The 51,485-nt window shown below is 43.1% G+C and carries 42 protein-coding genes, 1 pseudogene and 1 riboswitch; of the genes and pseudogenes, 29 read left to right on the forward strand and 14 right to left on the reverse strand.

The window, feature by feature from the left end:
* The 8 genes and pseudogenes from FTT98_RS10920 to lpxC form a co-directional block, all read left to right on the forward strand.
* Positions 1–110, forward strand: a pseudogene (locus FTT98_RS10920) (IS701 family transposase); the annotation flags it as partial.
* Positions 111–290: 180 nt separating this feature from the next.
* On the forward strand, positions 291–1,388 hold the full coding sequence (gene murG, locus FTT98_RS10925; RefSeq protein WP_168379398.1) for an undecaprenyldiphospho-muramoylpentapeptide beta-N-acetylglucosaminyltransferase: 1,098 nt from the start codon (positions 291–293) through the stop codon (positions 1,386–1,388).
* 14 nt (positions 1,389–1,402) lie between these two features.
* On the forward strand, positions 1,403–2,851 hold the full coding sequence (murC, locus tag FTT98_RS10930; protein WP_078190576.1) for a UDP-N-acetylmuramate--L-alanine ligase: 1,449 nt from the start codon (positions 1,403–1,405) through the stop codon (positions 2,849–2,851).
* Between the two features lie 59 nt (positions 2,852–2,910).
* Positions 2,911–3,840 carry a D-alanine--D-alanine ligase gene (locus FTT98_RS10935; RefSeq protein WP_078193219.1) on the forward strand — a complete coding sequence of 310 codons (930 nt, stop codon included), beginning with the start codon at positions 2,911–2,913 and terminating at the stop codon, positions 3,838–3,840.
* A 3-nt stretch (positions 3,841–3,843) separates the two neighbouring features.
* Positions 3,844–4,698: a cell division protein FtsQ/DivIB gene (locus FTT98_RS10940; protein WP_180008770.1), complete on the forward strand. Its 855-nt coding sequence runs from the start codon at positions 3,844–3,846 to the stop codon at positions 4,696–4,698.
* Positions 4,699–4,766: 68 nt separating this feature from the next.
* On the forward strand, positions 4,767–6,029 hold the full coding sequence (ftsA, locus tag FTT98_RS10945) for a cell division protein FtsA (protein WP_078190573.1): 1,263 nt from the start codon (positions 4,767–4,769) through the stop codon (positions 6,027–6,029).
* 159 nt (positions 6,030–6,188) lie between these two features.
* Complete coding sequence (gene ftsZ, locus FTT98_RS10950; RefSeq protein ID WP_078193216.1) at positions 6,189–7,379, forward strand: cell division protein FtsZ; 1,191 nt, start codon at positions 6,189–6,191, stop codon at positions 7,377–7,379.
* A 125-nt stretch (positions 7,380–7,504) separates the two neighbouring features.
* Entirely contained in the window at positions 7,505–8,407 is a 903-nt protein-coding gene (gene lpxC / locus FTT98_RS10955; RefSeq protein ID WP_168379401.1) for a UDP-3-O-acyl-N-acetylglucosamine deacetylase, read from the forward strand.
* A 97-nt stretch (positions 8,408–8,504) separates the two neighbouring features.
* On the opposite strand, the gene FTT98_RS10960 is transcribed toward lpxC, so the two are convergent.
* Positions 8,505–8,945 (reverse strand): DciA family protein, encoded by a 441-nt coding sequence (locus FTT98_RS10960; RefSeq protein ID WP_168379402.1) that lies wholly within the window; start codon positions 8,943–8,945, stop codon positions 8,505–8,507.
* Between the two features lie 106 nt (positions 8,946–9,051).
* Here FTT98_RS10960 and FTT98_RS10965 point away from each other — a divergent pair, with 106 nt between their 5' ends.
* From FTT98_RS10965 to FTT98_RS10975, 3 genes are all read left to right on the forward strand, one after another.
* Positions 9,052–9,747: a M23 family metallopeptidase gene (locus tag FTT98_RS10965; RefSeq protein WP_180002682.1), complete on the forward strand. Its 696-nt coding sequence runs from the start codon at positions 9,052–9,054 to the stop codon at positions 9,745–9,747.
* A 281-nt stretch (positions 9,748–10,028) separates the two neighbouring features.
* Positions 10,029–12,731: a pyruvate dehydrogenase (acetyl-transferring), homodimeric type gene (gene aceE / locus FTT98_RS10970; RefSeq protein WP_180022342.1), complete on the forward strand. Its 2,703-nt coding sequence runs from the start codon at positions 10,029–10,031 to the stop codon at positions 12,729–12,731.
* A gap of 2 nt (positions 12,732–12,733) precedes the next feature.
* On the forward strand, positions 12,734–14,719 hold the full coding sequence (locus tag FTT98_RS10975) for a 2-oxo acid dehydrogenase subunit E2 (RefSeq protein ID WP_180177376.1): 1,986 nt from the start codon (positions 12,734–12,736) through the stop codon (positions 14,717–14,719).
* 48 nt (positions 14,720–14,767) lie between these two features.
* Here FTT98_RS10975 and FTT98_RS10980 read toward each other — a convergent pair whose 3' ends face one another.
* The gene (locus FTT98_RS10980) at positions 14,768–15,478 is read right to left on the reverse strand and encodes a methyltransferase type 11 (protein ID WP_180177377.1); all 711 of its coding nucleotides are present in this window, start codon (positions 15,476–15,478) and stop codon (positions 14,768–14,770) included.
* A gap of 58 nt (positions 15,479–15,536) precedes the next feature.
* Positions 15,537–15,679, forward strand: a riboswitch (yybP-ykoY riboswitch).
* A gap of 74 nt (positions 15,680–15,753) precedes the next feature.
* Between FTT98_RS10980 and FTT98_RS10985 the strand changes: the two genes are divergently transcribed.
* The 7 genes from FTT98_RS10985 to recJ all read left to right on the forward strand — a co-directional run bounded on the left by FTT98_RS10985 (position 15,754) and on the right by recJ (position 23,301).
* The gene (locus tag FTT98_RS10985) at positions 15,754–16,332 is read left to right on the forward strand and encodes a TMEM165/GDT1 family protein (RefSeq protein ID WP_180171672.1); all 579 of its coding nucleotides are present in this window, start codon (positions 15,754–15,756) and stop codon (positions 16,330–16,332) included.
* A gap of 194 nt (positions 16,333–16,526) precedes the next feature.
* Positions 16,527–17,324: an MBL fold metallo-hydrolase gene (locus FTT98_RS10990; protein WP_078190564.1), complete on the forward strand. Its 798-nt coding sequence runs from the start codon at positions 16,527–16,529 to the stop codon at positions 17,322–17,324.
* Positions 17,325–17,422: 98 nt separating this feature from the next.
* Positions 17,423–17,788, forward strand: a complete 366-nt coding sequence (locus FTT98_RS10995) for a YkgJ family cysteine cluster protein (RefSeq protein WP_180041711.1) — start codon at positions 17,423–17,425, stop codon at positions 17,786–17,788.
* 220 nt (positions 17,789–18,008) lie between these two features.
* Positions 18,009–19,475 (forward strand): IMP dehydrogenase, encoded by a 1,467-nt coding sequence (gene guaB, locus FTT98_RS11000; protein ID WP_078190562.1) that lies wholly within the window; start codon positions 18,009–18,011, stop codon positions 19,473–19,475.
* A 118-nt stretch (positions 19,476–19,593) separates the two neighbouring features.
* Positions 19,594–20,925 (forward strand): phosphoglucosamine mutase, encoded by a 1,332-nt coding sequence (gene glmM, locus FTT98_RS11005; protein WP_078190561.1) that lies wholly within the window; start codon positions 19,594–19,596, stop codon positions 20,923–20,925.
* An 18-nt stretch (positions 20,926–20,943) separates the two neighbouring features.
* Positions 20,944–21,600 carry a pyridoxamine 5'-phosphate oxidase gene (gene pdxH, locus FTT98_RS11010; protein ID WP_180173034.1) on the forward strand — a complete coding sequence of 219 codons (657 nt, stop codon included), beginning with the start codon at positions 20,944–20,946 and terminating at the stop codon, positions 21,598–21,600.
* The gene (gene recJ / locus FTT98_RS11015; RefSeq protein ID WP_180177378.1) at positions 21,601–23,301 is read left to right on the forward strand and encodes a single-stranded-DNA-specific exonuclease RecJ; all 1,701 of its coding nucleotides are present in this window, start codon (positions 21,601–21,603) and stop codon (positions 23,299–23,301) included.
* Between the two features lie 74 nt (positions 23,302–23,375).
* On the opposite strand, the gene FTT98_RS11020 is transcribed toward recJ, so the two are convergent.
* Both FTT98_RS11020 and FTT98_RS11025 read right to left on the reverse strand, forming a co-directional pair.
* On the reverse strand, positions 23,376–24,161 hold the full coding sequence (locus FTT98_RS11020; protein ID WP_168379409.1) for a putative porin: 786 nt from the start codon (positions 24,159–24,161) through the stop codon (positions 23,376–23,378).
* Positions 24,162–24,432: 271 nt separating this feature from the next.
* The gene (locus FTT98_RS11025) at positions 24,433–25,281 is read right to left on the reverse strand and encodes a porin (RefSeq protein WP_180177379.1); all 849 of its coding nucleotides are present in this window, start codon (positions 25,279–25,281) and stop codon (positions 24,433–24,435) included.
* Between the two features lie 181 nt (positions 25,282–25,462).
* Between FTT98_RS11025 and prfB the strand changes: the two genes are divergently transcribed.
* The 5 genes from prfB (at position 25,463) to FTT98_RS11050 (ending at position 30,444) form a co-directional block, all read left to right on the forward strand.
* Positions 25,463–26,558 (forward strand): peptide chain release factor 2 gene (gene prfB / locus FTT98_RS11030; protein ID WP_168379411.1). Its coding sequence is split into 2 segments (ribosomal slippage): positions 25,463–25,534 and positions 25,536–26,558, totalling 1,095 coding nucleotides; the frame shifts between segments, so codons are not numbered across the junction.
* A gap of 154 nt (positions 26,559–26,712) precedes the next feature.
* Positions 26,713–27,012 (forward strand): helix-turn-helix transcriptional regulator, encoded by a 300-nt coding sequence (locus FTT98_RS11035; RefSeq protein WP_078190555.1) that lies wholly within the window; start codon positions 26,713–26,715, stop codon positions 27,010–27,012.
* A 37-nt stretch (positions 27,013–27,049) separates the two neighbouring features.
* Complete coding sequence (locus FTT98_RS11040) at positions 27,050–28,138, forward strand: alkene reductase (protein ID WP_180084429.1); 1,089 nt, start codon at positions 27,050–27,052, stop codon at positions 28,136–28,138.
* A gap of 87 nt (positions 28,139–28,225) precedes the next feature.
* Positions 28,226–29,506, forward strand: a complete 1,281-nt coding sequence (locus FTT98_RS11045) for a 3-deoxy-D-manno-octulosonic acid transferase (RefSeq protein WP_180177380.1) — start codon at positions 28,226–28,228, stop codon at positions 29,504–29,506.
* Positions 29,507–29,733: 227 nt separating this feature from the next.
* Positions 29,734–30,444, forward strand: a complete 711-nt coding sequence (locus FTT98_RS11050; RefSeq protein WP_180177381.1) for a 16S rRNA (uracil(1498)-N(3))-methyltransferase — start codon at positions 29,734–29,736, stop codon at positions 30,442–30,444.
* Here FTT98_RS11050 and FTT98_RS11055 read toward each other — a convergent pair.
* A complete protein-coding gene (locus tag FTT98_RS11055) occupies positions 30,430–31,401 on the reverse strand; it encodes a mechanosensitive ion channel family protein (protein WP_078193200.1) in 972 nt (323 codons plus the stop codon). The two genes, FTT98_RS11050 and FTT98_RS11055, sit on opposite strands and share 15 nt — an antisense overlap.
* A 123-nt stretch (positions 31,402–31,524) precedes the next feature.
* Positions 31,525–32,103: a DUF805 domain-containing protein gene (locus FTT98_RS11060; protein WP_180177382.1), complete on the reverse strand. Its 579-nt coding sequence runs from the start codon at positions 32,101–32,103 to the stop codon at positions 31,525–31,527.
* 284 nt (positions 32,104–32,387) lie between these two features.
* On the opposite strand from FTT98_RS11060, the gene acs reads away from it, so the two are divergent.
* Both acs and FTT98_RS11070 read left to right on the forward strand, forming a co-directional pair.
* On the forward strand, positions 32,388–34,331 hold the full coding sequence (gene acs / locus FTT98_RS11065; RefSeq protein ID WP_180177383.1) for an acetate--CoA ligase: 1,944 nt from the start codon (positions 32,388–32,390) through the stop codon (positions 34,329–34,331).
* A 305-nt stretch (positions 34,332–34,636) separates the two neighbouring features.
* Positions 34,637–35,815, forward strand: a complete 1,179-nt coding sequence (locus tag FTT98_RS11070; RefSeq protein ID WP_180177384.1) for an acyl-CoA dehydrogenase family protein — start codon at positions 34,637–34,639, stop codon at positions 35,813–35,815.
* A 71-nt stretch (positions 35,816–35,886) separates the two neighbouring features.
* Here the strand turns inward: FTT98_RS11070 and FTT98_RS11075 are convergent, their stop codons facing one another.
* The 4 genes from FTT98_RS11075 to msuE form a co-directional block, all read right to left on the reverse strand.
* The gene (locus FTT98_RS11075; RefSeq protein ID WP_180177385.1) at positions 35,887–36,501 is read right to left on the reverse strand and encodes a riboflavin synthase subunit alpha; all 615 of its coding nucleotides are present in this window, start codon (positions 36,499–36,501) and stop codon (positions 35,887–35,889) included.
* Positions 36,502–36,626: 125 nt separating this feature from the next.
* Positions 36,627–38,045: a deoxyribodipyrimidine photo-lyase gene (locus FTT98_RS11080; RefSeq protein ID WP_180177386.1), complete on the reverse strand. Its 1,419-nt coding sequence runs from the start codon at positions 38,043–38,045 to the stop codon at positions 36,627–36,629.
* Between the two features lie 493 nt (positions 38,046–38,538).
* On the reverse strand, positions 38,539–39,645 hold the full coding sequence (sfnG, locus tag FTT98_RS11085) for a dimethylsulfone monooxygenase SfnG (protein WP_078190545.1): 1,107 nt from the start codon (positions 39,643–39,645) through the stop codon (positions 38,539–38,541).
* A gap of 39 nt (positions 39,646–39,684) precedes the next feature.
* On the reverse strand, positions 39,685–40,416 hold the full coding sequence (msuE, locus tag FTT98_RS11090) for an FMN reductase (protein ID WP_180135105.1): 732 nt from the start codon (positions 40,414–40,416) through the stop codon (positions 39,685–39,687).
* Positions 40,417–40,790: 374 nt separating this feature from the next.
* On the opposite strand from msuE, the gene FTT98_RS11095 reads away from it, so the two are divergent.
* The gene (locus FTT98_RS11095; protein WP_078190543.1) at positions 40,791–41,441 is read left to right on the forward strand and encodes a response regulator transcription factor; all 651 of its coding nucleotides are present in this window, start codon (positions 40,791–40,793) and stop codon (positions 41,439–41,441) included.
* A gap of 427 nt (positions 41,442–41,868) precedes the next feature.
* Here FTT98_RS11095 and FTT98_RS11100 read toward each other — a convergent pair whose 3' ends face one another.
* Together FTT98_RS11100 and FTT98_RS11105 are read right to left on the reverse strand one after the other, a co-directional pair.
* Entirely contained in the window at positions 41,869–42,618 is a 750-nt protein-coding gene (locus FTT98_RS11100; protein ID WP_171525947.1) for a hypothetical protein, read from the reverse strand.
* Between the two features lie 447 nt (positions 42,619–43,065).
* The gene (locus tag FTT98_RS11105) at positions 43,066–46,554 is read right to left on the reverse strand and encodes a PAS domain-containing hybrid sensor histidine kinase/response regulator (protein ID WP_180022766.1); all 3,489 of its coding nucleotides are present in this window, start codon (positions 46,552–46,554) and stop codon (positions 43,066–43,068) included.
* A gap of 181 nt (positions 46,555–46,735) precedes the next feature.
* Between FTT98_RS11105 and FTT98_RS11110 the strand changes: the two genes are divergently transcribed.
* On the forward strand, positions 46,736–47,068 hold the full coding sequence (locus FTT98_RS11110) for a DUF485 domain-containing protein (protein ID WP_078190540.1): 333 nt from the start codon (positions 46,736–46,738) through the stop codon (positions 47,066–47,068).
* A gap of 1 nt (position 47,069) precedes the next feature.
* Positions 47,070–48,785 carry a cation acetate symporter gene (locus tag FTT98_RS11115; RefSeq protein ID WP_180002715.1) on the forward strand — a complete coding sequence of 572 codons (1,716 nt, stop codon included), beginning with the start codon at positions 47,070–47,072 and terminating at the stop codon, positions 48,783–48,785.
* An 88-nt stretch (positions 48,786–48,873) separates the two neighbouring features.
* On the opposite strand, the gene FTT98_RS11120 is transcribed toward FTT98_RS11115, so the two are convergent.
* The gene (locus FTT98_RS11120) at positions 48,874–49,248 is read right to left on the reverse strand and encodes a hypothetical protein (RefSeq protein WP_180041964.1); all 375 of its coding nucleotides are present in this window, start codon (positions 49,246–49,248) and stop codon (positions 48,874–48,876) included.
* 254 nt (positions 49,249–49,502) lie between these two features.
* Here FTT98_RS11120 and FTT98_RS11125 point away from each other — a divergent pair, with 254 nt between their 5' ends.
* Positions 49,503–50,198 (forward strand): ion channel, encoded by a 696-nt coding sequence (locus tag FTT98_RS11125; protein WP_180008803.1) that lies wholly within the window; start codon positions 49,503–49,505, stop codon positions 50,196–50,198.
* 58 nt (positions 50,199–50,256) lie between these two features.
* On the opposite strand, the gene omp33-36 is transcribed toward FTT98_RS11125, so the two are convergent.
* Entirely contained in the window at positions 50,257–51,189 is a 933-nt protein-coding gene (gene omp33-36, locus FTT98_RS11130) for a porin Omp33-36 (RefSeq protein ID WP_257220809.1), read from the reverse strand.
* Positions 51,190–51,485: the final 296 nt, after the last annotated feature.

A 51,485-nucleotide genomic window follows, 5' to 3' on the forward strand; every position in this document is an offset into this window, starting at 1 on the left:
AAAATGTATATCGTTGGCAGAAGAAATTATTTAGACCAATTATCAAAAGCTTCATTGATGACTTTATTCTCGATAAAAATCATCTGCTACCACAGAGAATCTTTAAATAATAGTGCGTAAGTCCTAGATTAATAATAAAACTAGTTTAAACTTTTAAAATAGTAGAAAAAAACAATCATACGCCTGTTGAAAAAAAGTAAATTGCCTTTCACGGTCATGCGTTTGTGATTACAATTGTTTGCTTAGAATCGAATATCATTAGCCTCTTTTTAGAATTGAAGAATTAGACAGTGACCGAAGTAACGCAAGTAAAGCCGAAACATGTCATGATGATGGCTGCCGGAACCGGTGGTCACGTCTTTCCAGCGCTCGCTGTTGCCAAAGAGTTGCAACAACAAGGTTGTGAAGTTTCTTGGCTCGCAACGCCAACAGGCATGGAAAATCGCCTGCTTAAAAATCATAATATTCCAATTTATCAAATTGATATCCAAGGCGTACGCGGCAATGGAGTCGTGCGTAAGCTGATGGCACCATTTAAAATTCTCAAAGCTACATTGAGTGCCATGCGTTATATGAAACAACTCAAAGTCGATGCAGTTGCAGGCTTTGGGGGGTATGTGGCTGGGCCGGGTGGCTTGGCAGCTCGTGCATTGGGCATTCCAGTCATTATCCATGAACAAAATGCGGTGGCAGGTTTTACCAATACGCAGTTGTCACGTGTGGCCAAAATTGTTTGTCAGGCATTTCCAAATACCTTTCCAGCACAAGATAAAATCGTAACCACAGGGAATCCTGTACGTAAAGAAATTACAGAAATTTTAAATCCGTCATGGCGTTACCAAGAGCGTGAAAAAGCTGGGTTGCCATTACGGGTTTTAATTGTGGGTGGCTCACTGGGCGCACGTGCCTTAAATGAATGTGTGCCGGCAGCCTTGCAGCAATTAGAACAGCCACTCAGTGTATATCACCAGTGTGGTCAAAATAACGCTGAAAGCACATTGGCTCGTTATGCAAATGCACCTGAACATATGCAAGTTGAAGTTCAGCCGTTTATTGAAGATATGGCAGCAGCCTATTCTGCAGCGGATTTGATTATCTGCCGTGCTGGTGCGCTAACCGTCACTGAAATTGCGACAGCGGGTGTAGCAGCCGTGTTTGTTCCTCTGCCAAGTGCAGTGGATGACCATCAAACTGCAAATGCCGGATTCTTGGCCAATATCAATGCCGCAAAAATTTGCCCACAAGCGGACATGACCGCAGAAAGTTTAACAGCGTTGTTGAAGCCGCTGATGAATCGCCAACGACTTATGGAAATGGCGGTTAAGGCTCGACAACAGGCACAACCCGATGCGACACAGCACGTGGTTGGTTTAATTCAAGATTTGTAAAATTCGAGTAATCTATGTCTCCATCAACGCCTGCCGATCAAGCGAAAAAGCTCATTAAAGTGCCAGAAATGCGCCGTATTAAACACATCCATTTTATTGGGATTGGTGGTGCGGGCATGTGCGGTATTGCCGAAGTATTGAAAAACCAAGGCTATAAAGTTTCAGGTTCAGATATTAAAGCGTCGAAAACTACGGCTCAGCTTGAAGAAAACGGCATTCAAGTTTTCATCGGTCATGCTGCTGAAAATATTCAAGGCGCCAATGTAATCGTGGTATCAACAGCCATTGATTCTGAAAACCCAGAAGTGAAAGCGGCGATTGAAACCCGTACACCTGTTGTACGTCGTGCAGAAATGTTGGGTGAATTAATGCGTTACCGTCATGGTATTGCCGTTGCTGGGACGCATGGTAAAACCACGACAACCAGTCTTGTGACCTGCATGTTGGCAGAAGAAAATCTGGATCCAACTTATGTCATTGGTGGTTTGTTAAATCGTACTGGTGTGAATGCTGCATTGGGTGCAAGTCGTTATATCGTGGCAGAAGCGGACGAGTCAGATGCGTCATTCCTGCATTTACAGCCGATGGCAACGATTGTCACTAATATCGACGCGGACCATATGGATACCTATGGCGGTAGCTTCGATGTATTGAAAGATACCTTCGTACAATTCTTACAGCGCCTTCCATTTTACGGTTTAGCTGTGATGTGTGGTGATGATGCCAACATCCGTGAAATTATGCCGCGTATTGGTCGTCCTGTCGTGACGTATGGTTTCAATGAAGACAACGACATTCGTGCCGTTGATGTGGCTCAAGAAGGCATGCAATCACACTTTACAGTTTTGCGTAAAGACCGTGAGCCGTTACGTTTAACCATTAACTTGCCGGGTCTTCATAACATCTTAAATGCCTTGGCAGCGATTGGTATTGCAACGGATGAAGGCGTTTCTGATGCTGCGATTGCACGTGCCTTAGAAAGCTTCAGTGGCGTAGGTCGTCGTTTCCAAGTCCAAGGCGAATTTGAAGTTGAAGATGGCTTGGTGAAATTGGTCGATGACTATGGTCACCATCCAAAAGAAGTGGAAGCGACCATTAAAGCAGCACGTGCAAGTCATCCAGATCGTCGTTTGGTGATGATGTTCCAGCCACATCGTTTTAGCCGTACGCGTGACTGTTTTGATGACTTCGTCGATGTCTTGTCTCAAGTCGATCAACTGTTGTTATTAGAAGTTTATCCTGCAGGTGAAAAACCAATTGTCGGTGCGGATAGTCGTGCGTTGGCTCGAAGCATTCGTCTCCGTGGTGAGGTTGAGCCGATTCTCATCGATCCAGTAGAAGGCAACTTACAAGCAGTAATGAAAAAAGTGTTACAAGCAAATGACTTGTTATTAACACAGGGCGCAGGTAATGTTGGAGCAATCTCAATCGAACTTGCTCAAAACAATCTCTATGTAAAATGATCACCGCTGGGTGATCCAAAGTTTGTTTAGACCGTAGATAAAAGTTTAAGGATATAAACGTGTCAAATGCTTCAAAATTCGGCAAAGTTGCCGTGTTATTAGGTGGGAAATCTGCCGAACGTGAGGTTTCTCTCGATAGTGGTAAAGCTGTACTTGAAGCATTGGTGCGTTCGGGTGTAAATGCCGAAGCATTTGATCCGCAGCAACGCAGTGTGACTGAGTTGGTGGCTTATGACCGTGCATTTATCGTACTTCATGGCCGTGGTGGTGAAGATGGTCAAATTCAGGGTACTTTGGAATGGTTAAACATTCCGTACACTGGAACGGGCGTTCAAGGCTCAGCGATTGGTATGGATAAAGTCAAAACTAAACAAGTTTGGCAAGGTTCAGAACTACCGACAGCACCTTATCGTATTGTCAGCAAAGATTCAGATTTACAAGAAATTGTAGATTCAATTGGTTTGCCATTTATCATTAAGCCGGTGCATGAAGGCTCAAGCATTGGTATGAGCAAAGTTGAAAAAATTGAAGACTTTGCAACCGCAATTGCCAAAGCGACCCAGCATGATGCAGTTGTGATGGCTGAAAAATGGATTACCGGACGTGAATTTACCATTGTGATTTTAAATGGTCAGGCATTACCGGTGATTCGTTTAGAACCGCCTGCAGATGTGGCTTTTTACGATTACGAAGCGAAATATAACCGTAACGATGTGCAATATGGTATTCCATGTGGCTTGACTGAAGATGAAGAAAAGCGTCTACAAGCTTTATCTTTACGCGCTTTCCAAGCGGTAGGTGCGAGTGGTTGGGGTCGTATTGACGCGATGCAGGATGCAGAAGGAAACTTCTGGTTACTTGAGGTAAATACTGTTCCGGGTATGACCAGTCATTCTCTAGTGCCAAAAGCGGCCAATGCCGTAGGTTATAGTTTTGATGATCTTTGTGTCGCGATTTTGGAACAAACCCTGACAGGTGCGGCACACTAAATTATGGCTCAACTTCCTGCGTCTATGCGCCGTAAACGTGCAGCAACGACATCGATACATGACAAACCACCGACACGTAAGGAAAAGCTTACCAATGTGGGTGGATGGCTGTTGTTGTTTATTGCATGTGTGGTTTTGATTGCCGGAATTTGGGGGCTATATAAAGTCATGACGGATGCACGTGTGGCTGAACTTGATGTGGTGGGTGTGCGGAGCGCCCAAGAAAAACAACAAGTCATGTCATACGTTTCACCGATGATGACTGAAAACTATTTTACCTCTGATTTACGTGTCATTCGTGACCGTACTTTAGAAATCTCGTGGGTCGATCGCGTGGTGGTATCGCGTGCTTGGCCAAATGCAATTCGTGTACGGGTGATGCCGCGTCAAGCAATTGCACGTTGGGGAACTGGGCGACTGTTAAGCGACAGTGGTGATGTATTTGCCGAATTAACCCCGACCAATCATCAGAATTTGCCGTTATTGCATGGGCCGACGAGTCAGTCCAAAATGATGATGCGTCGCTATAATGAAATTAATCAATTATTTATACCTGTTGGCATTCGTTTAAAAGAATTATATTTAACCGAACGAATGACTTGGTTTATGCAGTTTGATTCAGGCTTACGCGTGATTGTCGATCAAGATCAGACCATGAGTAAGTTGCAGCGTTTAAGTTATCTCGCACACAGTGACTTAAAACCTGTTTGGCCGCGAATTTCTGCCATCGATTTGCGCTACCGAAATGGTTTAGCGATTCAATGGAAAAACTCTGTGCCAGCAAAGTCGGTAAATGGTCAGTTTGTTGTAACCAGTGATGACATAGGCATTGCGAATGCAGCGCCGGTAAAGCCATAATGATCGGCTTTATAAGTAGAGGCTTTAAGCCATAAATTAAACAAACATGTGAATGGTAGTAGTAAATAATGAATGAAGCTGTTCCCTCGGTTGTTGCGATTGACATTGGGACACACAAAGTTTCAGTTTTGATTGGTAAGGTACACGCGCCAGACAATATCCAAGTGGTAGGGATGGCGACCGCTCGTAACCGCGGCATGAATAAAGGGAAAATTGTCAGTCTCGATAAAGTTGTTACCGCAATTAAAAATGCAGTGCAGGAAGCGGAAGATATGGCGGAATGTCGTGTACATTCTGCGTGGATTTCTATTCCAAGTGCTGAACTAAAAAGTTTTTATGCCTCTGGTCGCACTCCAATTGAAAATAATGACCATGCAATTACCACCAATGAAGTGGTGCGTGCTTTAGAACTGGCCAAAGCCAGTCATTTAACATCTGACCATTATTTGGTGAGTGCTGTACCTTTAGGTTTTGAACTAGATGATGAACCTGAATGGGTGCTAAACCCGATTCGCATGTCAGCACGGAGTATGACAGGACATTATCATTTGATGATGTTGCCCATCAGCACCATGCAGAATTTGGATCGTGCATTAAAAGGTGCCAATATTGGTGTTGAACGCATGGTCATTTCATCATTAGCAACAGCTGAAGCCAGTTTGCTTAAAGATGAAAAAGAATATGGTGTGTGCTTGGTCGATATTGGTGCTGGTACGACCAATATCGCGGTGTATTTAGATGGTCGCTTGGCGATGACACACACCTTGCAACGTGGCGGTGAGCATGTAACACGTGATATTGCTGCTGTATTGCAAACCACAACAGAAGAAGCTGAACGCATTAAGTTGTTGTATGGTTGTGTTGACCTGAAAGTGGTTAAACCTGAAAGTATGATTCAGTTCCAAGGGATTGATGGTCCACAAACCATTAGCCGTATTGAACTGACCGAAATCATTATTGCGCGCTATGAAGAAATCTTTAATCAAGTGCGTAATGAATTGGTCGATCATGGTGCGATTCATGGTTTATATCATGGTGTTGTACTCACAGGTGATGCCTGCCAAATTGAAGGGATGGTGACATTTGCACGTCGGATTTTAGGTGTCTCTGCACATTTAGGTAATCCACCTATGCAAGTGTATGCCGATGATCAACAGCAAGCTGCTTTACGTCGTTCACAATACGCGACTGCCGCAGGTCTGTTAATTTTCAGTCAAAGCGAAACACAAGATACGATCGTTGAGCCAGAAGATACGGAAAAACTTTCAGTATTGAATCGGGTAAAACGGGCATGGTCGGGCTTCAATGACACCTTGAAGTCGATCTTTTAAGTTGAAATATTTGGGAATATTGTTGGGAAGTTGTACGGATTATTGCTTGTACTTGACAAGCTGGAACTTGGACAGCATTCTAAAAAACAATTTTTATTAAGATCAAGGCAGTATACGGGCTGAAGTGTCTGCCAATTATGGATTAGGAATTTTTTAGGCATGGCCTCATTTGAATTTTTAGAAGATGATCAAAGCGACAGCAACGGTCAAGCCCGTTTCACAGTATTCGGTGTGGGTGGTGCTGGCGGTAACGCTGTGCAACACATGTTGGAATCAGATATCGAGGGTGTAAAATTTGTTTGTGCCAATACAGACAAACAAGCACTCGACCGCATGAATGCACAATTTAAAATCCAACTCGGCGAGCAAAGCACGCGTGGTTTGGGTGCAGGTGCAAATCCACAAGTGGGTCAAACTGCTGCTGAAGAAAGCCGTGAGTTGATTCGCCAACACCTTGAAGGTACGGACATGGTGTTCGTGACTGCAGGTATGGGCGGTGGTACTGGTACAGGTGCTGCGCCGGTTGTTGCTGAAATTGCCAAAGAAATGGGTATCTTAACTGTAGGTGTGGTGACGACTCCGTTTAACTTTGAAGGTAAACGTCGTCAGCAATCTGCTGAGAAAGGTATCGAAGCCCTTGAGCAACATGTTGATTCTCTAATTATTATTCCGAACCAACGCCTGCTAAAAGTGTTCCGTGATATCTCGATGAAAGATGCTTACAAAAAAGCAGACGACGTACTGTTAAATGCTGTACGTAGTATCTTTGATCTTGTCGTGCGTCCGGGTCATATCAACCTTGACTTCGCCGATTTGAAAACTGCAATGAGTACTCGTGGTTATGCAATGATGGGCGCAGGTTCTGGTCGTGGTGAAAACCGTGCACGTCAAGCAGCTGAGCAAGCGATCCGTAGCCCGTTGTTAGATAACGTGACCATCATGAATGCAAAAGGCATTTTGATTAACGTTACAGGTGGCGATGACGTAACCTTCGGTGAAATTGAAGAAATCACTGATGTGGTGAACCAAATTGTCGATCTTGATGAAGGTCAAGTGTTCTACGGTACGGTATTTGATCCAGATGCACGTGATGAAATTAGCGTAACGGTGATCGCAACGGGTTTAACTCGTAATTCTGCCGATTCTGCTGAGCCAGTGAAACGCCCTGTCGCACAAGCAACGCGTACAGTCGCTTCCGCACAAGTACCTGTAGATGAAGATGATGTGCCAGCGATTCAACGTCAGCACAATGAAGCAGCAGCTCCAGCTGCAGCAGCGGCGTCAGCATCCAATTCACGCCCTACGCCAATGAGTATTCAAGACTATTTGAAAAATCAGCAACGTAAATAACATAAATTCAATGACTTAAGTGTCTGTTGATTACAAAAGGTAGCTGATCAGCTACCTTTTTGTTTTTTATCAATGGCTAAATATGCTAACGTATAGCGGTTTTGTGAACTGATGATAGAAGACACATGTTGAAACAACGTACCCTGAAACGCATCGTGAAAGCGAGTGGCATCGGACTGCATAGTGGGCAAAAAGTGATGATTAACTTTGTGCCACATCATGCCGATGGGGGGATTGTGTTTCGTCGTATCGACTTAAATCCACCGATTGATATTCCAGCCGATGCTATGCTGATTCAAGAAGCATTCATGTGTTCTAACTTGGTGCAAGAAAATGCCAAGGTGGGCACAATTGAGCACATTATGAGTGCCATTGCTGGTTTAGGGATTGATAACCTGATTGTGGAAGTGTCGGCATCTGAAGTGCCTATTATGGATGGGAGTGCAGGCCCGTTCATTTATTTGCTTATGCAAGGTGAACTACAAGAACAAAATGCACCTAAAAAATTCATAAAAATACTTAAACCTGTCGAAGCACTGATTGATGATAAACGTGCTGCCTTTCAACCGCATGACGGTTTCCAATTAAATTTTACGATTGATTTTGACCATCCTGCATTTAAGAAAGAATTTCAATCGGCAACCATCGACTTTTCAACCGAAACATTTGTCTATGAAGTCAGTGAAGCGCGGACTTTTGGCTTTATGAAAGATTTGGATTATCTCAAAGCCAATAATTTGGCTTTGGGGGCGAGTCTCGAAAATGCCATTGGCGTAGATGAAAATGGTGTGGTCAATGAAGAGGGTTTACGCTTCTCGGATGAGTTTGTTCGTCACAAAATATTAGATGCTGTGGGTGATTTATATTTGCTTGGTCATCAAATTATTGCGAAATATGATGCCTATAAGTCAGGTCATGCATTAAATAATCAGTTATTACGCAATGTCAAAAGTGATCCAGATAGCTATGAAATTGTAACATTTGATGACATTAATGATTGCCCAATTAGTTATGTGAATGTGACATAAGTCATTGTCTTATAATAGTGATGTTATATTGTATCATTTGTAAGTGTTAAGTCTGTCACATTCTGAGCATTCAAATTTGTCTGTTACAACTGGGTGGTTACTTTTTATTGCTTGCCAAACGCAGCATTGCTTGGCTAAGCTTAGGGTCGCTCACAAAGTCAGCAGCATTACGGAGTAAATCCTGAGTTTCTGTACTGAGGGTTCTTGAAATTTTTTCAGGGGAATGGGGCGTTGGAGACGGAGTTCTCAGACGGACTTGAATCTTGTGTAAATCCTTGAATTCGTATATTTGTGATAATTGTGCAATATATTGCTTTTGCAAATAGGCCAACTGACTAATCAGTGCCTGATTTTCTCCAGTTAATATAAGTACACCATTTATATAACAAACAACTTGCCATTGATCCGGTTGGGGCAATAGCGGTTGAACAATTTTCGTAAGTTTCTGCCATACAGCAACTTGCGTTGAGAGAAACGACAAGTTTCCTGTTTTTATGTGTTTTCTTGTTGGTTGAAAGACGTTGACAGGTTCTGACATACATATTTCCTACATGTTTATGTCTTAATCTTATGCGCTCCTTTTGGCTGATATCAAGGACGAAATCACACAAGGAACAAAAGAGAACAGTTTATAGAGGTTTTTTATGCATTTACGACGTATTTTATTGGCGTTTTCATTGGCTGCTTCGGCCGCTTCAGTCGCTTTTGCAGATTTAGTTGAATTAAATCAAGCAGATTCATCATCAGATCGTATTGAACAGTTAACTCGCACTTTGTCTCAAGGTGCTTACTCTGAAAGCAATGATATTGATATTCCAGCAGAAACAAAGTTGAATGTTCAAATTCGTGAAAAATCAATTGAACTCAACAATGCGACAATCGCAAAAAAATACGGTTCAAGCACTTCCTCTAAAAACTATTCTGCAAGTTCAAATAATCCATATTCATGGTTAATTGCCCACCCACTTCCAGACATGAAGCGCGTGAGCTCAAACTATGGTGGCCGTACCATGGGTGGTCGTGCAGAAAATCATTCAGGTTTAGATCTTTCTGCGGCAAGTGGTACGCCTATTTATGCAACAGGTCCAGGCATTGTAACCAAATCAGGCTGGGGCACAGGTTATGGTCAATATGTTGAAATTAACCATGGTAATGGTTACCTGACACGTTATGCACATGCATCACGCTTAATTGCACGTGTAGGCGACCGTGTTGCTGCGGGTGAGCATATTGCTAACGTTGGTTGTACTGGTCGTTGTACTGGCCCACATTTGCATTACGAAGTAGTGAAAGATGGTCAACGTAAAAACCCATCGACGTATTTAGCGATGTTGCCATAAGCGCATACAAAATTTGTATACGAAGCCATTGTCTGAACCTCTACAGACAATGGCTTTTTTATTTATCGCTAATAACTATAAAATTATCATTCTAAAAAATATTGTCTGTATGAAATATGGCGAAAATTGACCCAAAAATGTAAATTTGTGTAATTGTTAATCAATAAGTATTTAGTAAATAAATAATAGAGCTATTTCGTATTCATCTGTGGCGATAACTGAGCCTAGCCAAAATATGGTACTAATAGAGCCATATATTTAGCACATAGGATAGGTGAAGTATGGCGTTTTATGGCGATACAGATGCGCAAGAAACCCAAGAATGGCAGGACGCATTTGATTCAGTTTTACAGCACATGGGAACTGACCGCGCTGCATTTTTGCTTGAAAAACTCTATCAACAAGCGATTGCTAAGCACGTTCCCATTCAGCGACTAAATACTCCTTACTTAAATACCATTTCAGTTGAAGAACAGCCGCCTATGCCAGGTGATTCGGATATGGAGCGCCGTATTCGTGCGCTGATCCGCTGGAATGCCTTAGCGATGGTACTGCGTGCCAATAAAACAGGTGATGACTTAGGTGGTCACTTGGCAAGTTTTGCATCATCTGCAACTTTATATGACGTGGGCTTTAACCACTTCTTCCGTGCCAATAGCGACAGCTTTGGCGGTGACATGATCTATTATCAAGGTCACTGTGCACCGGGTATCTATGCACGTTCGTTCTTAGAAGGTCGTTTGACTGAAGAACACTTAAATAATTTCCGTCGTGAAGTGGGGGGTAAAGGTTTGCCGTCATACCCACATCCGTACTTGATGCCAGATTATTGGCAGTTCCCAACCGTATCGATGGGTCTAGGCCCAATCATGTCGATCTATCAAGCACACATTCAAAAGTACTTGATGAACCGTGGCCTGATCAAAGAAGAAAACCGTAAAGTTTGGGCTTACCTCGGTGATGGTGAAATGGATGAACCTGAAAGTACAGGTGCCATTTCACTTGCAGGTCGTGAAAAGCTCGACAACCTAATTTGGGTCGTGAACTGTAACTTACAGCGTCTAGATGGCCCAGTTCGTGGTAACGGTAAAATTATTCAAGAACTTGAATCATTGTTCCGTGGTGCAGGCTGGCGGGTAATTAAAGTGGTATGGGGTCGTCATTGGGATCCGCTACTGGCAAAAGATGATTCAGGTGCCTTAAAAGCGGTGATGGAAGAAGCGGTCGATGGTGACTTCCAACGCTATCAAGTGAAAGGCGGTGCGTATACGCGTGCACATTTCTTTGGTAAGTATCCTGAAGCTGAAGAGTTGGTGCGCAACTTAAGCGATGAAGATATTGATAACCTGAACCGTGGTGGTCATGACCCATTCAAAGTGTATGCGGCTTATGCCGAAGCGATGAAGGAAACGGGTCAGCCAACAGTTATCTTGGCAAAAACAGTCAAAGGTTATGGTTTGTCGGAAGAGATTGAAGCAGTCAATAAGACGCATCAAATCAAGAAAATGCAGCTTGAGTCGTTGAAATACGTGCGTAACCGTTTCAACTTGCCATTTACCGATGAACAGCTTGAAGAAGTGCCATTCTACCGTCCAAGTGAAAATTCACCTGAAATTAAATACATGAAAGCACGTCGTGAGGCATTGGGTGGTTATTTACCTGCACGTCGTAAAGAAAGCGAGCAGCTGGCGATTCCTGAATTGTCTGTGTTTGATGCGGTACTCAAAGGCAGTGGCGGTAAAGAGCAATCGACGACCATGTTGATGGTACGTTTGATTTCATCATTATTGAAAGAAAAAGCCATTAAAGATCGTGTCGTACCAATTGTGCCAGATGAAGCGCGTACTTTCGGTTTGGAAGGTATGTTCCGTCAGTTGGGGATCTATGCTGCGCATGGTCAAAAATATACCCCTGAAGACCAAGAACAGTTGATGCATTACCGTGAAGCTAAAGATGGTCACATGTTACAAGAAGGGATTAACGAAGCGGGTGCGATGAGTGCTTGGGCTGCGTTAGGAACCAGTTATTCAACCAATAACTTGCCAATGATTCCGATGTATATGTACTACTCGATGTTTGGTTTCCAACGTATTGGTGATATTGCATGGGCTGCAGGTGATGCGCAGGCACAAGGTTTCTTGTTGGGTGCAACTGCGGGTCGTACAACACTGAATGGTGAAGGTTTACAGCATCAAGATGGTCATTCACATATCTTGGCAAATACGATTCCAAACTGTATCTCTTATGACCCATGTTTTGGTTATGAGTTGGCAGTGATCGTACATGATGGTTTAAAACGCATGTACGTGAACCAAGAGCGCGTGTTCTATTACTTAACAGTAATGAATGAAAACTACGAACACCCAGCTATTCCTGAAGGTGCTGAAGAAGGCATTAAACGTGGTATGTATCTCTTCGAAGAAGATGAGAAAGCAACGGTTCAGTTGATGGGTTCAGGTGTGATTCTGCGCGAAGTAATCAAAGCAGCGAAAATCCTTCGTGATGAATATCAAATTCATTCAAACGTGTGGAGCGTCACTAGCTTTAACGAATTAGCTCGTGATGGTATGGCGTGTGAAGAATACAACCGCTTACATCCGTTGGCTGAAGATACGAAAGAAGCTTGGGTCTCTCAATTACTTCGTGAAAAAGACGGTATTGTGGTATCGGCAACCGATCACATGCGTGCATATAGCGAACAAATCCGTGCCTATCTTCCAGACAATCGTCCATTCGTGGCATTAGGCACAGATGGTTATGGTCGTTCAGATACACGTGGCAACTTACGTAGCTACTTTGGTGTTGATGCCGCACATATTGTGGTAGCAACATTGAAAAAACTCGCGGATGAAGGCGAAGTTGATGCACGTTTAGTTAAAGATGCCATCTCAAGCTTTGAACTAGATACTGACCGTCCAGTGGCATGGGCTCCGCAAGAAACGCCGGAACTGCATGCGGTGGCTGACTACAAAGAGGAGAACTAATCATGCAAATTACGACTCCTGATATTGGTGTAAATAAAGCAACGGTCGCTGAGATTTTAGTGAAAGTCGGCGACACCATTAGCGTTGATGACAGTATTGTGTTGTTAGAGTCTGATAAGGCCTCTGTTGAAGTGCCAAGCACTTCGGCAGGCGTGGTGAAAAGCATTGCAGTTAATCTGGGTGACAGTGTTGCTGAAGGTGCTGTGCTGATCGAGTTGGAATCAGAAGGTCAAAGTGCTGCTACCGCTGAGCCAGTACAAAATGCAACTGAAGACCAAGCAGCAGAACCAACTCCGGTTGTGGAAGCAGAACAAGCTGCAGCAGCACCTGTTGCAGCCAATGCTCCTCAGTCGCAAAGTATCGATGTGCAAGTCCCTGATATTGGCGTAGAGAAAGCTACGGTGAGTGAGATTTTGGTCTCTGTTGGTGATGAGATTGATGTCGATCAAAGTATTATCGTAGTGGAATCAGATAAAGCGACAGTCGAAGTCCCAAGTACTGTATCAGGCCGTGTCGAATTGATTACGATCAGTGCTGGCGATGTAGTGAAAGAAGGCGTAGTGATTTTAACGGTGAAAACGGCGTCTTCATCTGCTGCGGTTGAATCGGCTGCTGTGCAAGAAACTGCACAGCCTGTTGCTGCACCTGTTGTTGCAGAAGCAACACCAGCGCCGTCTACGGCTACAGCGTCTGGACCTGTAGAAATTGCAGTGCCTGATTTAGGTGTTGATAAAGCAGCAGTGGCTGAAATTTTAGTCGCTGTGGGTGATGTGGTTGAAAAAGACCAAAGCATCATCGTGGTGGAATCAGACAAAGCAACGGTAGAAGTACCAAGCTCTACCGCTGGTAAAATCACCGCGATTCATGTTCAGTTAGGGCAAAGTGTCTCTGAAGGCGTCGCTTTAGTGACGATTGACGCCGAAGGTCAAGCTGTTGCGGCACCCGCGCCAGCAACGAAACCTGCTCCAGCTGTAGCACAGCCTGTGGCAGCTGCTCCAAAAGCTGAAAGCAAAGTTGAAGCAGCAGCACCGCAACCACAAGGCGCAGATAAGCTCACCAAAGAGCAAAATGCTGCCAATGCCGAAGTGTATGCAGGACCGGCCGTTCGTAAGCTTGCACGTGAATTGGGTGTGGTTTTGGCAGAAGTCAAAGCATCTGGCCCGCATGAGCGTTTAATGAAAGAAGATTTATTCGCTTACGTAAAAACCCGTTTGACCACTCCGCAGGCTGCACCTGCTGCACAAGCTGTGGCACAGGTCTCAGGTTTGCCGAAGTTGCCAAGCTTTGATGCTTTTGGTGGTGTCGAAGAGAAAGTTTTGACACGTTTACAACAAGTGTCGATTCCACAATTGTCTTTAAACAACTTTATCCCGCAAGTGACGCAATTTGATGCTGCGGATATTACCGATCTTGAAGCTTGGCGTAATGATTTAAAAGCCAACTTTAAGAAAGAAGGTATTGGCTTAACCATTATGGCTTTCATCATCAAAGCAGTGGCTTATTTGTTGAAAGAAGAGCGTGAATTTGCAGGTCATTTGTCTGATGATGGCAAGTCAGTATTGTTACGCAATGAAATCCACATGGGGATTGCCGTTGCCACGCCTGATGGTTTGACCGTGCCTGTACTGCGTAATCCAGATCAAAAATCGATTAAGCAGATTGCAATTGAGCTGGGTGAGCTGAGTCAAAAAGCACGTGACAAAAAACTATCGCCAAAAGATCTACAAGGTGCGAATTTTACCATTACCAGTTTGGGTTCAATTGGTGGCACGGCATTTACACCGTTGGTCAACTGGCCACAGGTGGCGATTTTGGGTATTTCACCTGCAACCATGCAGCCGGTATGGAATGGTGAAGGCTTTGATCCACGCTTGATGCTGCCGCTGTCATTGTCATACGATCACCGTGTAATTAATGGTGCGGACGCTGCACGTTTTGCTAATAAACTGACGAAGCTGCTCAAAGATATTCGAACTTTATTGATCTAATCTGACCTGTTTAAGTTTCAAAAAAACCCTGCTTTGGCAGGGTTTTTTTTATGGTGTTGTGGTGGTGGACTGGCAAAGCCAATCAGGAAGTTTAATGGGTGAAGGGTACAGCTTTAATGCCGAGTTTGCGTTGAGGTTGTAGGTGAGTGGAGGCGTACGATGCGGGTGCGCCGTCGGCCAAAGCTTGTGCCTTAAATGTTCAAAGCGTTGGAAGTCTTTTAAAAATAAGCCCCAAAACTTTTCATAATGCTCCAGTTCTTGCACATGTTGATGCTGATAAGCATGTGTTTGGCCCTGTTGGTGCTGGAAGTCATAGCCCATCAGCCAAATACGATGCGGTTGAAAGAGATGTGCGAGTGAATAGGCTTGAAGGCCGCAATTATTACCATAAACAAAGTACGGTGAATGAAATAACTCCGCTTGCGTATCGATGCGCACGGTTTTGAAGTTAATCACTTCATGTTCAGGATATGGGCGGTTGTGACCTAAACCACATCCGCTAATGATGTCACCTTGAAAGCAGGCTTTGAGCATGGGCTGATACTGGAACCACCATGCATAGTCTGAATGATGGGTAATTTGAGCCTGAGGAAGTTGAAGAAAACTTTGATTACAGCAAATGATCAGCAGTTTTTTTGAGGGCTGAATGGTGGTTAAGTCGAAATTGAGCTGAGATGGACCACCTGCAATGATTAATACATCCTGCACATGCATATAGTGTTGAATAAATTCTTGAAATTTTTGATTATTGTTTTGCATATCAAATTGAGTCATCGAAAATTAAAATTGCGAAAACATGCATTCCTCGCTAGAATAGCATTACTTCATTGGGGAGTAGCCGCTTTTTACGCAAAGTAAAAAGGTGATGGTCAACATATTTGCTCTAAAACGAGCATGGTCATCATAGCAAAGAACCAAATGAGCTCTTCGTAGCTTTCTTTTGTTGGCAAGACCTTTGATTTATCACTCTGCACATTGGCTAGCAGGAGGGATAAGTCATCGGTATATGTTATTGCTAGCCAGAGAAATGCACCATGTTAACCGCTTTCTTCATTTCCCTTGCTGTTGTTGCCCTGTCAGAAATGGGTGATAAAACACAATTACTTGCCTTACTGCTTGCTGCACGTTTTCGTAAACCCGTTCCGATCTTAATTGCAATTTTCCTCGCGACTGTGGTCAACCACGGGGTTTCTGCTGTGTTGGGTCAATGGATTACCACCATTTTAAGCCCAACTGTTTTATTGTGGATCGTTTCTTTGGGCTTTATTGCCATGGCGGTGTGGATGTTGATCCCCGATCAATTGGATGATGAATCTGAAAGTATCAATAAGTGGCAAAAATATGGGGTTTTCACCGCCACTTTCGTTTTGTTCTTCTTGGCTGAAATTGGAGATAAAACCCAAATTGCCACTGTTGCACTGGCTGCACGCTTTGACAGTATTGGCTGGGTGACTTTGGGGACGACGCTAGGCATCATGTTAGTTAATGCGCCAGCGGTATTTATTGGGAACAAGCTAGCTGAAAAACTACCGATTTCACTGATTCATAAAATTGGCGCCTTGGTATTCTTGGTGATTGGTTTGGCTGCGTTGGCACAACACTATTTATTTTAAATAATGATCTCACCATATTAAAAATACATGAAATCCTGAGTTAAAAACTCAGGATTATTTGCCAATAAATGAGACCCAATTCACTGATATTTCAGATAATATTGACTGAATATTTATTGTAAGTTTCCCTAAATAAATATATGTTATTCACCTATAGAATATATATTTTTTGATAAAAAATTTGGGGAATGGGAATGGCTTTCGAACGCACAACATCACAGGTACTTTATGATGATGGAAAGCATAAATGTATTAGCTTTACCAGTTTGGTAAAAGGCGAGGGCGTACAGGCGAACCAGTTCCTGATTTTGGATAATGAGCGCGCAGCGGTGCTCGATCCGGGTGGTGACTTAACTTATGTCCCACTGACTATGGAACTGAATAAATATACCCGTTTGACCAATCTTGATTATGTAATGGCCTCGCATCAGGACCCTGACATTATTACTTCGATGCCACGTTGGTTGGTTTATACCGACGCCAAAGTGGTGGCATCTAAACTGTGGGCGCGTTTCTTACCACATTTAAACTCTGCATTCATGAGTGACCGCATGAAAGGCAACTGGCTAGATCGTCTGATCGAACTGCCAGATCATGGTCAGGTGATTCCATTAGGCAACAGCCATTTGGTGGCTGTTCCTGCACACTTCCTACATTCGGTTGGTAACTTCCAATTTTATGACCCGATTGCCAAAATTTTATTCTCAGGGGATATGGGCGCATCTATGGTGGATGATGCCTCTAAACCTTTAGAAAATTTTGCCGCTCATATTCCTAAAATGAAAGGCTTCCATCAGCGCTATATGTGTTCGAACAAAGTGATCCGTCTGTGGGTCAACATGGTACGGACGATGGATGTGGAAATGATCGTACCGCAGCACGGGACGCCATTTATTGGTAAAGAACAGATCAACCAATTCTTAGATTGGATCGAAACCTTACAATGTGGTGTCGATTTAATGGATGAGACAGTTTTTACTTGCCCAGTATAATGACTTGAAAATTTCAAAAAATAATTGAGTTTGCAGATAACATTTTTTAATATTTTTTGTCCATAAAATAAGCTTTTAGATGACGAGAATAGATAAAAATGTTGTCTCAAATACCGACTCAGGATGCATGTTTAACCTGTGGAGCATGTTGTGCTCACTATCGCGTTTCTTTTTATTGGGCAGAAGGGCTGAATATGCCCGAACATTATACTGAGCCGGTTAATGCTGTGTATTCATGTATGGCGGGCACCAATCAAACACAGTCTCGTTGTATCGCTTTGGGTGGTGAAATTGGGCAAGCAGTGAGTTGTAGTGTGTACGAGGCGCGGAGTTCCACATGTAAAAGTGTGCAGATAGCTGATGAGCAATGTAATAAAGCACGCATCGCGCATCAAATGATTCCATTGATCAGTATTCCACTGCATGACGCTGAAAATGACGAAGATTTCGATCAAGTCAGTTAAGGCTTTATTTCCAGAATAAATTTATTGAAATCTAAGAGGTAGAATCTTCGGATTCTGCCTGTATTGCACTGGATGCTGACCAACCCCCAGAGTATTCTTGCTGAAAACAGCATATTTGATGGTTAATATTGAAAACTCCGTAAAGAATTGCGGCAATTAAAATGAAAATTGAACGGAAATTTGTATATAATGGCTCACGGAAATTACCAGCGAGACTGTTATGTTGACCATCGTTCAAGAAGCCCTAACCTTTGATGATGTCTTATTACTCCCTGCCTATTCTACTGTTCTCCCAAAAGATGTCTCTCTTAAGACACGTTTCACACGTGGCATCAATTTGAATATTCCACTTGTTTCTGCTGCAATGGATACTGTGACTGAATCACGTATGGCGATTGCAATGGCGCAAAACGGTGGTATCGGTATCCTGCATAAAAACATGGATATTGCTGCACAAGCTGCAGAAGTTCGCCGCGTGAAAAAATTTGAAGCAGGTATGGTGAAAGACCCAATTACCGTTACACCAGAAACGACTGTACGTGAGCTGATTGCTTTAACTCAAGCAAATAACATCAGCGGTGTACCAGTGGTGAAAGACGGTCAAGTGGTGGGTATTGTTACTGGTCGTGACACTCGTTTTGAAACCAATCTTGAGCAACCTGTTAGTAACATCATGACAGGTCATGATCGTTTGGTGACTGTTCGTGAAAACGAATCAAAAGAAAATATCCAAGCATTACTTCAAAAACACCGTATTGAAAAAGTCCTTGTTGTAAATGACAACAACGAACTGAAAGGTTTAATCACGGTTACTGATTTCCGTAAAGCTGAAAACTATCCAAACAGCTGCAAAGATGACTTAGGTCGTTTACGCGTTGGTGCTGCAGTTGGTACAGGTGCAGAAACACCAAGCCGTGTAGAAGCATTGGTAGAAGCGGGTGTTGATGCGATTGTTGTTGATACTGCACATGGTCACTCTGCAGGTGTAATTGAACGTGTACGTTGGGTTAAAGCCAACTATCCACAAGTTCAAGTGATTGGCGGTAACATCGCGACTGGTGATGCAGCACTTGCATTATTAGATGCTGGCGCAGATGCAGTGAAAGTGGGTATTGGCCCAGGTTCAATCTGTACTACACGTATCGTTGCTGGTATTGGTATGCCGCAAATCTCTGCGATTGACAGCGTTGCCAATGCACTGAAAGACCAAATTCCATTGATCGCAGACGGTGGTATCCGTTTCTCTGGTGATATGGCAAAAGCGATTGGTGCAGGTGCGAGTACCATCATGGTAGGTTCATTGATGGCGGGTACTGAAGAAGCACCAGGCGAAGTTGAATTCTTCCAAGGTCGTTACTACAAAGCGTATCGTGGTATGGGTTCATTGGGTGCGATGGCAGGTGCAACAGGTTCTGCTGACCGTTATTTCCAAGACTCAAAAGCCGGTGCTGAAAAACTTGTACCAGAAGGTATTGAAGGTCGCGTACCGTACAAAGGCCCAATGGGTAACATCGTTCATCAAATGATGGGTGGTTTACGTTCATCTATGGGTTATACCGGTTCTGCAGTGATCGATGACTTACGTAAAAATGCACAGTTTGTCAAAATTACTGCGGCAGGTATGTCTGAATCTCACGTACATGACGTGACTATTACTAAAGAAGCACCAAACTACCGTGTTGGTTGATATTTAGTAGCTTTTAGCCGAAAAGGCCGTCATTAATATGACGGCCTTTTTGTTTTTGGTGTAAAGTATTTGCAGTAAAAAGTGATGATTAAGATCACCATTAAGAAGTGAGTACAACATGAGTTATTTTGGTACAGATGGCATTCGTGGCAAATTCGGTGAATTGCCTATTACCCCTGAATTTGCATTAAAACTAGGATTTGCCGCAGGTAAAGTATTAAAACAATACAGTAAAAAAGCAAAGCCCATCGTTGTACTAGGTAAAGATACCCGATTATCGGGCTATATTTTAGAGTCAGCATTACAAGCCGGTTTAAACGCAGCAGGTGTTTATGTTCATTTGCTGGGTCCATTACCTACACCCGCAATTGCCCATTTAACCCGTGCATTACATGCCAGCTTAGGCATCGTGATCTCGGCGTCGCATAACCCTTATTTTGATAATGGCATTAAGTTCTTCTCGAGCGAAGGTAAAAAATTGCCGGATGAAATTCAAGAAGCCATTAACAAAGAACTTGAAAATGACTTGGTGATCGAAGACCCAGCAAACTTAGGTAAAAGTGTGCGTGTGAAGGATGCCAATGGTCGTTATATCGAGTTTTGTAAATCAACCTTCCCGTACCATTTTGACCTGACAGGCTTAAAAATTGTGGTGGACTGTGCCAATGGTGCAGCCTATAGCGTTGGCCCTTCGGTGTATCGTGAACTGGGTGCAAAAGTGATTGCGCTGTTTAACGAACCGGATGGTTTAAACATCAATAAAGACTGTGGTTCGACGCATCCTGAATTTTTACAAAAAGCCGTTGTTGAACATCAGGCGGATTTAGGGATTGCTTTTGACGGTGATGCCGACCGTGTGATTATGGTGGATAAAAACGGTCAGCAAATTACTGGTGACCATATTCTGTATATTTTAGCCACTCAAGCGAGTCAAAAGCCTGCGGGTATCGTGGGTACTGTGATGAGTAATATGGCGCTTGAAATTGCTTTAGATCAAGCCAATGTGCCTTTGCTTCGTGCCAAAGTTGGTGACCGCTATGTATTACAAGGCCTAGAAGAAAAGGGTTGGGTAACGGGCGGTGAGCCATCAGGTCATATTCTGACTTTGGACAAGAGCACCACAGGTGATGCGATCATTGCTTCACTTCAGGTGTTAACGGTGATGGTTGAGCAAGGTAAAGCTTTGCATGAATTGGTGGAAGGGTTTGAGTTATTACCAAATGTCTTGGTGAATGTTCGCTTGGCTGCGATGTTTGATCCCTACGCCGTACCTGCACTGGTGAGCGAGTTTGAAAAAGCTGAAGCTCAGCTTAAAGGGCGTGGTCGCATCTTGATTCGTAAATCAGGCACAGAGCCGGTCATTCGTGTCATGGTTGAAGGTAATGACCTTGAAGAAGTCACCGCATTGGCAAATCATTTGGCCGATGCTGTTCGTGCCAATGCAGCTTAAATCAAGAGGGGAAATTGCATGAATGATGTGATTAAGGACTTAAGTGAACTGCGTTTAACTTATCAAAAAGGTGAGTTGCATGAAGATCAGGTGAACCGTGATCCACATGAGCAGTTTTTATTATGGTTTAACCATGCCTTAGAAGCACAATTGCATGAACCCTATGCTATGTCTTTGGCGACGGCAAATGCCCAAGGTCGTCCGCACGTGCGGACGGTCTTGTTGCGCGGTGCGACCCATGCAGGTTATGACTTCTACACCAACTATGACAGTCAAAAAGGTAACGATCTGCTCAATAATCCTTATGCAGAGTTATTGTTTTATTGGCAAGAGCAGGAACGTCAAATTCGGGTCAGTGGTCGTGTGGAAAAGATATCTCTAGAAGAATCTACGGATTATTACCATAAACGACCGCGTGACAGCCAAATCGCAGCGCACATTAGTACTCCACAAAGTGGTGTTATCGCTAGTCGTGAAGAATTACAACAGCGTTTCCAAAATTTGCATGATCAAGTGGAAAGCAAAGACGTTTTGGAGAAACCTGAGTTTTGGGGCGGCTATCGTTTAGTTCCGGATTATTATGAATTTTGGCAAGGCCGTCCGAATCGTTTACATGACCGCTTGAGTTATAAACTACAGGATGGTCAATGGGTTTTACAGCGACTGATGCCATAAATGTCTAAACTTTTAATTCAACAAAGACCCTATTTGACGCGCCCTGAAGATATTCAGGGCGTTGCCCCGTTTATTGCTGATTTATTGGCACGTCGCGGGGTTTCTTCCGCACAAGAGCTGGAATTGAAGCTTAAGCACTTACATGCGCCAAACTTAAAGGGTTTAGAGCAAGCGATTGAAATAATCGATCAAGCAATTGATACTCAAAAGAAAATCGTCATTGTGGGTGATTATGATGCCGACGGTGCGACCAGTACTGCATTGATGGTCTTGGCACTGCGTGACATGGGCGCGGATGTTGAATATCTGGTTCCAGATCGTTTTAAGTATGGTTATGGCCTGACACCCGCCATTGCTGATTTGGCCTTCGTGAGCTTTACACCAGATGTGCTGATTACGGTCGATAATGGAATTTCGAGTCATGAAGGTGTAAAGCAAGCGCATGATCATGGTATGCAAGTGATTATTACTGATCATCATTTAACGACGAAGCCAACGCCTGATGCAGAAGCTGTGGTCAATCCAAATCAACTTGGTTGTGAATTTCCAAGTAAGGCATTGGCAGGGGTAGGTGTTGCATTTTATGTGCTTGCAAATTTATCCACGCACCGTAAAAAGCTCGGTAAATCGAGTACGCAAATGACTAACTATTTAGACTTGGTGGCATTGGGTACTTATGCAGATGTTGCAAGTTTGGATTATAACAACCGTATTTTGATTGATGCAGGTTTAAAGAAAATTCAGCAGCATGTTTGTCGTCCGGGGATCAGTGCATTATTGGATATTGCCGGTCGTGATCCTGCACAGTTAAAAGCACAGGACTTGGGCTTTGTGGTCGGCCCACGACTCAATGCAGCTGGGCGTATGGAGACTATGGATATTGGGATTGAGTGTCTGATTGCGGCAGATTTAAGTACGGCTTATCCGATTGCGCAGCAGTTGAATCAACTCAATATTGAAAGACGCCAAGTCGAAGGGCAGATTAAACAGGAAGCTCTGGCTGAGTTAGAACATATTCAGCTTGATCAGGATAACTTACCTGCAGCCTTGATCATGTTTGAACAGCATTGGCATCAAGGGGTGATTGGGATTGTTGCAGGGCGTTTGAAAGAACAATTTCATAGACCTGCAATCGTCTTTGCCGCAGATGAGGATGGCGTACATATTAAAGGCTCTGCGCGTTCTATCGAAGGTATTCATATTCGAGACAGTATTGAGCGTATTGCTGAATTACATCCGCATTTAGTGAGTCATTTTGGTGGACATGCTGCCGCAGCAGGACTAACCATTCAAAAGCAGCATTTTTCTGAATTTAAAACCGCTTTTGAAGCACTCATCGCTGCGCAAGATGAAAGTTTATTTCAGGCCACTATTTGGACAGATGGTGAATTGCCTGATTCGGCCATTAATGTCGAAACCGTGGATCTTCTGCAAAATTTAAGTCCATGGGGACAAAAATTTCCTGCACCGGTCTATGAAGGTCTATTTAAAGTCTTAGATTATCGTTGGTTGAAAGATGTGCATCTGAAATTAAAACTTGCTTTAGAGAATGGCTTAATAGTGGACGCAATTGCATTTAATGCGGCAGAAAAGTATGAATTTAATCCTATGCAAGATCAAATTCGCTTGGTCTATGAACTCGATAAAAATGAATTTAGAGGAAATGTCAGTGTTCAATTGAGAGTTTTACACTTGGCTTAATAAATTCTATTTTTACAGACAAATAAAAAAACCGCTCAGAAGAGCGGTTTTTTTATGGTTTTGACTTCAATGGATTAGAAGCGGTATTTCGCTGCTACACCAAATGAATTGTAGTCATTGTTGCCAACTTCACCGAAACCAACACGACCTTCAAGGCTCACTTGTTGGTTGAAGAATTTACGTGCATTGATCCCTACTTCGTTACGATCAGTGACATCGTTGTTGTAGTAGTCAGCACCAACACTGAATGTTTTGTCGATGAAGTAATCCGCTGCTAGATTGAATTCATCTAGATCACCGAATGCTGCACCCGCTTCAAGGTTAATGTCTTTACCATTGCTTAAAGTTGTTACGTATTTAGCACGTAAAGTTGGATCTACACCATCATCATCATCGTTATCCCAACCTTTCACACCAACTGCAACTAAGAAGCCTGGTGCAGGAAGATAACCGACTTCAGCACCGTAGTAAGTTGTATCGTTGTCTACTGTGCCAAATGGAGTGTCAACTTCGACATTATTACGGCTTACATCACCAGATACATAGAAATCTGAGTTTGGTACGAAATATTCGATACCAACGCCATAAGTATTGTCGTCAACATTGCCACGGTCAGCGAAAGTTGCATGTGCATTTACGTTACTTGCACGGTTTAAGAATGCAGCTTCTGCAAGAGGAGCGTTACGAGTTTGAACAGGGTTGAAGTAATAAGTACCGTTTACACCAAATTCACTGCCAGAGCTTCCATTATCTGGGTCGATGTAACCAGCTGAAGCGCCCACTTCTGCTTGATAAGCATGAGCTGTACCTGTAATAGCAAGTGCAGAAAGAAGTGCTGAAGCAATTGCGAGTTTTTTCATGGAAACTACCCCTCTAAATTGTTTGGCTAAATTTAATACATTTTTTGTTACAAGTTTTAGTCTAGAGAATTTTTAAAGATGGTCAATCGCTGCAAAGTTGCAGAACTGTGTATTCGGTAATTTTATGTAATTTTAATTATTTAAGATATTGAAAAATATATAGTTATTATTAATGTTTTGTTTTATTAAAACTGTGTAGATATTATGAATTTGTAGATTATTTGGTCAACAACTGGACTTTTTTTAATGCACATTCCTAATTCAAACGAAATTAGAAACGTAAAGTTGCATTGATGTTGAACGCTTGAACGTCATCACCAAAACCAACTTGACCACCGATTGCTAGGTTCGGGTTAAGGAAGTATTTTGAACGGATAGCGAAGTAATCCGTGTCTTCATCACCATCATCTTCGATGTTGTAAGATGCACCAATGCTAAAAGCTTGGTCGAAGTAGTAGTCTGCACCAATCGTAACAGAGTCTAAATCACCAAAAGCGCCATCTGCCTCTAGGTTGATGTATTGACCATTGTTCAAAGGCGCAACATATTTTGCTTTAACAGCAAAACGGTTGTCTTCGTCTTCATCATTGTCGCCTTGATAGCCATCAATACCAACAGCAAGTAAAAGGTTAGAGACAGGTAAATAACCTACTAATGCGCGGTATGTTGTTGAATCATAGTCCTCGCTTGCTGAAATGCCAGCAACTTTTACTTCAGCTTTTTCTTCTTTGTAGCCTAATTCACCATTAAAGTAGAATTGTTCAAAGAAGTATTCAGCACCTAATGAAATATGGTGGCTGTCATATTCTGCTTTGCCTGCAAGCGGACCTGAAACAGGAAAATAATCTGATACATCTACTGTTTTTGTATCTAAATATTGATAGCTATATTTAGCATAAATATTGCTGTTATGACCTAAAAATGCAGCTTCGTTTAATGGGCCATTTTTAGGGTTTACTGAGTCTAAATATAACGTGCCTTGTAAGTTGAACAATCCGTTTGAATCTACGATGTCATTGTCCCAATCTGTATAAGTAAAACCGCCATCAACTTGACCATCATAAGCAAATGTTGATGAAGTGAAAACAGCTAATCCTAGTGCAAGTAATGTCTTTTTCATAAAACCCTCGAAACATTATTGTTGTAAATAAAATGTAATAAATAGTAAAGCGAGCGTATTGTTCATATTATGTACATTGAAGTCAATGATTTGGATGATCAATCTGGCTGAAACTGTGCAAATGCTCTGTGATATAATAGGCGGCTATTTAAGCCAAATTTTTTGATTGAGAGTAATTCACGTGGAAATTAATCCGTATCTATTACAGCTAAAAGACTTAAACGACCGTGGTCAAACATTACGGGGGTATCTTTGACTACGATCTGAAAAAAGAGCGTTTAGAAGAGGTTCTACGTGAGCTGGAAGACCCAGCAATTTGGAATGATCAAAGCCGTGCGCAAGCAATGGCAAAAGAAAAAGGTGAACTCGAAAACGTCATTAACGTGCTCGAAGGGCTTTCAACTCAACTAGAAGATGCCCAAGCGATGCTGGATCTTGCGGTTGAAGCAGAAGAAGAAAGCTTACTTGTGGATGTGCAAGCAGAGTTAACTTCAGCGGAAGCAGAACTTGCGAAATTAGAATTCCGTCGTATGTTCAGTAATCCGATGGACCCGAACCCATGCTATGTCGAAATTCAAGCAGGTTCAGGTGGTACTGAAGCACAGGACTGGGCATCGATGTTACTGCGTATGTATCTACGTTGGATTGAACGTCATGGCTTTAAAGCAGAAGTGATGGAAGAGTCTGATGGTGATGTGGCAGGGATCAAGTCTGCAACCATTCGTGTAGAAGGTGAGTATGCATATGGTTGGTTACGTACAGAATCTGGCGTACACCGTTTAGTCCGTAAGTCACCTTTTGACTCGGGTAACCGTCGCCATACTTCATTCTCAGCGGTTTTTGTATCCCCTGAAATTGATGACAATATTGAAATTGAAATCAATCCAGCTGATGTACGTACTGATACCTATCGTGCATCTGGTGCGGGTGGTCAGCACATTAACAAAACAGACTCTGCGGTACGTTTAACTCACGCTCCAACAGGGATTGTGGTGGCATGCCAGAACCAACGTTCACAGCACGCCAACCGTGACCATGCATGGAAACAGTTACGTGCAAAATTGTACGAACTTGAAATGCAAAAACGTAATGATGCGGCACAAGCGTTGGAAGATACCAAGTCAGATATCGGTTGGGGCAGCCAAATTCGCTCATACGTTTTAGATGACTCGCGTATTAAAGACTTACGTACCAGTGTGGAAAGTTCAAACACTGGTGCAGTGCTTGATGGCGATTTAGATAAGTTTATTGAAGCCAGCCTCAAACAAGGTTTGTAATTTAAATTTATATAGAAAACAAAGTTCTATCTGTTTTTGATCATCATATCCAAAAAAATCGATATAAAAATCGAAAAAATACGATATAGTGTATTCAAGATGCTGAATAGAACTTTGTTGTCCAAATTTTTATTTAATTAAACCCGTTTAAATTATGGATATTGATTTAATTTTTAAAGCACTTGCCAATCCGACTCGACGTCAAATCTTGGAATGGTTAAAAACACCTGAACAATTTTTGTCAGAAGAACAATGTGGCGGCTTTAATCGTGGTGTATGCGCTGGCAATATCGAAAAACTCGGTAATGTTTCGCAGTCTACGATGTCTAATCATTTGTCTGTGTTACAACAGGCGGGCTTAATTCAAGCCGAGAAATATGGTCAATGGTCGTATTTTTCACGCAATGAAGAACTCATTCAGCAATATATTGATTATCTGCAGAACTCACTTTAAATCATTTTTCGCATTTGAAGTGTCAGGCGAGACATATATGGCTGAACTTAATACTCCTCTCATTTTGGGTGATTTACACCTCAAAAATCGCGTTGTAATGGCGCCACTAACCCGTAGTCGTGCAACCATTGACCGTGTTCCAACGCCGATGATGGCTGAATATTATGCACAGCGTGCAAGTGCAGGATTAATCATTTCAGAAGCAACAGTCATTTCAGAAGCCGCTAATGGCTATTTGCAGACGCCGGGTTTATTTACCGATGCTCAAGTTCAAGGCTGGAAACTGGTGACCCAAGCCGTACATGAACAGCAAGGTTTAATTGTGGCGCAATTGTGGCATGTCGGACGTGTCTCACATCCCGATCTTTTGGATGGTGATACACCAGTGTCTGCCAGTGCGGTACAACAGGCAGGTTATGTCAGTCTGCTTCGCCCAAAACGCGAATATGTCGTGCCACGTCCATTAGAGATTGCAGAAATCAAAAGCATTGTTGAGCAATACAAACAGTCTGCAATCAAAGCCAAAGAAGCCGGTTTTGATGGTGTGGAATTGCATGCGGCCAATGGTTATTTGATCGATCAATTCCTACAAAGCAAAACCAACCTACGTGAAGATGAGTATGGTGGTTCTGTCGAAAACCGCGCACGTTTATTGCTTGAAGTGGTGGATGCGCTGATCGAAGTGTGGGGTGCAGGTCGTGTAGGTGTACATCTTGCGCCGCGTGGTGATGAACACGATATGGGCGATCATGATCCACGTGAAACCTTTGGCTATGCTTTAGAGCAGTTGGGGCAACGGAAGATTGCATTCTTCTTTACCCGTGAATATCTGGCGGATGACAGTATTAGTGACTATCTGAAACAGCGCTCAAATGGAGTGCCGTACATTGCCAATATGCGTTTAAGCCGTGAAGATGCTGTTGATTTATTGGCCTCAGGTAAAGCCGATGCGGTGTCTTTTGGTAAAGCCTATATTGCCAATCCAGATTTGTTTGAACGTTTGCTAGCGAATGCTGCACTAAATGAATTGCAGTTGGAAAATATGATTGGAACAGATGTTGCCGAAGGCTATATTGATTATCCAAGCATGAAAAATAAATTTGGTTCAGGTCGTTCAACCTATTAATCGACACTTGAATACGCATTATCCATTAACATGTGGATAATGCTCTGATATATTCTGCCGATTCAAACCGTTTTTGAGCGTAATAATTTGACTACTCCTTTTTGGTATAACGCAGCTTTGGCGCTGATTAAGCCGCTATATCAATGGCGCATCAAAAAACGTGCTGAAGATTTCCAACTATATCAGCAAGAGTGTCTTGAGCGCTTTGGGCCATTTCAGCCGGTTAAAAACCGCGATGCAATTTGGTTTCATGTGGTTTCCGTAGGAGAAACCAACGCTGCACAGCCGCTGATTGAACATTATCTCAAAGCAGGTCATCCGGTCTTAGTCACCAATACCACCAAAACCGGACAAGCGCGTGCGAAACAATTATTTTTAAAATCACCATATGAATCGCTGTTTCAGGCCGTGTATCTGCCAGCAGATCAAAAAAAATTAGTCCGTCGTTTTATCGAAAAATATCAACCGAAAATGTTGGCACTGGTCGAAACTGAACTCTGGCCAAATTTGATGATTGAAGCCGATCAGGCCAACGTTCCGTGTTTATTAATTAATGCCAGATTATCTGAAAAATCGGCGAAAGGTTATGGCAAAGTCCCGAGTTTGACGCAGCCGATGCTAAAGAGTTTGAAACAATTATTGGCGCAAGATCAGGCAACTTTAGCGCGATTTATTGAGTTGGGTGCAAACCCCCATACCAGTCAGGTCGTGGGAAGTATCAAGTTTGATATTCATGCACCCGATAGCTTTGTGCAACAAGCAGCGCAGTTGCGTGAAGATTGGGCTTTGCAAGAGCGCAAAATCATTACCATTGCCAGTACGCATGCGCCAGAAGAACAAAAACTACTCGCAGCGCTGCAGCCGATTTTGCAACAACAGCCTGAGCTGTTATGTATCGTCGTACCACGGCATCCTGAACGCTTTGATGACGTTTTTGTAGAAGCGCAGAAACTGAATTTACGCACACAGCGCCGCAGTTTAAAGCAAACGATTCAGCCTGAAACACAAGTATATTTGGCGGATAGTATGGGCGAATTATGGCTTTGGCTGGCACTGAGTCAGGCGTGTTTTGTCGGTGGTTCTTTAAATGAACCGGGCGGTGGACATAATATTTTGGAGCCTATCGCGCTGCATGTCCCGACAGTATTAGGTCAGCATTATTTTAATTTTCAGACCATTGTGGATGAGTTCGTTGCTGCTCAAGGCGTGAGAGTAGTGCAAGATGCAGAACAGGCTGCTCAGGTGTTGTTTGAGTTAATCGAAGATAAGCTTCAAGCTCAGTGTTTGAATGCTGCAGCGCAGCAGATTATGCAAAAGAATACAGGGTCATTGGCTCAACATATTCAAGTGATTGATCAGTACCTTTAAGTTTTAATTTTGCGATACATTAATTTTTATTAGGCAAGTTTTATCACGGCCTTATTTTATGGTGATCGTTGAACATCCTATTCGTAGGCATAATCTACTTTTAAAGGATTAAAAGTAGCAAAAATCCTCTGTACGCTGAAGGTACTTCCTGTACCTCAGCGCACAGGCGACATCCATGTCGCCTGTCCTCAATGACATATGCTTTGCGTGAATTGATATGGTTATTTATGAACATCGTCTTGCTTGATCCTCGTCAAACTGAATCTGAACTGTGGAGTATTAGCGCCAAACGTCAAATTGAGCATTTAAAAAACCATGTGAATATACAGGTGGGCGATACACTCAAAGTCGGGATTCGGGAAGGAAAGCGTTATTTAACCCAAATCATCAGTATCAGTGATGAGCGCATTCAACTTAAACCCTTACAAGAAGAAGAAGTACCTGCAAAGCATCCGGTGACTTTAATTGTGGCAATGCCTCGTCCGAAAGTGTTGCGCCGTCTGATCATGGATGCCGTCACCTTAGGTGTAGAAAAAATCATTTTGCTGCACAGTTATCGCGTGGATAAAAGCTATTGGCAGACACCATTTTTACAGCAGCTCGATCACTATGTGACCTTAGGTTTGGAGCAGGCAGGTGACACCATTGCGCCCAAAATTGAATTGTATAAACGCTTTAAACCCTTTGTGGAGGATGTTCTACCGAGCATGATCTCCTCGGACTATCCGGCTTATGTGGCGCATCCTTATGTCGAAGATGTGATGCCTACAGGGATTCAACATGGATGTACGATCATCATTGGACCTGAAGGTGGATTTATCCCTTACGAGGTCGATTTACTCATAAAAAACGGTTGCCAAGCAGTCAGCTTAGGCAACCGAATTATCCGGACAGAAACTGTGATTCCGTACGTTTTAGGGCGATTATTTAGCTGTTGACGCTTCTGTCTCAGCTTGATCACCACGGTAAACTTTCACTTCCTGTACAGGGTAAGGAATTGAAATACCATTTTGATTGAATGCTTGGATAACGTGTTCTTGCACTTCACTGATTGAGTTCGCAGTAGTGGTTTCAGTGGTATCTACCCACCAACGGACATTCAGATTGACTGAGAAATCAGCCAAAGCATTCACGTTTACGGTAAACGCAGGTTGGCTCAAGATGGTTGGGTCTTTGTCCAAAATAGCCAAAACAATATTTTTAGCTTTTTGAATGTCATCTTCATAACCAATACCCACCACAAATTCACAACGACGGCGTTGATAAGCGGTATTCACCGTTACCGCACTGGTGTAAACTGTCGCGTTTGGAATCACGATACGACGACCATCGGGAGAGCGTAGGAAGGTTGCACGAATTTGAATATCTTCAACTGTACCTTCCATTCCTGACACAATAATGTCGTCACCGATTTTGAACGGTTCACCGAGGAGAATCAAAATACCCGACAGTAAGTTCTGGAAAATATCTTTAAACGCGAAACCGATTGCAACCGAACCAATCCCCAAGGCACTCATGAGCTGACCCGGTGTGAAACCAGGGATCGCAATGACCATTGCAATCAGGAAACCGAAGAACATAATGGCTGAGCTACCGACACGGTTCAGGACCAAAACTAGATTTTGTTTTGAATAAGAACGGTCAGTGAGCGCTTTACGAACAAAGAATCTAAAGAGTTTTGACAGTAGATAGAAGATCGTAAAAACAATTAATGCGATACAAATATAAGGCAGGCGTTCCCAAAATCCATCGACAAATTTATCGATCGTTGAGTATGCGTCATTATATTTAGAGGTATGTTCTAGCACGGTTTGTGCGGTTTTTTCTGTTGCCTCTTGCAAAAGTTGAGTCGTGCCTTGAGTGACATCACTCAAGGCATTTTCTTTTTCAGCCACGAGTTTTCCAAATGTTCAGATTTTTCGCTATTTTGCCTGAAATTAGTGGCGAAAATAACCCTCATTTACAGGCTTGCGAACAGATGTATCAAAATTCAGACAGGCTCAAATTCGGTTAGTGGCTTAGAAATATTCGGTACCTTGTTGAATGATTTCTGTTGGCGATTCAATTTCACCGCTACCCATCATATACGAGGTGATGCTACCTGTAGCCAAGAGCGACAAGACACTGATTAAAATCATCAACCATGCCAGAATTTTTTCCCAAACCGCAGCAGGGCGTGGCGCGCCGTATTGATTTACGGTCGGTGTGCCTGAGGCCAATAATAAATATAGGATAAAAAATAGATTGATCACGGGGATAAATAATAATAGTAGCAACCAACCGGCTTTATTGAGGTCATGCAGCCGACGCACGACAAAGACACAATAAAAATAAATGTAGAGAATAATAATCGCCAAATAGGCGAGGCCAGATACCCCGGTGAATATGCCAACAAATTGCTCATTTAACGCCATGGTATTGATGTTGAAAATACCCACGGCAAGGCTTAAAGCGATCAAGGCAAAAAAGCTGATGATATTGAGAAAGCCATACCAACCAATCATGCTCAGTCGACCAAAACGTCCATCAGGTTTCAAGGGATTATCCGATGTAGTGGTCGTCTGACGGAAAAAGAAAGAAGAGTCATTGGTATTCATGCTTGGGTCAACTCAACGTGTATGGAAGAATAAAAAAGCGGAATGCTGAGTAAAATTACCTTTGCATTATAGGTTCAAATGAACTGATCAGATACTGAATTGAAACATGTTTTTGTTGAAATTTTGCTCAAAAATATGCTTTAAATGGGAAAGAATAATACGACCAAAGCATGATTGCTGCGATTAAAAATTAATCGTCATACTGCTGTGATGCAGAAATTATAAAAGTAGAAATGTGGCATGGCATCTCGTGATGAGATGAATCAGATCAAGGAAAATACAATATGAAAGAGATCTATCCAGTACCTGAAAGTTTCAAAAAAACCGCGCGCATCAATGAGTCGGAGTACTTTGAGCGTTATCAAAAATCGATTGAACAACCAGATGAGTTTTGGGCGGAGCAAGCGCAAAAGATCGATTGGATCAAACCGTTTACCCAAGTTAAAAATACCAATTTTAAGCGAAATGATTTTAAGATCGAGTGGTTTGCTGACGGTGAACTGAATGTTAGTGCCAACTGCCTTGATCGACATTTAAAAGAACATCCACATAAACCGGCCATTATTTGGGAAGGTGATCATCCTTCGCGGCATAAAATTATTTCTTTTGAAGAACTACATGATGAAACCTGCCGTTTTGCCAATGTGCTGAAAAAACATGGCGTGGGTAAAGGCGACCGTGTGGTGCTGTATATGCCAATGGTGCCCGAAGCGGCAATTGCGATGTTGGCCTGTACCCGAATTGGTGCGGTACACTGCGTGGTTTTTGGCGGGTTCTCACCAGACTCATTGGCAAGTCGTATCGATGATAGTCAGGCGAAAGTCGTGATTACTGCGGATTGTGGGATGCGTGGTGGTAAGCCGATTCCACTCAAAGAAAATGTCGATCTTGCACTCGACATCGAAGGGACATCTTCGGTTCAAAATGTCATTGTGGTGCACCGTACAGGTAACCCGATCGAAATGAAAGCGGACCGTGATTTGTGGTATCACATGGAAATCATGTCGGTCAATGATATTTGTCCACCTGAATCCATGAATGCCGAAGATCCCCTATTTATTTTATATACATCAGGTTCAACTGGAAAACCGAAAGGCGTATTGCACACCACGGGTGGCTATTTGACCTATGTGAATTGTACTTTCCGTGAAGTTTTTGACTTAAAACAAGATGATGTGTTTTGGTGTACCGCAGATGTCGGATGGATCACTGGGCATTCATATGTATTGTATGGCCCATTGTCGAATGGTACTACGACCGTAATGTTTGAAGGGGTGCCGCAATATCCAAGTTGGGCACGCACGGGACATATTGTCGATAAACATAACGTCACCATTTTATATACGGCACCGACTGCAATTCGCGCCATGATGCGAGAAGGCGATGCCTTTGTCCGAGAAAGTGACCGCAGTAGTTTACGTTTATTGGGATCGGTGGGTGAACCCATTAACCCAGAGGCATGGAATTGGTACTACACCGTGGTAGGTGAAAGCCGCTGTCCAGTGGTGGATACATGGTGGCAAACAGAAACGGGTGGTTTCATGATTACGCCATTGCCGGGAGCAACTGATTTAAAACCGGGTTCAGCGACGCGTCCATTCTTTGGTGTACAACCTGCGATAATGGATGCTGAAGGCAATGAGCTTGAAGGCGCCGTAGAAGGCAATTTGGTGATTAAGGATTCTTGGCCGGGACAAATGCGAACCATTTGGGGTGATCCTGAGCGCTTTATTGAAGCTTATTTCTCCACTTATCCGGGGACGTATTTTACAGGTGATGGCGCACGTCGTGATGAGTCTGGCTACTATTGGATTACGGGCCGTGTGGATGACGTCTTAAACGTTTCAGGGCATCGATTAGGAACGGCTGAAATTGAAAGTGCGCTGGTTGCACATGATGCTGTGGCAGAGTCTGCGGTGGTGGGTATGCCGCATGATATTAAGGGACAGGGGATTTGCGCCTTTGTGACCTTACAAGCCGGGACAGCCGAGACGGATGAGTTGCGTCAGGAACTGGTGGCTTGGGTACGAAAAGTCCTTGGACCAGTGGCAACGCCAGATGCACTGCATTGGGCGCCAGCCTTACCTAAAACGCGGTCTGGTAAAATCATGCGCCGAATTTTAAGAAAAATTGCGGCCAATGAGCTGGACTCTTTAGGCGACACTTCGACCTTGGCAGAACCTCAAGTGGTTGAACATTTGATTGTGACGGTTTATCCGAAGTCATAAGAGCAATTTGAGCATGAGTGATAGCGTTCTGATGAAAGTTCACTATCGCTCATACGACGGGTTATTAAGGCAATATTGAACGTCCTTTCCCTTAGGAAAGTTGATTAGGAAGAAGGGATGTTCATGATGCTTTTAATCCACCGTACATACGACGTATAAAAAGACCAAGCCATAAGTCGCCTGAATTTAGGTGACTTAGATTTCATAAGATATAGATTTTACAGATATAGACTGCAGGCATTGAGATAAGCTGAATGCCTGCGCTTTGTTAAGCTAAAACGGTAACAGAATAATCAGATAGACATATGAACGCTTCAACTCCATTGACTCAAGATCCAATCGATATTGCCCAAAAACTGGCGGCAGAATTTGCCACCACGGCTGCTCAGCGTGATAAGCAGGGGGGGAATCCCAAAGCTGAACGTGATTTGATTCGTCAAAGTGGTTTGCTTGCATTGTCCATTGGAAAACAATACGGTGGACAGGGTGCAGATTGGCTGACGATTTTTAAAACCATTCAAACCATTGCTCAAGTGGATAGCTCATTGGCGCATGTTTATGGTTTCCATCATTTATTGATTGCAACGGTACAGTTGTTCGCGCAGCCAGAGCAATATGGCCCGTGGTTTGAACAGACTGCACGTGAGCATTTATTTTGGGGCAACACCCTAAACCCTTTAGACCGCCGTACTACAGCGACGCAACTGTCTGAACATGAATATGTGTTTCATGGCGATAAAAGTTTTTGTTCGGGTTCCATGGATTCCGACATTTTGCTGTGTTCTGGCTTCAATGAAGATGGAAAATTATTGATCGGGGTGATTCCTACAGCACGTGAAGGCGTCAGTTTTGTCGGCGATTGGGACAATATGGGACAACGTCAAACCGACAGTGGAAGCAGCCATTTTGAACAGGTCAAAATTTCCAAAGATGAATTACTACTGAACCCGGGGCCTTTGAGTACACCGTATTCAAGCTTGCGTCCGTTGATTGCACAGTTGATCTTTGTGCATATGTTTTTAGGGGTGGCAGAAGGGGCTTTTGAAACAGCAAAACAGACGGTTCAAAACCAAAAGGCGTGGTCAAAATCTCTGGCTGAAAATGCAGTGAATGACCCATTTATTCAAAAGCAATTTGCTGAGTTTTATGTGCAATTAGAAAGTGTACGTTTATTGGCAGATAAAGCGGTTCAACGTTTGCAAGGGGCTTGGGAGATTGGCGAAGCTTTGACGGCGGAACAACGTGGAGAAGTCTCTATTGCGATTGCAACAGCCAAAATTGCAGCCACCAATAGCTCGCTGTACATTACGCAAAATATTTTCCAAGTGATGGGTGCACGTGCCACGACGGCCAAACTGAATTTAGACCGCTTCTGGCGCAATGTGCGTACCCAGACCCTGCACGATCCGATTGATTATAAATATCAGGAAGTTGGTGAATGGGTGCTCACAGCCAAAGTGCCAGATCCAAGTTTTTATTCTTAAACGTATATTGCAAATGAGCCAATAAAAAGCCTCCGAAAGGGAGGCTTTTTGCAATGTGCAGTCAGTCGATTTTAACGCTGATGAATATTTTCTAAGGTATCGACTAAGGTTCGCGTTGTTTGATCAATTTCATAATTCACGGCATCACCGACTTGGACATCTTTCCATGTAGTGAGGCGCAGTGTTTCAGGAATGAGATCGATTGAAATTTCACTATTGGCACGATCAACACGGTTCACAGTCAAACTGCAACCATTGAGTCCAATAAAACCTTTGAGAAAGAAATATTTAATATTGCCTGCCGGAATGTGAATATCGAGATGAAAGGTTTCCCCACGATGTTCTAAGTTTTTGATCGTGGCTGTGCCTTCGATATGACCATATAGATTGTGACCACCATTTTCTGCCCCAACTTTGGCTGAGCGTTCGACATTGACCTCATCACCAGCTTTGAGAGTTTTCAGCGTGGTGAGTTGATTGGTCAAATCAGAGACATCAAAATGCACTTGGTTGGCTGCCAAATCAATATGTGTAGCCGTTAAACACACGCCATTAATCGCCACACTTGCCCCGATAAAGACATCATGAAAAAAATTCTGATGATTTGAAATCACCAAGGTTGTGAAGCCATTACCTTGACGAATGTCTAAGACTTTTTCTAAACCTTGCACGATGCCTGTATACATGGGAGCGTCTCTAAAATGATTTGCGTTTTCTGTATTGTAGGGACAAAACGAACGCTCGGCTATGCTTTACAGTGATCATTTCAGTACAGTGTTTTGATCCCTAGCAGTTCGATCTTGGCAATGGCCTACAATGCTCGGAAAGTTTCAATTGCAGCTAAGCGAGACTGCTTTAAATCGACGATCGGTTGAGGGTAGTTCAATTCTAGTTGAGGATTTTTGGCAAAGGGTTGGTGAATTTGCTTTGCATCCAAATCTGCCAGTTCAGGTAGCCATTGACGTAAATAATCCCCGTTCGGATCAAATTTCTGAGATTGGCTGATCGGGTTAAAAATCCGAAAATAAGGTACAGCATCTGTACCCGTCGAGGCGCACCATTGCCAACCGCCATTATTGGCTGCTAAGTCGCCATCGACAAGGTGCTGCATAAACCATTGTTCCCCCAACCGCCAATCGATCAGTAGATTCTTACTGAGGAACATGGCACAAATCATCCGCACCCGATTATGCATCCAACCCGTAGCCAGTAGTTGACGCATCCCTGCATCGACGATCGGAATGCCCGTCTGGCCGTATTGCCACGCAGCAAAGTCTTGTGGTGCATGGCGCCATTTTATTTTTAAGGTTTTGGTTTGAAACGGCTGGTGCTGAGAAACTTGCGGGTAGTCAAATAAAATGTGCTGGTAAAATTCACGCCAAAGCAGCTCATCGAGCCAAGTTTGTTGTCCTCTGTGGTCGATCTGGAAATAGCCGCCTTGTTCACGAAAAAGGGCTTGCAGACATTGGCGAATAGACAAGATGCCCAAGTTTAAATACATGCCAATTCGACTGGTTCCATTGAGTGCAGGAAAGTCCCGATCATCAGCATAACGACTCAGATGTTGTTCTATAAATTCATCTAAGCACTGCTGTGCATGATTTTCCCCAATCGGCCAAAGCTCGATTTGAGCTGCTAACAGCCCTGCGGGATAAAAAGGACGAAGATCGAATTCGGTTTGCCACAGAGGATGCTGGGCGAGAGCCGTTTGGGCTTCGATCGCAGGATAACAACTGGGCACACTGATGCTCAATTTCTCGTAGCAATTTTTCTTAAATGCACCGAAAACTTGATAAGGATGTCCAGATTGATTGCGAATACTGCCAACAGGAAACAGGGTGCGGTCATGGTACAGCTCAACAGAGATGTGCTGCTGTTCTAATAACTGTTGTACTTCGCGATCTCGTTTAAGCTCATTCACACCATGTTCAATATGTGCATGAACAGTGTGTATATTGAGCTGAGTGCATAGGGTTAATAGCTCATTGGCGATGTCTGACCAATGGGGAATATGCTGAATAATCAGTGGAATATTTAGTTCAGCCAATTGCTGTCGCAAAAGTTCCAGTTGGGCAAGATAGCGATGGATTTTAATGGGGGCATCGTCATGCCTTGCCCATTGTTCAGGAGAAAGCGCAATAAAGGCAATCGTTGGACCAGACTGTGTCGCCTGCCACAGTGCGCTATGGTCATGTCGTCTTAAATCTTGTCGAAACCAAACCAGTTGCATGTTTATTGCCTCGTTTGTGTTGGAAATATCACTGGAATTACGGGGGTATCTAGTGGTAATGAAATTATCTAAAAAATCGATTTCTATAAAAAACCATATAATATCTATGGTTTAAGTTAACCGATTGCGCACAATGCTGTCAGCTTAAGCGTACAAGCAACGAAGTTTTTGACGCTAGGCGCACTTTTAAATTTTACCTAAGATGAACTCATACAGGAACAGGATGTTCCGGAACATAAAACAATAACAAAGTGTTCACCATCAGGACTGTGAAGCAAGACAGGAGTCATGCTTAAGTATCCATATAGAAAAAGCCCGACAGGATGTCGGGCTTTTTCTTTGTCTATAGGTTAGCTCATTTTCTAGAATCAAAGCATATCTTTAAATGGGACTCGAGATAAAAAATCCCCTAAGCCGAGCCTTAGGGGAGGAAAGTGAAGTGAGCCGATTGTGATTATTATGCTGATTTTATGAGCTGTGACTGCATCAACAATTATGCTGATTTAGCCTGCACAACTTGCTGCTGTTGAGCTTCCAGTTCACGAACCAGTGGCAACACTTTTTCGCCAAAGTATTCCACTTCTTCAATGAAGTGGAGAAAACCTGAGAGTACCAAATCGACGCCTACACTTTTGAGTTCCACAATACGTTCAGCAATTTGTTGTGGTGTGCCAATCAGATTGGTTTTAAAGCCGTCGTTATATTGAACCAAATCTTCAAAAGTTGATTTTGCCCAGTTACCTTCGCCCTCTTTGGTGGATGCACCTGCTTCACGAGTTGCATCGCCAAAAGCATTGACCGCTTCGGTATTGGCATTGTCGATAATAGCTTGAAGCACCGCTTGGGCTTCTTCCTCCGTATCTCGGGCAATGATGAAGGCATTCACCCCGATTTTGACCTGATGGTTGTTGGCTTTGGCTTTTTCACGAATATCATCGATCTGCTTTTTCAACTCAGCAGGAGTATTGCCGTTGGTGAAGTACCAATCGGAAACACGGGATGCCATGTCACGTGCTGCACGTGAACTGCCACCTTGGAAGATTTCGATATGCGGTTTTTGCACAGGTTTTGGAGATAGGGTGTAGTCTTTAAATTGATAGTATTTACCATCAAAACTAAAGTTATCCTGCGTCCACACGCCTTTTAAGCTACGAATGAACTCTTCAGAGCGCGCATAGCGTTGATCATGTTCGGGCCATTCTTCACCAATCGCATCAAACTCTCCACGGAACCAACCACTTACAACATTGATTGCAATACGGCCATTGGTAAGATGATCGATGGTCGCCAATTGTTTCGCAGCCAGAGCTGGTTTCCAAGGGCCGGGTAAAATCGCTGCAATGACTTTGAGCTTTTCGGTTTTGGCCAAAATACCATGACTGAAACTCACCGACTCATGTTGATTTTCCGCGTTATAGCCTGCGGTAAAACGAATTTGAGTCAGCGCATAATCAAAGCCACTTTTTTCTGCAGCTTGTGCCAAACGCACGTTATAGTCATAGCTCCAATCGGTACGCTGTTCAATATTACTGACCACCAAACCACCACTGACGTTTGGTACCCAGTACGCAAATGTAATGTTTTTTTCTTGTACTGACATTTTGCAAACCCTCGGGATCGAATTGTTAAGCTGTGGTGTTTAGGCCACTTGCGTTTTTGGCTTTTTACTATGCAGTCGAGCTTCAGCGGCATCCAAACTTGGAACAGCTGCAGAAGGAAGGACTTCTTCTTGCTCGATTTGCTTATTAATGCCCAAGTTTTGGTTGGCTTGTTGAGACTTGGCTTTCACCACTTCAGCACGCTGACCTTTGGCTGGAGCCCATTCCAAAATCGGCAGCGCACGTGCTACAGCTAAAGTAATGCGGTCACGGAGTAATTCACTATGAATGGTGTATTCAGGGGTGAAATCACGATCTGTTGCATAGACTCCGATTGGTAATGTTTGCGCTTGAAAGAAACTGAACAATGGACGCAGTTGATGTTCAAGCACTAAAGCATGGCGTTCAGAACCACCCGAAGCTGCAAGCAAGACAGGTACATCCACCAAGGCAGTTTGTTCGACAAAGTCAAAGAAGTGTTTAAACAGGCCTGTAAATGAAGCACGGTAAACTGGTGTTCCAACAATCAGTGCATCAGCAGCTTCAACGGCAGCAAGGTCATCTTGTACACGTTGCGGCAATTGGTTACGGTAAATCGCCCCACCTAATAAATTGCCAATTTCGCTAAACTTAATAAAATGTACATTGATTGGAGTCGCATCGCCGAGTTCATCAACAATGGCTTGTACCATAGCTTCAGTTTTAGATGGATTGTTTAGACCACCTGACACAGCAACAATATTCAGGGGTTTTTGTAGATTAACTTGAGACATTTTTTAAACCTAAAAGTGTGGTTTCTCGGAATGCCTTTTATTAATCCCGATGGGTGGATCACTGTAAAATAACGAAAATCAGAAAAGTTATCTGATTTTTAGATATGTTGGAAAAACCAGAAGATTCGTGAAATTTCAAATTTTAAACTGTTGATATTTCAACATATAATGCTTAGATATAAGCATTTTTACTGTGTTGATAAAATTTATATGAAAATATGATTAGATTTAAAGATTTATAGAAAATGCGAAAAAAGACGCATTTTAGGTGAAAATCTACATTTTAAATGCAAAAAAATAAGTTCTTGCATATCCTTCACATAGCATGTGTGGTTAGAATAGGGTCATTGTGCACAAGATCTCTCACGTTGCTTATGAATATTTTAATCGTTGATGATCACCCGCTGTTTCGTCATGCTTTAATTCAGGCGGTTCGTTATAGTTTGCCTCAGGCGCAAATTCATGAGACTGCAGCAGTCAATGAATGCTATGAACGTCTTGAAAATGGCCCTGAGCCTGATCTTGTGTTATTGGATTTAAACTTGCCAGGTGCTTCAGGCTTTTCTGCCTTGGTACATATTCGCGCACAATATCCATCGATTCCAATCATTGTGGTCTCTGCGCATGAAGAAGCGTCGATTATCCAACGTGCGATTGCACATGGTGCGATGGGTTATATTCCAAAATCTGCGCATCCAAGCCACATTGGTGAAGCGATTCGTCAAGTCTTAGAAGGCGAGATTTGGTTACCACCAAATTTACCTGCCAACATGAACTTTGACCCACGTGCTGCAGATGAAACAGCATTGGCCGAACGTATTCAGTCTTTAACACCGCAACAATTCCGTGTGTTAATGATGGTGGCGGAAGGTTTGTTGAATAAGCAAATTGCCTATGAGTTAGATGTATCTGAAGCAACTATTAAAGCGCATGTAACGGCGATTTTCCGTAAGTTAGGCGTACAAAACCGAACTCAAGCTGTATTGGCAATTAATGCATTGAATATTGAAGAAAAGAAAATCTAAGGATTTTTTCCAAAAAAAAAGACCTCCATCGTGGAGGTCTTTTTTTATGCTGTTTAAGCGATAGAACAATGCGAATTAAACCAATAACTGATATTACGCACCTAAAAGTAATTTCGCATTTTTAAAATGATTTTTAAGTCAGTTCGACGGAGTCTTACATCTAGGGATTAAATAAAGGGATCAGCCTTCGGCTGGAGGTACTTTTGTTTCGGCAAAAGTACCCAAAACCATTGTCATCCGCAAAACTCGTTCACTTGCGCCAAATTATTCAAAGTATCGCAAAAACATTTGTGATTAGAAGTCGTCCTGTCTCAAACACTTGCGGATGACGTTACCGCGTATCGTTCTTTTATTTGAATCAAATTGTGCTTCTGATGTTACTGCGTAACATCAGTTAATACCTTATATAAACAACTTCAACAATAACTTAAGCAATATAGTCTTGCTTAGGCGTCAGATCGGTACAGTACAAAGGGTTGAGCGCACATTGTAATTCATCAATTTGTTCATCGGACACATAGCCGCGCGCTTTGAGATAATCCGCGACACGGTCATCACGTAAACTCAGGAAAGCCGCATCATAAACACCCAAATCCACAAATAGGGCTGCAGTTTCTAAGCTGTTAAAACGATCCAGATAAACATCATTGTCATACATCAGGAAGATATGGTCTTGCTTGGAGTTGGCATCGACATTTAAACGTTGTGCCAATTCAAATGGCGCTGTTTTAATAAATAGTAAATCAGATAATTCATCAAACTGTGTTTTATCCAGCTGGTTTTTGTCGGTTTTGACTTTACCGAGCCACGCTTTAAACACCAAAACCGCACCACCACGCAGTAGCATGCTCCAAATCTGATGACGGGTGTCCAAACCCAAGCCATTGGATTCTGCTTCTAAATTTTGCAGCAGTAGGTCTTCTTGCTCTGCCAGTCGATCGAATAAGCCAAGGCCTTGAGGTTTGTAGGCATTCGGCGCAAAGACATCAAAATTCAGTTCATCAAACACTTGTAACGCGAGAGGAACGGCACTGCGATAGAGCGTTTCCAGCGCTTCGACTTGCACATCACTTAATTTGCTGAACTTAAATAGCTGACGCCAATCGATCTCTGGCAAAATGGCATTGGCACCATACTGACGATGAAACTGTAGATTTTGATCAAAACCATGCGGCATTGTTTCTGAAATATTCACAAGATCACTCCTAATATGCGGGGGAGATCAGCTTCTCAAGTGTTGAGTTATGACGCTTCTTGAATTGGCTTGAAACTGATCAACTTCTTATGAATATTTTTAAAACGAACGGCCGCAGCTAAATATACGACTAAAGTTTTAGTTTTTATTTTTGGTTATAAAAATATGATTTAAATCAAATAGATTTTTAATTGTAACTAAGTGTACAAGTGTTCACTCACGCATTCGATATCTTTTGCCATAGGCAATCTTAATTTGATATTTATGGCTAATAAATAGACGAAATATCGGGGCTATTTTGAATGGTCTTGCCGTTGAGACAAATTTTTTTGCCAGTTAGGTAAGTTTAAGTAAGAGCAAGGTAAACAAAAGCCCATTTCATGTGAATGAAATGGGCTACTTTTCACAGAGCGATGTCCTGTAACAACGCTACTGATTTGAAATTTTTAAACCAGATAACCATGAACGCAGTGAAGCCGGTTTCAATGGTTTTTTCAGTAAGACGATGTTTAACTCTTTTAGACGTTGCGGTAGTTCAGGATCAGAATCTGCGGTAATCAGCGCCACAGGGACATTTTCCTGACGGTTATCTAAAATAAAGTCGAGACCGATCTTGTTGTTATTCAAGTGTTGGTCAACCAACCAAACTTGAATATTTTCTTGTTGAATCAACTCCATGGCCTGTTCAGGTTCAGTGGCTTTAAAGACTTGATAGCCCCATTTGGTCAGTAAGGTCGACATCCCTTCCAAAATGGTTTCATCATTGTCTAAGCACAGAATCTTATAGGCTTTGGTCTTCAGCGGAACCGCTTGAGTCGGTGCAGCGACCACTTTTGGCGCAGCGACCACAGGCACTTCAATCATAAAACACGAACCATGACCAAGTTCTGAGAACACATGCACTGGGTAGTCGAGTAGGCTGGTCATGCGTTGCACGATGGCTAAACCTAAGCCCAGACCCTGTTCGCCCCATGGAGAGGTATGTCCACAGCGTTCGAACTCTTGGAACAACTTAATGCGCTGTTCTTCCGCGATCCCAGGACCTGTATCCCAAACGCCAATACGAATATGTCCTGGACGTGCTGAACGTAGCACACCCACCACAACACGACCACGCGCCGTATAGCGTAGGGCATTGCTGACGAAGTTTTGAATAATACGACGAATCCACTGTGGGTCGGTGTCAATCCAGAACTGAGCATCATGTACGGTCAGTTTGATATTACGCTGTGCCGCAATCGATTTAAATTGCAGTTCAAGATCGCTGAGTAAGTCATGCAGCGGATAAGGCTGACGTTTTGGTTGAATGGTTCCACCTTCGAGTCGTGCGATATCCAAGAGGGCAGAGAGCATACTTTCCGCACCATGCAGCGCACGATCTAGTTGCTGAAGCGTTTTACGATCATCGTCATTTTGTACGCTTTGCTCGAGGGCGGTACTAAACAGGCGAGCAGCATGCATCGGTTGCAATAAGTCATGGCTTGCAGCAGCAATGAAGCGGCTTTTCGACATATTGGCTTTATCGGCTTGCTCACGTGCCAATTGTTGTTCGGACAGGGCATCTGCCAACTGTTGGGTACGGTCTTGTACACGCCCTTCAAGCAAGGCTTCATTTTCACGGAATGCAGTAATATCGGCAAAGGTCGTGACGAAACCACCGCCTTCGATCGGGTTCCCGCGCATCTGAATTACACGACCATCTTTACGAATTCGTTCAAATTCGTGTGCGCTGCCGACTTGCATCCAATGCATACGTTTACGCACATGTTCTTCGACTGAACCAGGACCACATTCGCCGCGTTCAGCGTTATAACGAATCAAGTCTGAAATTGGGCAACCGACATAGACAATGTCTTTTGGATAATCAAACAGTTTGAGGTATTGATTATTCCATGCCACCAAACACATATTTTCATCAACCACGGACACACCTTGAGTCATATGGTCGATCATGGTCATGATCAGGTTTTGGTTAAAGCGCTGCCACTGTGAGGCTTGGTCAAGAATATTGGCGACCTGACCGAGTGCTAAACCATTATTGACCATGGCTGTGGTGAGTAGGGTACGGGCAGATGCCGCACCGATGGTGCCGGCAAGATACTGTTCGGTAAAACGCCACCACATGCCGTTGGCGCTGCTATTTTCATTCAAAACGACATTGTTTTGTGCGCAGAACTGGTTGAAGGCGCGCATAGTTGGACCTTCACCGGTAATGCGTTTTGCCAAAGTAATCAGATCACCTACTTTTAAGCGTGCCACATCATGGTGAATATAGCTGATGTCGTTTGATGTACTTTGAGCCGGGAGGGGCTTGGTTTCATAATAAAAGAAACTTTCGGCCTGAATTTGCTCGGCAACACTTGGACGGAAGACGCGGGAAATCCAAATATAGAGGGTGATATTTAAACCCAGTGCCCAAACTACGCCATGGGTAAGTGGATCGAAAGATTCAAACCCTAACAGTGCTTCAGGACGTAACCAACTCAAGCCTAGCGGACCCTGACTTAAAAGATTTTCGGTAAATGTTTTAAATTGTTCAGGCAGGCTACGCAATACGGTTGGTAATAACAGGGTATAAGCCCACATGCCAAAGCCGACCAACAGACCTGCATATACGCCTTGCTTACTTCCGCCGCGCCAATATAAACCACCAATTAACGCCGGTGCAAACTGTGCCACAGCACTGAAGGCCAATAGGCCAAATACCGATAATTGGTCAATGTCATTGAAGAAATGGAAGAACAAGAAGCCCAATAACATGACCGCTAAAATACATACACGACGTGTGAATTTCAGTACGAGTGGTAGGCGTTTGTCATGACGTGACAATAAGCGTGTACGCCACAGTGCAGGCATGATCAAGTCATTACTGAGCATAATCGACAAGGCCACTGACGACACCAACAGCATACCTGTCGAAGCTGAAAAACCACCGAGAAATGCAAGTAAGGTCAACCAGTCTTGGTTATAACTCAAAGGCAGTGAGAGCACAGCAACATCGGGGATTGCCAAGTAGGCAGGTGCTGCATGCAGCGCCCAACTGGCAATCGGGATGATCGCGATAATAGTTAAAATCAGATAAATGGCAAACCAACGACGAGCACCACGGATATGCTTTTCATCTCGCAGTTCAACCACCGCGACATGGAACTGACGTGGTAGACAAATAATCGCTAATGCAGCCAATAAAGTTTGAATCCAAAAGCTTTCTGGCACACCTTTGAGCTGAACATCTTTAAAGGTGGTGTTGATGTCATGGCTGATTTGAGCCATGTTTTCAGGTGATTCAAAAACAAAGAAAAATGCGACTGCAAGTAGTGCAAACAGCTTGACGAAAGACTCAAATGCCACAGCCAACATTAAGCCGCCGTGCTGTTCAGTATTGGCAATCTGTCGTGTCCCAAACATCATCGCCAAAATCGCCAATACACCAGTCAAAAACAGCACACTATTGGTGGTGCTGGTCAGACCAGCGGTCGGTTCTAAAATGACCGTTGCACTTAGGGCAATTGCACGTAGTTGCAAGGCTAAATAGGGAATAATGGCAATCACGGCAAGGATCGTGACTAATGACGCTAAGGGGCCACTTTTACCATATCGTGCTGCTACAAAGTCGGCAATCGATGAAATGGCATGATGCTGACGGACACGGCCTAAACGTCGCCAAATATCATAGCCGAGCGCAACAAATAGCAGCGGTCCTAGATAGATCGGCAGGAAAATAATGCCCTCACGAACCGCGGCACCTGTTGCGCCATAAAACGTCCAAGATGAACAGTAAACCCCTAAAGTTAGACTAAAGAGAAGCATTCTGCCGCGAGTACTGAGCCTGCTGGCATGCTTTTCACCAAAGAATGCACATACAAAGAGTAATGCGATGTAAAGGGCCAATACCCCGACGATAAGCCAACTATTCATAGAGCCTGCAGCATATTAATTCTCGCTTAATGATAACGCATCCATAGGCTTAGGGAGGTTATTGCTCAAAATTTAACGACCAAAGTCTAAATTACAAGAGATAAGGAACATTGGTAAGTTTAGCTTCGAAATAATTCGAATTAGAAAATTGCGCGCCAAGGTTCGGCGTAAGGAGAACATTATGGATGAGAGACAGGTAGAACAAATTCTACAGAATCCAAAATTTAAGGAAATGGTTAGCCGTAAAAGTAAGTTGAGCTGGACTTTGACGATCATCATGTTGGTGGTCTATGTCGGCTTCATGCTACTTGTGGGCTATAACAAAGAGTTCTTGATGCAATCCGTGAGTGGTGGTGTAACCACGATTGGTATGCCATTAGGTTTGAGCATTATTGTATTGTCATTCCTACTCTGTGGTGTGTATTCGTACATTGCAAATAATAAATTAGATGCATTAAACGAAGAAGCAATGCGTGAAGTAGAAGCAATTACTCAAGAAAAAGGACTTCACTAAGATGAAATGGAATTCATTGAAAGCAACAGCACTGGCGGCTCCCGCTCTGCTCATGTCAAGCATGGCAATGGCAGGACCAGATTTAGGTGAAGCACAGCAGCAAGCGACCAACTGGCACGCAATTATCATGTTTGCCATCTTTGTAGGTTTTACGCTGCTAATTACTAAATGGGCTGCAAAACAAACTACCAACACTGCAGATTTCTATACTGCTGGTGGTGGTATTTCAGGTTTCCAAAATGGTCTAGCGATTGCCGGTGACTATATGTCAGCAGCATCGTTCCTCGGTATTTCCGCAATGGTATTCAGTTCAGGCTTTGATGGCTTGCTGTATTCATTGGGCTTTATGGTGGGTTGGCCAATTGTATTGTTCTTAGTAGCAGAGCGTCTGCGTAACTTAGGTAAATTCAACTTATCTGACGTTGTATCGTTCCGTTTGGCTGAAAAACCAGTACGTACATTGGCAGCAATGAGCTCGCTGGTGGTTGTAGCGTTCTACCTAATCGCACAGATGGTAGGTGCAGGCCAGTTAATCAAATTGTTATTCGGTCTAAACTACAACATTGCGGTTGTGATTGTTGGCTTGCTGATGATGGCGTATGTAATCTTCGGCGGTATGTTGGCAACGACTTGGGTACAGATCATTAAAGCAGTGATGCTACTTTCTGGCGCAACGTTCATGGCATTCATGGTCATGAAGGGCGTGGGCTTCAGCTTCTCTGAAATGTTCTCACAATCTATTCAAGTTTTCTCTAAAGTTCACGAAGTGACTTTGGCAGAAGCGGGCAATATTATGGGGCCTGGTAAATTGGCTGCGAACCCAATTGATGCGATCTCTCTAGGTCTGGCATTAATGTTCGGTACAGCAGGTTTACCACACATCTTAATGCGTTTCTTCACGGTTAAAGATGCCAAAGAAGCGCGTAAATCAGTGGTTGTAGCAACAGGTTTCATTGGTTACTTCTACCTACTGACTTTCATCATTGGTTTTGGTGCGATCCTTTACGTTTCAAACAACCCACAATTCCTTGATGTTGCAAAAATGGCGGTAACTGGCAAGCTAGAGCTTGTTGGTGGTAACAACATGGCTGCGGTGCATTTATCTGATGCATTAGGCGGTGATTTGTTCATGGGCTTCATTTCAGCGGTGGCATTCGCAACGATTCTTGCAGTTGTTGCAGGTCTAACATTGTCTGGTGCTTCAGCTATTTCACATGACTTGTATGCAAACGTATTCAAGAAAGGTCAAACAACGCCAGAATCTGAACTTCGTATGTCTAAAATCGCGACTTTAGGTCTTGCGATCTTCGCGATGATTTTAGGTATCTTGTTCGAGAAACAAAACGTTGCATTCATGGTTGGCTTGGCGTTCTCTGTAGCAGCATGTGCAAACTTCCCAGTACTTGTATTGTCTATGTTCTGGAGAGGCTTGACCACTCGCGGCGCAGTGATTGGCGGTTTAGTAGGTCTGCTTACAGCAGTGACCCTAATTATCTTATCTAAAGCAGTTTGGGTAGATACATTCGCAATCTCTGAAACACCAATTAACCCATTCAATGGTCCTGCTATCTTTGCAATGCCATTGGCATTCATCTGCTGCTGGTTGTTCTCTGTGACTGATAATTCAGCACAAGCACAAGCTGAGCGTAAAGCATTCGATGCACAGTATGTACGTTCACAAACTGGTATTGGTATCTCTGGTGCTTCAGATCACTAATCTGAATCGCCTAAAAAGCCCCTAATAAGGGGCTTTTTTTATATTTAGTGAATGATATGACGCAGAGGTTTGTAGACAAATCTCTGTCCTATTTGCGTGTATAATTTTCTCCATTGATCGACATTTTCCAATGGCCTTGATCATCTTGATAAGGCGAGCGCTGAATGGTGAATTGTTGAGAGAAATTATCCTGACCGATGCTAAAGCTCTGATCACCAAAACTGCTCAAATGGGCTTTTATTCGCGACTGTTCAGCACCACTGAAGGTTTGGTTGGCAATACTTTTTTCAGTATGTTCTTGATGGTAATACGTCACTTCGCCCGACGCTTTGATCACTAATTCACTGTGGTTGTTTTGCCAAGTCCCCACATAATTTTCATGGCCTTTGAGGAGCGGACTGTCTTGTGTACAGGCAGAGAGCATGAGCAGACAGAGGGGAGCAAATACGAGATGTTTTTTCATAATGAAATCTACCACGCAGGAGATTTCTTTAAATGTGCGCCTGAATGCTGAAACTTACAATAGGCTTTTTGAGGCTCATAGGTGATAAAAAAACTGAGGCAGAACAGTAGGCATATGTGATGTTTTTCAGGACACGCTCAACAAATCTTTGCAGTAGAAGAAACTTGCTTCATGCTAATTTAAAATCAATCAGTTGATGATGCTTCAGATTGATCATTTCAGCGCATGATAAAAAAATATAGAGATTGAACATAATGCAAGGATTCGTGGATTTTTGGAAAAGCTTTAGACTTTTACCCTCAGCATGGCTGTTACTGGTGCAGTTTCTGATCTTGGTTTTAACCGCGATTACCCGAGAAAGTCTGTCTTTTCGTGCGCTAATTTGGGTACTTGGGGTGTCGGTACTATTGATCATTGCCAAAGTGATTCGCCAAACTCCAATGTTTACGATTCTAGGACTGAGTTTTGTTGGCTGCGCCGTATTGTTTTCTACTTTGATTATGCTCGGTGTAAATCATCCGAATATTCAAATTATTGCGCATGGTTTTGAAGCCTGTGCGTATTTTAGTGCAGCCTATGGCTTATTACGCTATATGTTTGCCGATCGCTATTTAACCAAAGATGAACTTTTTGCAGCAGGGGCAGTATTTACCCTCATCGCATGGGGTTTTGCTTTTCTCTATAGTATTTGTCAGCTGATTTATCCGGATAGTTTTGTGAATCCTGCAGAGCCGGGCATGCAGTCGTGGTTAGATTTATTATTTTTAAGTTTTAGTTTGCAGTCTGCCACGGGCTTGTCGGATCTCATGCCTGTGAGTGCGCCTGCACGGGTCTTGGCTATGCTTCAAATGTTCTGTGGGGTGATGTATTTGGCTCTCATCGTTTCACGCTTAATTGCATTGCAATATATTGCCCATTTACCGGAACGCCATGAGCCCAAAGACAAATAATGGCAGGAAAAAAAAGGACGCAAATGCGTCCTTTTTGGTATTCAGTATCTAATATGAATTAGAAACGGAATTTAGCGTTTACGCCAACAGTTTGAGTGTCGCCGATAAAGCTTGTTTCAGTCGCTTTAGCTGCTTCATAGTTAGCATTTACATAGCTAGCACCAACTGCAACAGCAGGAGTGATGAAGTAGTTTACGTTCGCGCCCCAAGCTGAGTCTGGAGTACCAGCAAAGCTAGATTCAGCGTAAGAAGCACCAACGCTTAATTTAGGAGTTACGAAAAGATCAGTTTTGAATTGGTAAGCAGTGTCATCACCGTAGATGATGCCTGATTCGAAACCAATTGCCATGTTAGTGTCGTCGATTGCGCCAACATATTTAGCACGTGCAGTGATTGCGTCTTGGTCTTGGCCAATAGTTGTAGCTTCTGCAGCAGCTTTAGCAACACCGTTACCCATAACGTTGAACGCGTCAACAGCAGCTTGGTCAGCAACGCTAGTGTAACCAACAGCAACTAAGAAGTTTTGAGTTGGAAGCGCACCAACTTCTAATGCATAACGGTCGCCGTTGTCTTCTAATATTTTCGATGCTTGGTTTTTAGAATCTAAAATAGTGTGGCTGTAAGACGCGCTTGCATATACAGGAACAACTTTAGTTGGAACATAAGCTTCAGCTTTAGCACCAAAGTTATGAGCAATTACGTCAACACCTTGTGAACCAACTTCGCCGTAGTTGTAAGCAACAGCTACGTTAGAAGCTTGGTTTAAGAATGCAGCTTCTGCTAAAGGACCTTTTGTAGAGTCAACATTTTTGAAGTAGTAAGTACCTTGAACACCACCAATGAAATCTTTGTCATTTGCAGTTGTGTCGATGTATTCTGCTTGGCCTTGAACTTCAAATTGGTAAGCTTGAGCACCGGTCATGGCTAATAATAAAGCAGTGGCTAAACTAAAGCAGTGGCTAAACCGAGTTTTTTCATGATTTTCTACCAGTTGTTACAAATGGATTAAACATTGAGCATTGTATTGTAACAATATATTAAGTCAATGATCCTAAAGGTTATTATTCAGTCTCTGACTCAGATCTTTATTTCATAATAGGAAATTCAGTTTTTACTCTAACTAATAAGTCACTGAAAAAAAATCATTGAGAACAATTAAGTAGGACTTACGCATTGACTGATTCAAAAAAGTATTAAAATACTTTATAAAGTATCTGTGATCAGACGAATTAAACATGCTTCTACAGCAACTTGTACATTACCCATTTATATGGGCTTTCTCATGAC

The organism is Acinetobacter sp. YH12039 (assembly GCF_013420015.1).
Lineage (GTDB): Bacteria > Pseudomonadota > Gammaproteobacteria > Pseudomonadales > Moraxellaceae > Acinetobacter > Acinetobacter amyesii.

Excerpts from the sequence above, each read along its gene's own strand:
- FTT98_RS11095 (WP_078190543.1), top strand. The coding sequence starts at position 40,791 with ATGAATATTTTAATCGTTGATGATCACCCGCTGTTTCGTCATGCTTTA.
- recJ (WP_180177378.1), top strand. The coding sequence starts at position 21,601 with ATGTCTAAACTTTTAATTCAACAAAGACCCTATTTGACGCGCCCTGAA.
- FTT98_RS11075 (WP_180177385.1), bottom strand. The coding sequence starts at position 36,501 with ATGTATACAGGCATCGTGCAAGGTTTAGAAAAAGTCTTAGACATTCGT.
- FTT98_RS10990 (WP_078190564.1), top strand. The coding sequence starts at position 16,527 with ATGGCTTTCGAACGCACAACATCACAGGTACTTTATGATGATGGAAAG.
- ftsA (WP_078190573.1), top strand. The coding sequence starts at position 4,767 with ATGAATGAAGCTGTTCCCTCGGTTGTTGCGATTGACATTGGGACACAC.
- FTT98_RS10975 (WP_180177376.1), top strand. The coding sequence starts at position 12,734 with ATGCAAATTACGACTCCTGATATTGGTGTAAATAAAGCAACGGTCGCT.
- murC (WP_078190576.1), top strand. The coding sequence starts at position 1,403 with ATGTCTCCATCAACGCCTGCCGATCAAGCGAAAAAGCTCATTAAAGTG.
- FTT98_RS10960 (WP_168379402.1), bottom strand. The coding sequence starts at position 8,945 with ATGTCAGAACCTGTCAACGTCTTTCAACCAACAAGAAAACACATAAAA.
- FTT98_RS11060 (WP_180177382.1), bottom strand. The coding sequence starts at position 32,103 with ATGAATACCAATGACTCTTCTTTCTTTTTCCGTCAGACGACCACTACA.
- lpxC (WP_168379401.1), top strand. The coding sequence starts at position 7,505 with ATGTTGAAACAACGTACCCTGAAACGCATCGTGAAAGCGAGTGGCATC.
- FTT98_RS10980 (WP_180177377.1), bottom strand. The coding sequence starts at position 15,478 with ATGCAAAACAATAATCAAAAATTTCAAGAATTTATTCAACACTATATG.
- FTT98_RS11070 (WP_180177384.1), top strand. The coding sequence starts at position 34,637 with ATGAACGCTTCAACTCCATTGACTCAAGATCCAATCGATATTGCCCAA.
- FTT98_RS11025 (WP_180177379.1), bottom strand. The coding sequence starts at position 25,281 with ATGAAAAAGACATTACTTGCACTAGGATTAGCTGTTTTCACTTCATCA.
- FTT98_RS11035 (WP_078190555.1), top strand. The coding sequence starts at position 26,713 with ATGGATATTGATTTAATTTTTAAAGCACTTGCCAATCCGACTCGACGT.
- FTT98_RS11115 (WP_180002715.1), top strand. The coding sequence starts at position 47,070 with ATGAAATGGAATTCATTGAAAGCAACAGCACTGGCGGCTCCCGCTCTG.
- FTT98_RS11110 (WP_078190540.1), top strand. The coding sequence starts at position 46,736 with ATGGATGAGAGACAGGTAGAACAAATTCTACAGAATCCAAAATTTAAG.
- ftsZ (WP_078193216.1), top strand. The coding sequence starts at position 6,189 with ATGGCCTCATTTGAATTTTTAGAAGATGATCAAAGCGACAGCAACGGT.
- FTT98_RS10995 (WP_180041711.1), top strand. The coding sequence starts at position 17,423 with ATGTTGTCTCAAATACCGACTCAGGATGCATGTTTAACCTGTGGAGCA.
- FTT98_RS10940 (WP_180008770.1), top strand. The coding sequence starts at position 3,844 with ATGGCTCAACTTCCTGCGTCTATGCGCCGTAAACGTGCAGCAACGACA.
- FTT98_RS10985 (WP_180171672.1), top strand. The coding sequence starts at position 15,754 with ATGTTAACCGCTTTCTTCATTTCCCTTGCTGTTGTTGCCCTGTCAGAA.
- acs (WP_180177383.1), top strand. The coding sequence starts at position 32,388 with ATGAAAGAGATCTATCCAGTACCTGAAAGTTTCAAAAAAACCGCGCGC.
- glmM (WP_078190561.1), top strand. The coding sequence starts at position 19,594 with ATGAGTTATTTTGGTACAGATGGCATTCGTGGCAAATTCGGTGAATTG.
- FTT98_RS11120 (WP_180041964.1), bottom strand. The coding sequence starts at position 49,248 with ATGAAAAAACATCTCGTATTTGCTCCCCTCTGTCTGCTCATGCTCTCT.
- msuE (WP_180135105.1), bottom strand. The coding sequence starts at position 40,416 with ATGTCTCAAGTTAATCTACAAAAACCCCTGAATATTGTTGCTGTGTCA.
- pdxH (WP_180173034.1), top strand. The coding sequence starts at position 20,944 with ATGAATGATGTGATTAAGGACTTAAGTGAACTGCGTTTAACTTATCAA.
- FTT98_RS11105 (WP_180022766.1), bottom strand. The coding sequence starts at position 46,554 with ATGAATAGTTGGCTTATCGTCGGGGTATTGGCCCTTTACATCGCATTA.
- FTT98_RS10965 (WP_180002682.1), top strand. The coding sequence starts at position 9,052 with ATGCATTTACGACGTATTTTATTGGCGTTTTCATTGGCTGCTTCGGCC.
- FTT98_RS11100 (WP_171525947.1), bottom strand. The coding sequence starts at position 42,618 with ATGCCGCATGGTTTTGATCAAAATCTACAGTTTCATCGTCAGTATGGT.
- FTT98_RS11125 (WP_180008803.1), top strand. The coding sequence starts at position 49,503 with ATGCAAGGATTCGTGGATTTTTGGAAAAGCTTTAGACTTTTACCCTCA.
- FTT98_RS11050 (WP_180177381.1), top strand. The coding sequence starts at position 29,734 with ATGAACATCGTCTTGCTTGATCCTCGTCAAACTGAATCTGAACTGTGG.
- FTT98_RS11040 (WP_180084429.1), top strand. The coding sequence starts at position 27,050 with ATGGCTGAACTTAATACTCCTCTCATTTTGGGTGATTTACACCTCAAA.
- guaB (WP_078190562.1), top strand. The coding sequence starts at position 18,009 with ATGTTGACCATCGTTCAAGAAGCCCTAACCTTTGATGATGTCTTATTA.
- aceE (WP_180022342.1), top strand. The coding sequence starts at position 10,029 with ATGGCGTTTTATGGCGATACAGATGCGCAAGAAACCCAAGAATGGCAG.
- sfnG (WP_078190545.1), bottom strand. The coding sequence starts at position 39,645 with ATGTCAGTACAAGAAAAAAACATTACATTTGCGTACTGGGTACCAAAC.
- FTT98_RS11080 (WP_180177386.1), bottom strand. The coding sequence starts at position 38,045 with ATGCAACTGGTTTGGTTTCGACAAGATTTAAGACGACATGACCATAGC.
- FTT98_RS11020 (WP_168379409.1), bottom strand. The coding sequence starts at position 24,161 with ATGAAAAAACTCGCAATTGCTTCAGCACTTCTTTCTGCACTTGCTATT.